The 57,671-nt window shown below is 47.4% G+C and carries 52 protein-coding genes, 3 tRNA genes and 1 pseudogene (1 of these 56 running past the window's edge); 37 read left to right on the forward strand and 19 right to left on the reverse strand.

Features of this window, described 5'->3' with window-relative positions; all coding sequences use genetic code 11:
* The first annotated feature begins 100 nt into the window (after positions 1–100).
* The 6 genes and pseudogenes from dnaA to FQV43_RS00030 all read left to right on the forward strand — a co-directional run bounded on the left by dnaA (position 101) and on the right by FQV43_RS00030 (position 8,859).
* Positions 101–1,660 (forward strand): chromosomal replication initiator protein DnaA, encoded by a 1,560-nt coding sequence (gene dnaA, locus FQV43_RS00005; RefSeq protein WP_144273545.1) that lies wholly within the window; start codon positions 101–103, stop codon positions 1,658–1,660.
* Between the two features lie 612 nt (positions 1,661–2,272).
* Positions 2,273–3,462: pseudogene (gene dnaN / locus FQV43_RS00010) on the forward strand (DNA polymerase III subunit beta).
* Between the two features lie 27 nt (positions 3,463–3,489).
* On the forward strand, positions 3,490–4,791 hold the full coding sequence (gene recF, locus FQV43_RS00015; RefSeq protein ID WP_146337996.1) for a DNA replication/repair protein RecF: 1,302 nt from the start codon (positions 3,490–3,492) through the stop codon (positions 4,789–4,791).
* The gene (locus FQV43_RS00020) at positions 4,784–5,320 is read left to right on the forward strand and encodes a DciA family protein (protein ID WP_146337998.1); all 537 of its coding nucleotides are present in this window, start codon (positions 4,784–4,786) and stop codon (positions 5,318–5,320) included. Before recF ends, FQV43_RS00020 begins: the two co-directional genes overlap by 8 nt.
* A 106-nt stretch (positions 5,321–5,426) precedes the next feature.
* Positions 5,427–7,469 carry a DNA topoisomerase (ATP-hydrolyzing) subunit B gene (gene gyrB / locus FQV43_RS00025; RefSeq protein WP_144273549.1) on the forward strand — a complete coding sequence of 681 codons (2,043 nt, stop codon included), beginning with the start codon at positions 5,427–5,429 and terminating at the stop codon, positions 7,467–7,469.
* Between the two features lie 97 nt (positions 7,470–7,566).
* The gene (locus FQV43_RS00030) at positions 7,567–8,859 is read left to right on the forward strand and encodes an MATE family efflux transporter (protein WP_146338000.1); all 1,293 of its coding nucleotides are present in this window, start codon (positions 7,567–7,569) and stop codon (positions 8,857–8,859) included.
* Here the strand turns inward: FQV43_RS00030 and FQV43_RS00035 are convergent.
* Complete coding sequence (locus tag FQV43_RS00035; protein WP_146338002.1) at positions 8,852–9,121, reverse strand: hypothetical protein; 270 nt, start codon at positions 9,119–9,121, stop codon at positions 8,852–8,854. The genes FQV43_RS00030 and FQV43_RS00035 overlap by 8 nt on opposite strands.
* Positions 9,105–9,332, reverse strand: a complete 228-nt coding sequence (locus tag FQV43_RS00040; RefSeq protein ID WP_146338004.1) for a CopG family transcriptional regulator — start codon at positions 9,330–9,332, stop codon at positions 9,105–9,107. The genes FQV43_RS00035 and FQV43_RS00040 overlap by 17 nt, the downstream gene beginning before the upstream one ends.
* A gap of 138 nt (positions 9,333–9,470) precedes the next feature.
* Between FQV43_RS00040 and gyrA the strand changes: the two genes are divergently transcribed.
* The 4 genes from gyrA to FQV43_RS00060 all read left to right on the forward strand — a co-directional run bounded on the left by gyrA (position 9,471) and on the right by FQV43_RS00060 (position 12,580).
* Positions 9,471–11,996 (forward strand): DNA gyrase subunit A, encoded by a 2,526-nt coding sequence (gene gyrA / locus FQV43_RS00045; RefSeq protein WP_144273553.1) that lies wholly within the window; start codon positions 9,471–9,473, stop codon positions 11,994–11,996.
* A 2-nt stretch (positions 11,997–11,998) separates the two neighbouring features.
* On the forward strand, positions 11,999–12,340 hold the full coding sequence (locus tag FQV43_RS00050; RefSeq protein ID WP_144273554.1) for a DUF3566 domain-containing protein: 342 nt from the start codon (positions 11,999–12,001) through the stop codon (positions 12,338–12,340).
* Positions 12,341–12,422: 82 nt separating this feature from the next.
* Positions 12,423–12,496, forward strand: a tRNA-Ile gene (locus FQV43_RS00055).
* 11 nt (positions 12,497–12,507) lie between these two features.
* Positions 12,508–12,580: transfer RNA gene (locus FQV43_RS00060), tRNA-Ala, on the forward strand.
* A gap of 78 nt (positions 12,581–12,658) precedes the next feature.
* Here FQV43_RS00060 and FQV43_RS00065 read toward each other — a convergent pair.
* The gene (locus FQV43_RS00065; protein WP_146338006.1) at positions 12,659–13,036 is read right to left on the reverse strand and encodes a DUF4143 domain-containing protein; all 378 of its coding nucleotides are present in this window, start codon (positions 13,034–13,036) and stop codon (positions 12,659–12,661) included.
* Between the two features lie 278 nt (positions 13,037–13,314).
* Here FQV43_RS00065 and FQV43_RS00070 point away from each other — a divergent pair, with 278 nt between their 5' ends.
* The 6 genes from FQV43_RS00070 to rbsD are packed head-to-tail and all read left to right on the forward strand — an operon-like array spanning position 13,315 to position 19,184.
* Complete coding sequence (locus FQV43_RS00070; protein ID WP_246846926.1) at positions 13,315–14,346, forward strand: LacI family DNA-binding transcriptional regulator; 1,032 nt, start codon at positions 13,315–13,317, stop codon at positions 14,344–14,346.
* A gap of 5 nt (positions 14,347–14,351) precedes the next feature.
* Positions 14,352–15,902, forward strand: a complete 1,551-nt coding sequence (locus FQV43_RS00075) for a sugar ABC transporter ATP-binding protein (protein WP_144273557.1) — start codon at positions 14,352–14,354, stop codon at positions 15,900–15,902.
* Positions 15,899–16,876, forward strand: a complete 978-nt coding sequence (locus tag FQV43_RS00080) for an ABC transporter permease (protein WP_168194991.1) — start codon at positions 15,899–15,901, stop codon at positions 16,874–16,876. The genes FQV43_RS00075 and FQV43_RS00080 overlap by 4 nt, the downstream gene beginning before the upstream one ends.
* Positions 16,877–16,899: 23 nt before the next feature.
* The gene (locus FQV43_RS00085; protein WP_144273558.1) at positions 16,900–17,826 is read left to right on the forward strand and encodes a substrate-binding domain-containing protein; all 927 of its coding nucleotides are present in this window, start codon (positions 16,900–16,902) and stop codon (positions 17,824–17,826) included.
* Position 17,827: 1 nt separating this feature from the next.
* Positions 17,828–18,817, forward strand: coding sequence for a ribokinase (locus FQV43_RS00090; RefSeq protein WP_146338008.1), 990 nt, complete (start codon positions 17,828–17,830; stop codon positions 18,815–18,817).
* Positions 18,810–19,184, forward strand: a complete 375-nt coding sequence (gene rbsD, locus FQV43_RS00095) for a D-ribose pyranase (protein WP_144273560.1) — start codon at positions 18,810–18,812, stop codon at positions 19,182–19,184. Before FQV43_RS00090 ends, rbsD begins: the two co-directional genes overlap by 8 nt.
* A 42-nt stretch (positions 19,185–19,226) precedes the next feature.
* Here rbsD and FQV43_RS00100 read toward each other — a convergent pair whose 3' ends face one another.
* Positions 19,227–19,448, reverse strand: coding sequence for a hypothetical protein (locus tag FQV43_RS00100; RefSeq protein WP_146338010.1), 222 nt, complete (start codon positions 19,446–19,448; stop codon positions 19,227–19,229).
* A 285-nt stretch (positions 19,449–19,733) separates the two neighbouring features.
* Here FQV43_RS00100 and FQV43_RS10075 point away from each other — a divergent pair, with 285 nt between their 5' ends.
* Positions 19,734–19,892 (forward strand): hypothetical protein, encoded by a 159-nt coding sequence (locus tag FQV43_RS10075; protein WP_168194992.1) that lies wholly within the window; start codon positions 19,734–19,736, stop codon positions 19,890–19,892.
* Between the two features lie 49 nt (positions 19,893–19,941).
* Entirely contained in the window at positions 19,942–20,106 is a 165-nt protein-coding gene (locus FQV43_RS10080) for a hypothetical protein (RefSeq protein WP_168194993.1), read from the forward strand.
* Here the strand turns inward: FQV43_RS10080 and FQV43_RS00105 are convergent.
* The 3 genes from FQV43_RS00105 to FQV43_RS00115 all read right to left on the reverse strand — a co-directional run bounded on the left by FQV43_RS00105 (position 20,097) and on the right by FQV43_RS00115 (position 22,509).
* Positions 20,097–20,169 (reverse strand) — tRNA-Ala (locus FQV43_RS00105). The genes FQV43_RS10080 and FQV43_RS00105 overlap by 10 nt on opposite strands.
* A 69-nt stretch (positions 20,170–20,238) precedes the next feature.
* Positions 20,239–20,901, reverse strand: a complete 663-nt coding sequence (locus FQV43_RS00110; protein ID WP_146338012.1) for an RDD family protein — start codon at positions 20,899–20,901, stop codon at positions 20,239–20,241.
* A 144-nt stretch (positions 20,902–21,045) separates the two neighbouring features.
* A complete protein-coding gene (locus tag FQV43_RS00115) occupies positions 21,046–22,509 on the reverse strand; it encodes a PucR family transcriptional regulator (RefSeq protein ID WP_168194994.1) in 1,464 nt (487 codons plus the stop codon).
* A gap of 88 nt (positions 22,510–22,597) precedes the next feature.
* Here FQV43_RS00115 and gabT point away from each other — a divergent pair, with 88 nt between their 5' ends.
* The 6 genes from gabT (at position 22,598) to FQV43_RS00145 (ending at position 29,257) form a co-directional block, all read left to right on the forward strand.
* Entirely contained in the window at positions 22,598–23,953 is a 1,356-nt protein-coding gene (gabT, locus tag FQV43_RS00120; protein WP_144273564.1) for a 4-aminobutyrate--2-oxoglutarate transaminase, read from the forward strand.
* Positions 23,954–24,021: 68 nt separating this feature from the next.
* Positions 24,022–25,506, forward strand: coding sequence for an NAD-dependent succinate-semialdehyde dehydrogenase (locus FQV43_RS00125; protein WP_146338017.1), 1,485 nt, complete (start codon positions 24,022–24,024; stop codon positions 25,504–25,506).
* A gap of 65 nt (positions 25,507–25,571) precedes the next feature.
* On the forward strand, positions 25,572–26,309 hold the full coding sequence (pxpA, locus tag FQV43_RS00130) for a 5-oxoprolinase subunit PxpA (RefSeq protein ID WP_146338019.1): 738 nt from the start codon (positions 25,572–25,574) through the stop codon (positions 26,307–26,309).
* A complete protein-coding gene (locus tag FQV43_RS00135) occupies positions 26,302–27,228 on the forward strand; it encodes an allophanate hydrolase subunit 1 (protein WP_144273567.1) in 927 nt (308 codons plus the stop codon). Before pxpA ends, FQV43_RS00135 begins: the two co-directional genes overlap by 8 nt.
* Complete coding sequence (locus FQV43_RS00140; protein ID WP_144273568.1) at positions 27,218–28,180, forward strand: biotin-dependent carboxyltransferase family protein; 963 nt, start codon at positions 27,218–27,220, stop codon at positions 28,178–28,180. The genes FQV43_RS00135 and FQV43_RS00140 overlap by 11 nt, the downstream gene beginning before the upstream one ends.
* Before the next feature lie 99 nt (positions 28,181–28,279).
* A complete protein-coding gene (locus tag FQV43_RS00145; RefSeq protein ID WP_146338021.1) occupies positions 28,280–29,257 on the forward strand; it encodes a nucleoside hydrolase in 978 nt (325 codons plus the stop codon).
* Between the two features lie 71 nt (positions 29,258–29,328).
* Here the strand turns inward: FQV43_RS00145 and FQV43_RS00150 are convergent, their stop codons facing one another.
* Positions 29,329–31,161, reverse strand: a complete 1,833-nt coding sequence (locus tag FQV43_RS00150) for an MFS transporter (RefSeq protein WP_168194995.1) — start codon at positions 31,159–31,161, stop codon at positions 29,329–29,331.
* 250 nt (positions 31,162–31,411) lie between these two features.
* Between FQV43_RS00150 and FQV43_RS00155 the strand changes: the two genes are divergently transcribed.
* The 3 genes from FQV43_RS00155 to FQV43_RS00165 are packed head-to-tail and all read left to right on the forward strand — an operon-like array spanning position 31,412 to position 34,235.
* A complete protein-coding gene (locus tag FQV43_RS00155) occupies positions 31,412–32,410 on the forward strand; it encodes a substrate-binding domain-containing protein (RefSeq protein WP_144273571.1) in 999 nt (332 codons plus the stop codon).
* The gene (locus FQV43_RS00160; protein ID WP_146338025.1) at positions 32,407–33,468 is read left to right on the forward strand and encodes an ABC transporter permease; all 1,062 of its coding nucleotides are present in this window, start codon (positions 32,407–32,409) and stop codon (positions 33,466–33,468) included. The genes FQV43_RS00155 and FQV43_RS00160 overlap by 4 nt, the downstream gene beginning before the upstream one ends.
* A 5-nt stretch (positions 33,469–33,473) precedes the next feature.
* On the forward strand, positions 33,474–34,235 hold the full coding sequence (locus tag FQV43_RS00165; RefSeq protein WP_146338026.1) for an ATP-binding cassette domain-containing protein: 762 nt from the start codon (positions 33,474–33,476) through the stop codon (positions 34,233–34,235).
* Between the two features lie 20 nt (positions 34,236–34,255).
* Here FQV43_RS00165 and FQV43_RS00170 read toward each other — a convergent pair whose 3' ends face one another.
* Entirely contained in the window at positions 34,256–35,023 is a 768-nt protein-coding gene (locus FQV43_RS00170; protein ID WP_146338028.1) for a hypothetical protein, read from the reverse strand.
* Between the two features lie 105 nt (positions 35,024–35,128).
* On the opposite strand from FQV43_RS00170, the gene FQV43_RS00175 reads away from it, so the two are divergent.
* Positions 35,129–35,653 (forward strand): peptidylprolyl isomerase, encoded by a 525-nt coding sequence (locus FQV43_RS00175; protein ID WP_144273575.1) that lies wholly within the window; start codon positions 35,129–35,131, stop codon positions 35,651–35,653.
* Positions 35,654–35,814: 161 nt separating this feature from the next.
* Positions 35,815–36,486, forward strand: a complete 672-nt coding sequence (locus FQV43_RS00180; protein ID WP_168194996.1) for a rhomboid family intramembrane serine protease — start codon at positions 35,815–35,817, stop codon at positions 36,484–36,486.
* A gap of 310 nt (positions 36,487–36,796) precedes the next feature.
* Here FQV43_RS00180 and crgA read toward each other — a convergent pair whose 3' ends face one another.
* The 8 genes from crgA to FQV43_RS00220 are packed head-to-tail and all read right to left on the reverse strand — an operon-like array spanning position 36,797 to position 46,371.
* Positions 36,797–37,066 carry a cell division protein CrgA gene (crgA, locus tag FQV43_RS00185; RefSeq protein ID WP_144273577.1) on the reverse strand — a complete coding sequence of 90 codons (270 nt, stop codon included), beginning with the start codon at positions 37,064–37,066 and terminating at the stop codon, positions 36,797–36,799.
* A gap of 57 nt (positions 37,067–37,123) precedes the next feature.
* A complete protein-coding gene (gene pknB / locus FQV43_RS00190; RefSeq protein ID WP_146338032.1) occupies positions 37,124–39,043 on the reverse strand; it encodes a Stk1 family PASTA domain-containing Ser/Thr kinase in 1,920 nt (639 codons plus the stop codon).
* A 21-nt stretch (positions 39,044–39,064) separates the two neighbouring features.
* Positions 39,065–40,573, reverse strand: coding sequence for a serine/threonine-protein kinase (locus FQV43_RS00195; protein ID WP_146338034.1), 1,509 nt, complete (start codon positions 40,571–40,573; stop codon positions 39,065–39,067).
* 3 nt (positions 40,574–40,576) lie between these two features.
* Positions 40,577–42,025 (reverse strand): penicillin-binding transpeptidase domain-containing protein, encoded by a 1,449-nt coding sequence (locus FQV43_RS00200; protein WP_146338036.1) that lies wholly within the window; start codon positions 42,023–42,025, stop codon positions 40,577–40,579.
* Positions 42,022–43,341, reverse strand: coding sequence for an FtsW/RodA/SpoVE family cell cycle protein (locus FQV43_RS00205; protein WP_144273581.1), 1,320 nt, complete (start codon positions 43,339–43,341; stop codon positions 42,022–42,024). The genes FQV43_RS00200 and FQV43_RS00205 overlap by 4 nt, the downstream gene beginning before the upstream one ends.
* Positions 43,342–44,952 carry a PP2C family serine/threonine-protein phosphatase gene (locus FQV43_RS00210; RefSeq protein WP_146338038.1) on the reverse strand — a complete coding sequence of 537 codons (1,611 nt, stop codon included), beginning with the start codon at positions 44,950–44,952 and terminating at the stop codon, positions 43,342–43,344.
* Positions 44,953–45,429 carry an FHA domain-containing protein gene (locus FQV43_RS00215; RefSeq protein ID WP_144273583.1) on the reverse strand — a complete coding sequence of 159 codons (477 nt, stop codon included), beginning with the start codon at positions 45,427–45,429 and terminating at the stop codon, positions 44,953–44,955.
* A gap of 18 nt (positions 45,430–45,447) precedes the next feature.
* Positions 45,448–46,371 (reverse strand): DUF3662 and FHA domain-containing protein, encoded by a 924-nt coding sequence (locus FQV43_RS00220; protein ID WP_146338040.1) that lies wholly within the window; start codon positions 46,369–46,371, stop codon positions 45,448–45,450.
* Positions 46,372–46,809: 438 nt separating this feature from the next.
* On the opposite strand from FQV43_RS00220, the gene FQV43_RS00225 reads away from it, so the two are divergent.
* The 3 genes from FQV43_RS00225 to mmsB all read left to right on the forward strand — a co-directional run bounded on the left by FQV43_RS00225 (position 46,810) and on the right by mmsB (position 50,333).
* Complete coding sequence (locus FQV43_RS00225; RefSeq protein WP_185967171.1) at positions 46,810–47,598, forward strand: enoyl-CoA hydratase; 789 nt, start codon at positions 46,810–46,812, stop codon at positions 47,596–47,598.
* A gap of 214 nt (positions 47,599–47,812) precedes the next feature.
* On the forward strand, positions 47,813–49,357 hold the full coding sequence (locus FQV43_RS00230) for a CoA-acylating methylmalonate-semialdehyde dehydrogenase (protein ID WP_146338042.1): 1,545 nt from the start codon (positions 47,813–47,815) through the stop codon (positions 49,355–49,357).
* Positions 49,358–49,415: 58 nt separating this feature from the next.
* Positions 49,416–50,333 carry a 3-hydroxyisobutyrate dehydrogenase gene (mmsB, locus tag FQV43_RS00235; RefSeq protein WP_146338044.1) on the forward strand — a complete coding sequence of 306 codons (918 nt, stop codon included), beginning with the start codon at positions 49,416–49,418 and terminating at the stop codon, positions 50,331–50,333.
* A gap of 12 nt (positions 50,334–50,345) precedes the next feature.
* On the opposite strand, the gene FQV43_RS00240 is transcribed toward mmsB, so the two are convergent.
* Positions 50,346–50,954 (reverse strand): TetR/AcrR family transcriptional regulator, encoded by a 609-nt coding sequence (locus FQV43_RS00240; protein ID WP_146338046.1) that lies wholly within the window; start codon positions 50,952–50,954, stop codon positions 50,346–50,348.
* A gap of 86 nt (positions 50,955–51,040) precedes the next feature.
* Between FQV43_RS00240 and FQV43_RS00245 the strand changes: the two genes are divergently transcribed.
* Entirely contained in the window at positions 51,041–52,489 is a 1,449-nt protein-coding gene (locus tag FQV43_RS00245) for a GntP family permease (RefSeq protein WP_146338048.1), read from the forward strand.
* A 55-nt stretch (positions 52,490–52,544) separates the two neighbouring features.
* Here FQV43_RS00245 and FQV43_RS00250 read toward each other — a convergent pair whose 3' ends face one another.
* Complete coding sequence (locus FQV43_RS00250; protein ID WP_146338050.1) at positions 52,545–53,858, reverse strand: M20/M25/M40 family metallo-hydrolase; 1,314 nt, start codon at positions 53,856–53,858, stop codon at positions 52,545–52,547.
* 124 nt (positions 53,859–53,982) lie between these two features.
* Between FQV43_RS00250 and bioB the strand changes: the two genes are divergently transcribed.
* From bioB to FQV43_RS00270, 4 genes are all read left to right on the forward strand, one after another.
* Complete coding sequence (gene bioB, locus FQV43_RS00255; RefSeq protein WP_144273590.1) at positions 53,983–54,978, forward strand: biotin synthase BioB; 996 nt, start codon at positions 53,983–53,985, stop codon at positions 54,976–54,978.
* A 63-nt stretch (positions 54,979–55,041) separates the two neighbouring features.
* Entirely contained in the window at positions 55,042–55,299 is a 258-nt protein-coding gene (locus FQV43_RS00260) for a hypothetical protein (RefSeq protein ID WP_146338052.1), read from the forward strand.
* Between the two features lie 90 nt (positions 55,300–55,389).
* Positions 55,390–56,760, forward strand: coding sequence for a cell wall-binding repeat-containing protein (locus FQV43_RS00265; protein ID WP_146340308.1), 1,371 nt, complete (start codon positions 55,390–55,392; stop codon positions 56,758–56,760).
* Between the two features lie 163 nt (positions 56,761–56,923).
* Positions 56,924–57,671, forward strand: partial view of a hypothetical protein gene (locus FQV43_RS00270; RefSeq protein ID WP_146338054.1) — the start only. Its footprint extends 5,168 nt past the window's final position; the window shows 748 of its 5,916 coding nt (coding positions 1–748); its start codon is at positions 56,924–56,926; its stop codon lies off the right edge, out of view.

Consider the following 57,671-nt stretch of genomic DNA (forward strand, 5'->3'; position numbering starts at 1 on the left):
TCGGAAATTTACTCTGTGAACAAAACGGTGAATTGAAAATGACGCAATTACACAACCATATGGACGCTTGAACACAAAAATTGGTATAGGAATCTAGAACGTGACGGAAAATACTACTTCCCTCAACGAGACATGGAAGAAAGTTGTTGATGAGCTGATCTCATTGAGTGAGAAAAATGAAGCGAATCTGCATCCACTTAGTGCACAAAAACGCGCATATCTACATTTGGCGAAGCCTGTGGCACTCGTTCAAGGTGTTGCTGTGCTAGCTGTTCCCCATACCAAGGCGAAGGACTTTATCGAAGGCGAACTCGGTAGTGTCATCTCGCAAGTGCTCAGCGCACATATGGGTCGCTCTTTTGCTCTTGCAGTTACCATTGATCCACAGGTTGTCGTCGAGCAGCAAAATGAGCATGAAGAAATTACTCAGGTAGAATCAGCGCCACAACCTGCTCAAATAGGTTGGGAAACTACTCATAGTGCTGATGATGAGACAGGGTTCAAGCGTCAAACCCAGGTGGCACAACCTGATCCTATTAGTTTCGCACAGGCAAATACCACGGCAGCAACATTAGCAACACTATCGACCTCACCTAGTTCAACTCTCACCGAGACAACAGGGAATAAGGCACAAAAACTCGAATCGCTTAATCCTGCTCATACCTTTGACAACTATGTGATTAGTGACTCCAATAAATTGCCGGCTTCGGCTGCGATTGCTGTAGCAGAAAAGCCTGCTCGTGCCTACAATCCGCTATTCATTTGGGGCGATTCTGGTCTAGGCAAGACGCACCTGATGCACGCCATTGGTAATTATGCTCACCAATTAAATCCAGAACTAAAAATTAAATATGTTTCTAGTGAAGAATTCACTAATGACTACATCAATTCAGTTCGCGACGACCGTCAAACCTCTTTTAAGCGTCGCTACCGTGAAGTTGATATTTTGATGGTTGACGATATTCAGTTCCTACAAGGTAAAGAAGGAACTCAGGAAGAATTTTTCCATACATTTAACGCGCTAGAACAAAGCGGTAAGCAAATTGTGCTCAGCTCAGATCGTCCGCCAAAACAGCTAACCACCTTGGAAGATCGACTCCGCACTCGGTTCCAGGCAGGACTTATCGCAGACATTTATCCACCTGATTTAGAAACTCGTATCGCAATTCTGTCGAAGAAATCTCGAGCTGAAGGCATTGAAGCTGATAGGGAAGTGCTAGAACTTATTGCTAGTAGATTTGATTCTTCTATCCGAGAACTAGAAGGTGCTTTTATTCGAGTATCTGCCTATGCCTCAGTGAACAAAATTGAGCTCACAAGAGAAACAGCAGAAGTTGCTCTACAAAATATAACCCCTGACCAGTCAAATGTGGATATCACACCAGATACAATCATTGAGGTAACTGCGGATTATTTCAAGGTAAAAGCAGCTGATATTCGCGGCAAAGTCAAAAGGACAAACATCGCCCATGCACGGCAAATAGCCATGTACCTATGCCGTGAACTCACTGAACTATCTTTGCCGAAAATTGGGGAAAATTTTGGTGGCAAAGACCATACAACAGTGATGTATGCCGACAGAAAAATACGCAAGGAAATCGCACAAAACAAAGAGATCTATAACGAGATTCAGCAGATTACCATGCAGATTAAAGGCTAGTGCGGCTAGTGCAGAGTATTTCTCTGCATTCCTAACTAGAACCTGTGGATAAAAAACATCTTTTTATCTGCAGGTTTTTCTTTTTTATCAGTTATCCACAAAAGTTATTCACAGCTGTGTAATTACAGCAATGTAACTATATGAAACTCATCACATTACAGCGCAATAGCAGGGTGAAAAATCAAGGAAAACTGTTGTGGAAAAGTAGAGAAAAAATGTGTACAAAAACTGAAAATCTGGGGAAAAATTGTGAATAACAAAAGCACTCTAAAAGTTATCCACAAGCAAACTGTGTTATTCACAAAAAATACACATAATTTTTCACACGCAAAAACTTTTATCAGCGTGCAATTACAATGGTTATGCACAGATTTCACAGGACTTACTGTTATTACCAAATATATTTAAGAAAAATCTCTAATAAAAACAGGGCTTGGGGAAAACTGCTCAAAACCACAGTGGCAAGAAATTACAAAAAGTGAAGCAGTTATTCACAAAGAACAAAAATGGAGTTTCGCTGACGTCGAAAGGCGGGTACTTTAGTCTTTGTAATTCTTATTAAAAATTTTTGAGCTAAACGGCTAAACATTAAAAGACAAAAGGGAGCTTGGTATGGACGATCAGAATGTGTCATTTCAGGTCGAGAAAGAAGACTTAGTTAGCGCAGTATCGTGGGTTGCCCGAAACTTATCACCCAAACCATCGCAACCAGTGCTAAGAGCTATGCTTATCACTGCTCATGACGAGGGACTAGAACTAGCTGGTTTCGATTATGAAGTGTCCACAAAGGTAAATATCCCAGCAATGGTGAAGCAACCTGGTCGAATAGCAGTAGCTGGTAAACTCATCGCTGATATTGTTAATACTTTGCCAGCTAAACCAGTAGAAATTTATGTTGATGGTTCCACAGTTCAGCTAGTATGTGGTTCTTCTCGCTTTGAGCTGCCCTCAATTCCATTAGACGACTATCCACCTTTACCTCAATTACCTGAGGTTACTGGTGCTATTAATACTCAACTTTTTATTAATGCAATCAATCAGGTCAGTATTGCCGCAGGTAAAGATGATACTTTGCCAATGCTGACCGGTGTGTATATGGAAATTGATGGTGAGTCGGTAACTCTGACTGCAACTGACCGATTCCGTCTTGCTGTTCGACGCCTCAACTGGGTTCCTTCAGTGGCAGATGCTCAAGCAAAACTGCTTATTTTGGCAAAAAATCTAGTTGAGAATGCTCGTACCCTAGACGCAAATTCTAAAGAGCCGGTAGAAATTGCTGTTGGTGCTGGTGAGGACATCGGATCAGATGGTCTTTTTGGTATTCGAGTTGAGTCGCGCCAAACTACTAGCCGTATGCTCGATGCCGAGTTTCCTAATGTGGAGCCTCTTTTGCCAAAGAAACACCGTTGTATCGCAAGTGTAGAAGTTTCCGTGCTGCAAGATGCTATTCGACGTGTCTCTTTGGTTTGCTGATCGCAAATGCACAGATCAGAATGAACTTCACCAAAGGTGAACTTATCCTCTCTGCAGGTGGAAATGATGCTGGTCATGCTGAAGAAGCAATCCCTTGTGCTTTTAGTGGCGATGAAGAAATGCTCATTGCCTTTAATCCAGGTTATTTACGAGATGGGTTGAGTGCTGTGTCATCTGACCGAGTAGTATTCGGTTTTACTGAGCCATCGCGACCAGCAATTCTCATTCCAGAGCCAGAGCAATTACCAGAACTTGGTGAGGACGATATGTTTGATACGCCAGCATCTGATTTCATCTATTTGCTCATGCCAGTTCGCCTGCCTAACTAAGAATTAAAAGGATTAAAAGACGCCACAGTGTATCTTCGTGAACTTGAGTTACGTGATTTCCGATCCTGGGAGCAGTGCACAATAGCACTGCAACCAGGTGTCAACATTTTTGTTGGCCGCAATGGCTTTGGCAAAACAAACATTGTTGAGGCCATCGGATATATGGCGCACCTAGGTTCTCACCGAGTATCAAGTGATATGCCGTTGATTCGCCAAGGTGCGCAATCTGCGCGAATATCAGTAAAAGCAATCAATGAAGGTAGAGAACTCATAGCGCATTTACTTATCAGCGCACGAGGAAGTAATCAGGCACAGATAAACCGTACTCGCTTGGAATCACCACGAGAACTATTAGGTGTAGTTCATACTGTGTTGTTTTCTCCAGAAGATTTAGCGCTGGTACGTGGCGAACCAGAACAAAGACGCAGATTTTTAGACCACATCATTGCCAGCAGATACCCACGACTGGCTGGGGTAAAAGCAGATTATGACAAAGTATTGCGGCAGCGTAATTCATTATTAAAAACTGCTACTGCTGCTCTCAAACGTGGTTACACTGCCCAGGCACATACCACAGCTAGCGAAGATACGGATACAGCACTTGCTACATTAGATGTCTGGGATGGGCAATTAGCTCATTATGGTGCACAAATTGTTGAAGCTAGATTAAGTCTTATCGCAGAATTACTCCCTTTAGTCCATAGTGCTTATGCACATATTGCTCCTGAATCACGTCCTGCGACCATTGCATATTCCAGCACTATTGATAATGCTGATCTTATGCAGCAACTCCAAACACAAGAGTTGTCCGTCGTAGAGCGAGTAGAGATTCTTGAAGCTGCAATGCTGCATGAATTATCACAAATGCGCACCAAAGAAATTGATCGTGGGGTAAGCCTTATTGGTCCTCATCGAGATGATCTCGAGGTACTTTTGGGAAATTATCCTGCTAAAGGTTTCGCAAGTCATGGCGAAACTTGGTCTTTTGCTCTAGCCCTACGCCTTGGTGAATACGAGTTATTAAAAAAAGACCGAGTAAATCCCATTTTGATACTTGACGACGTTTTTGCCGAGCTTGATACCCAGCGTAGACAAAAACTCGCTGGAATCATTGATGATGTGGAACAGGTCTTTATCACCGCAGCTGTTGATGAAGATTTACCGGAAAATCTTGCTAAAAGCAATGCTCATGACAAACAAATACATCGCTATAACGTCAGTGTGCGCGATACTGATTCAGGTAGAGTGTCGGTTCTTTCTTATCCTTCCCAGACTGAACAACTAAAGCACTCCGATCAACCTCAGGAACAGGAGAATAAGCATGGATAATGATTTTTCTCCAGAAGATGATTTAGTAACGCAAAAATTCCTTAGTATCCGCCAGCAGGCAAAAAAACGAAATATCACACTTACTTCAATAGTGCGACCGAGGAAAAAAACACCATCTCGACCACCGCGTTTAGGGTATCCAACTGGTCGCGATGGACGAGGATTGGGTAAGAAAAATAAATTAGAGGGTTTTTCTTCTATTGTGAATAGGGAAATCACAACACGTGGATGGAAAAAAGAACTCGCTGGTGGTTGGATTATTTCACATTGGGGCGACGTCGTAGGGCATAATGTTGCATCGCATACCAAGATAGAAATGCTGAAAAATAAAGAGTTGCATATTAGTTGTGATTCGACTGCGTGGGCGACCAATCTTAGGTATATGCAGCATGATATTTTGCAAAAAATTGCTGTGGAAGTCGGCGATAATGTTGTGGTGAAATTGCATATTTATGGTCCCAAAGCACCCACATGGCGGCATGGTCCTTTGCACGTTAAGGGCAGAGGTCCAAGGGACACCTATGGATAGTGCGCTCATTTTCCCTTAAAAGCCGTGTGCAGCTAGGCGCGTAGGGGAGTAAACAGTGTAGAATAAAAACGTCTAAGAGCAATTTAGAGCAAGGAGTGCTAATTCCGTGGCAACTGCTGAACACGAATATGGCGCCTCATCCATTACGATTCTTGAGGGACTTGAGGCTGTTCGTAAACGCCCAGGTATGTATATCGGTTCTACCGGTGAACGCGGCTTACATCATTTAGTATGGGAAGTCGTCGATAACTCAGTCGATGAGGCAATGGCTGGTCACGCCACTAATGTAGATGTCACCCTCCTTAAAGATGGTGGCGTGGAAGTTGTGGATAATGGTCGTGGTATCCCAGTGGAAATGCACCCCTCTGGCGCACCAACAGTGCAGGTAGTTATGACTCAATTGCACGCCGGTGGTAAGTTCGACTCAGATTCCTATGCAGTTTCTGGTGGTCTACATGGTGTGGGTATTTCTGTGGTTAATGCCTTGTCTACCCGCGTCGAAGCTGATATTAAGCGCGATGGCAAGCATTGGTACCAAAACTTCACCAATGCAGTACCTGATGATTTGGTAGAGGGTGGCAATGCTCGTGGTACAGGAACCACTATTCGTTTCTGGCCCGACGCAGAAATTTTTGAGACTACTGAGTTTTCTTTTGACACTATTGCGCGTCGTCTGCAAGAAATGGCATTCCTTAACAAAGGTTTGACCATGACTTTAACCGATCAGCGAGCTACTGAAGAAGAAATTGAATTAGAGGCAATTGCTGATGCGGCAGCTGCTGATCAGGGCGCTGAACTTGCGTCCTTGGAAGACCTCGATGAGCAAGCTGATTCCAACCAAGCAGTAGTAAAGAAAGAAAAGAAAAAGACTTTCTACTATCCCAATGGTCTTGAGGATTATGTGTCATTCCTCAACAAGTCTAAATCAGCTATTCACCCGTCGATTGTTAGTTTTGATGCCAAAGGCGATGGTCTAGAAGTAGAGTTAGCAATGCAATGGAACTCTGGTTATAGCCAAAGTGTGCATACTTTTGCTAACACAATTAACACGATTGAGGGCGGTACCCATGAAGAAGGTTTCCGTGCTGCGCTGACTACTTTGATGAATAACTATGCCAAAGCGCATAAGTTAATCAAAGAAAAAGATGGTCGATTAACTGGCGACGATTGCCGCGAGGGTTTGGCTGCGGTTATTTCTGTGCGTGTTGCTGATCCACAGTTTGAGGGACAGACAAAAACAAAACTTGGTAATACTGAGGTAAAGAGTTTTGTGCAGCGCATGGTGGGTGAGCACATCTCTGAATGGTTTGATGCTAACCCTGCAGAAGCAAAAGTCATTGTTAATAAGGCGCTTTCTTCAGCTCATGCTCGTATTGCTGCCCGACGTGCTCGTGATATGGCTCGTAAATCAGCAACAAACTCAGCTGGTTTGCCTGGTAAACTTGCCGATTGTCGTTCTAATGATCCAGTCAAATCAGAACTCTACATTGTGGAGGGTGACTCCGCGGGTGGTTCTGCAAAGGGCGGTCGTGATTCTTTATTCCAGGCGATTTTGCCGTTGCGCGGTAAAATTCTCAATGTTGAGAAATCACGCTTGGATAAGGTGCTCAAAAATGCTGAGGTGCAGGCAATTATTACTGCATTAGGCACAGGTATTCATGATGAGTTCGACATTAGCAAGCTGCGTTATCACAAAGTTGTGCTTATGGCCGATGCGGACGTCGATGGTCAGCACATTGCAACATTGCTTTTGACCTTGCTGTTTAGATTCATGCCAAAGCTCATTGAAGAGGGTCACGTATATCTAGCACAGCCACCACTGTATAAGTTGAAGTGGCAGGGCAAGGGTGAACCAGGTTTTGCTTATTCCGACGCAGAACGCGATGCACAATTAGCTGAGGGTCTTGCTCAAGGACGCAAGATCAACAAGGAAGACGGTATCCAGCGTTATAAGGGTCTTGGTGAGATGAACTCCTCAGAGTTATGGGAAACCACTCTTGATCCAAGTGTTCGGACATTGCGTAGGGTTGATATTGAGGATGCGCAGCGCGCAGATGAATTGTTCTCCATTTTGATGGGTGATGATGTGTCTGCCCGACGTAGCTTTATTACTCGCAAAGCTAAGGACGTTCGTTTCCTGGATGTATAAGTTTTAGCTTCTGGCTTAACAATATACGCGTGCAAACTTTGTTTGTGCGCGTATATTACTATCTAAGTTCTTTAGGTTTTCTGAAAGTTAAGGAATAATGATGCAGCCTAAACATTTTTCAGTTAAAGAAATTACTAAAAATGCTTTACCTATCATTGCTGCTTCATTTATCAGTATTGCCATTGACCTTACTGATTCTTTAATTATTGGACATTATTCCACTCAGACTCTTGCTGGAATTGCAATTGGTATCACGCTTTATGAATTACCGACGAATGTTCTCTTAGGTTCACTCATGGCAGTACGAATCATGGCACCACGAGTTAATTCACAACAGTCACGTGAAACATATGGCATAAAAAATGTTTTAAGTTTTTTGGTTCCTCTTTCTGCAGGTATTGTGATTGTTTCTATTGGTGGTGCAGGCATTGCTTTGCATCTTGTTGATAGCGAATTATGGCATGAGGGTCTTTGTTATTTCATTACAAGAATTCCGGGCTTGATTTTCCAGATCATAAATACGACTTTGGTAATTTTCTTGACTTTGTGGGGGCGAAAAAACATTCCACTGCTGGTCATGGTAATGAGCGCACCAATTAATGTGTTTCTAGATGTAGTACTCATTTTTGGTATTGGTGTCTTTCCAGAATTAGGGGCATTAGGTGCAGGTATAGCAAGCACCTTTAGCGTATGTATTCCGTTGCTTGTTTTACTGCCATTGACGTGGAGTATGGCTAGAGTACACGTGCGGCAGGAAAATTCGGCTGAAAATTATCATGGGTGGCAAAAAATGGCACTGCCAGCAGCTAGTTCTGCGTTTGTAGATTACACAGGCAGTATTATTTTCGTTGCTATTTTATCTTTTTCTGGTGCCTCTGCTTTAGCAAGTGTGCGTTTTGGTATGCAGTTCCATATCGTCGCATATATTTGGGTGTCAAGCTTTTCGACGGCAGCCTTGTATGTCATTGGTAAAGAACATGACTGGCAGCAAAAGCATAATGGTGTCGCTGGAATACACGTAATTCGTAGTTTATTCCTGGGTATTGGGGTAGTAGCTGCCATTATGGTTGCTATTGTCTCATCGCTAACTTTTGTGTTTCTGGCAAAAGATACCCATATTATTGGGTCGTATATTCTTGTTAGCTTGATTATCGTGCTTCTGTGTCCGATTATTGGTTTTACTTACGGTAATGTGACTGCACTACGTTTAGTTGGGGATACTCGCAGTGAGTTTTTAAGCAATTTTATTAGTGTGTGGGGTTCTCAAATACCGATTGCTGCCATTTTTGCGTTTAGTATAGGCGGAATTAGTCCTTTTATTGGATTGGCAGGTTACTGGATAATGCGTGCTTTTGCTACACATATTCAGGTAGTTAAAAACATTAAGTAGCGTCATTAAGATCGACGAAAATACGCGCTAGGTATTCACTAAATGCTTCATTAGCGTGGGCGAGTGGTGGATTTTGTGCAATGAATAGATGGATATAATCAAGATATGCCTGAGGGGTAGTGAATATAGGAACTGAGTGAATAGCTGCAGAACTTAATGCACTAATACAGGTCAAGGCAGCATAGTCTGTGATGTGTGTATTAAAGCGTTCACAGAAAATATCAGCAATGATAAGCACTTGTTCATTACTTAGAGCGTGCATGAGTGGGGCGGTCTTTCAGTCTTTCATAGGTGCGAGAGATCTCGTCAATGTGGGCATGGGCAAGATCATTGACATGAGCGTCGGCAAGCGCGCGGGCAGCGGTAGAGACTATGGCGCGTACTGCTGCTTCATGTTTGCTGGTGCCGTGCATATGGGCAAGTAAGCTCAATGCGCGGTCTTGTTCATGGGTGAGTCGAAGTGTCATTGCCATGAACTCATCCTAACAAGTGGTATCACTTTGATACCACTTGCCTGCTTTTGGGGCACTATACGCCAAAATAAGCGGCTTTCTTGTCTTTTTTCGATTAAAGTGGGTGATGTTCCTATAACAAGAAAAGTAAGGTAATTCATGAGCGACGATCTCTCGGGAGATACATTCGACCGTATCCGCCCCATTGACCTCAATGAAGAAATGCAAACCAGCTATATCGACTATGCAATGTCGGTTATTGTTGGTCGTGCGCTACCTGAGGTTCGGGACGGTCTTAAACCTGTACACCGCCGTATTCTCTACGCAATGTACGATTCTGGCTACCGCCCAGATCGCAGTTATGTCAAGTCTTCTCGTCCAGTTTCCGACACAATGGGTCAATTCCACCCACACGGTGACAGCGCAATCTACGACACACTCGTACGCTTAAGCCAAGACTGGAATATGCGTTACCCGCTTGTCGACGGCCAGGGTAATTTTGGTTCTCGCGGTAATGATGGTCCAGCTGCTATGCGTTATACCGAGTGTCGTCTCACCCCATTGGCCATGGAAATGGTGCGCGACATTCGAGAAAATACCGTGGACTTTTCTCCCAACTACGACGGCAAAACTCAAGAACCACAGGTGCTGCCCTCACGTGTACCAAACCTATTGATGAATGGTTCCAATGGTATTGCCGTGGGTATGGCAACCAACATTCCGCCACATAACCTCAATGAGCTAGCCGATGCTATTTACTGGATGTTGGAGAATCCAGACGCGGATGACACCACTGCACTAGAAGCGTGCATGGAGTACATCAAAGGACCAGATTTTCCAACGGCTGGGTTGATCGTCGGTAGCCAAGGAATTAAAGATGTTTATACCACTGGTCGCGGTTCTATTCGGATGCGTGGCGTTAGTACCATCGAAGAAGAAGGTTCGCGCCAAGCTATTGTCATTACCGAGTTACCATTCCAGGTAAATCCAGATAATCTCATCTCTAATATCGCAGAGCAAGTTCGTGATGGAAAACTTGCCGGTATTTCTAAAATTGAGGATGAGTCCTCAGACCGCGTGGGTATGCGTATTGTGGTTACGCTCAAGCGTGATGCAGTGCCACGCGTGGTGCTCAACAATTTGTATAAGCATTCACAGCTGCAAACCAATTTCAGCGCAAATATGCTCTCCATTGTCGATGGAGTACCTCGTACCCTGCGTCTCGATCAGATGTTGCGCAATTATGTTAATCATCAGATTGAAGTTATTGTTCGACGCACGCAATATCGCTTAGACGAGGCAGAAAAGCGAGCACATATTCTTCGCGCACTCATCAAAGCACTCGATATGCTTGATGAAGTTATTGCGCTTATTCGACGTTCCGCCACTGTTGAAGTTGCTCGCACTGGTTTGATGGAGCTACTCGACGTTGACGAAATCCAGGCAGAGGCTATTTTGGCAATGCCACTGCGTAGGCTTGCAGCTCTGGAGCGTCAGAAGATTATTGATGAATTGGCTGAAATTGAAGCAGAGATCGCCGATTATGTGGATATTTTGGCAAAGCCTGAGCGTCAGCGTGCAATTATTGGTGATGAACTTAAGGAGATCGTCGATAAGCATGGCGACGAGCGCCGCACCGAAATCATTGCTGCCACCGGTGATGTGACTGAGGAAGACCTGATTGCTCGTGAAAATGTTGTGGTGACTATTACTTCTACTGGTTATGCAAAGCGCACCAAGGTAGATGCTTATAAGTCACAAAAGCGTGGCGGTAAAGGCGTTCGCGGGGCAGAACTAAAGCAAGATGATATTGTGCGTCACTTCTTTGTTAGTTCTACCCATGACTGGATTTTGTTCTTTACTAACTTTGGTCGAGTGTATCGACTCAAAGCCTTTGAGCTGCCAGAAGCAACGCGAACTGCGCGTGGTCAGCACGTAGCAAACCTACTTGAGTTTCAGCCAGAAGAACGCATTGCGCAGGTTATTAAAATTCAATCCTACGAGGATGCTCCTTATCTGGTACTTGCTACTGCACAGGGTAGGGTCAAGAAATCGCGTCTGTCTGACTATGAATCTAATCGCTCTGGTGGACTTATTGCGATCAATCTAAATGAAGGCGATAAACTCATTGGTGCCGCATTATGCTCTAATGAAGATGATCTCCTGCTTGTTTCCGAAGAAGGACAGTCTATTCGCTTTAGTGCTGATGATGATCAATTGCGCCCAATGGGACGTTCTACAGCAGGTGTTAAAGGTATGCGCTTCCGTGGCGACGACCAACTGCTAGAGATGTGCGTTGTGCGTGACGGAGAGTACCTCTTGGTTGCCACAAGCGGTGGTTATGGTAAGCGTACTGCTATGGAAGAATACTCTGCACAAGGACGAGGCGGTCTTGGTGTAGTGACCTTCAAGTACACGCCAAAGCGTGGCAAACTCATCAGTGCATTGGCGGTCGACGACGATGATCAAATCTTTGCAATCACTTCAGCTGGTGGTGTCATCCGCACCGAGGTTAATCAGATTCGCCCAAGTTCGCGTGCGACAATGGGTGTTCGCCTAGTCAATCTTGAAGATGGCGTTGAATTGCTCGCAATTGATCGCAATGTTGAAGGTGAGGGTGAAGAAGAAGCAGAAGCTGTGGCAAAGGGCGAAACTACTGGTCCAGCAGATAAAGAGGAGAACTAATCATGGCAGGACGTAAGGTGCTGGTGACCCGCATTTCACCTTTAGCTGCGTTTAGAACGACTCTGGCATTGAGCCTTGTCGGTTTGGTTGCCTGGGTTATTTGCGCCAGTTTGCTCTACCTCGGTTTAGATATTGCCGGAGTCTGGGATCATGTCAATGACATCATTGGTGGTATTGGTGGTGACCAAGTTGTCAGCTTTGGGTTAGTGCTATCCCTTGCCGGACTATTAGGTGCCATTGTGACAATCATGTTGTCCGTGCTCGCTCCTTTGACAGCAGTAATCTATAACAGCTTGGTTGACCTATTCGGTGGGTTAGAGCTAACAGTGCGCGATGATAAGTGATAAAAATTGGCGATAAAATAGCCCATATGCAGCTGATTTGCATTTATGTCTGGGAACTAGGTAGAGTTTTATCTCGTTCCCAGGGCCTATAGCTCAGTCGGTTAGAGCGCATCGCTGATAACGATGAGGTCGCAAGTTCGATTCTTGCTAGGCCCACTCGGAAACAAGGGGCATTAGCTCAATTGGTAGAGCACCTGCTTTGCAAGCAGGAGGTCAGGAGTTCGATTCTCCTATGCTCCACAAAAACCCGCTGCACAGGCAGCGGGCTTTTTTAATTTTCCACATTGTCTTTTGTTGACTAACTAAATTTTGTCGTCTCTACTTACCATGCCACCCTAAACTACTCAGCGGAAAAGTAATTGTGTTTTCTCCCAGCGTTAACGTTGGACCATTCCCAGAGATAATTGCTAGAAAAGCTGGAGGTTGAGCTGCTTTAATTTGTGCGACTGCTTTTTTGAGAGAATCTTGAGCATTGAGAGCTGCTTTAGCACCCAACTTAATTTCTACTGCAGCCCAACGCCCATCAGGAAAAGTTAATACTGCATCAATTTCGTGACCATTAGAATCCCGGTAGTGATAAATCTTTCCACCTAAAGCCTCGACCATGATACGCAGATCATGCACTACAGCTGACTCAAAAAGAAAACCTGTAGTAAGTAAGTCCTCTTTAAGTTTTTGATTATTAGCTCCTAGTATTGTTCATTCATGCAGTTAGAATAGCATATACCGGATTTTATGGCATTACTAGACAGGATTTTGTGGAATGGTTAGACGGGATTTTACAGAATTATATGGTTTCTCTGTTGCATAAATGCCTATCGCTTGTGTCTTACAGTTATCAGTAGAAAGTGATAGTGACTCGCCTCACTTGACTTTTGTATAAAAACTCATTAGCTTTAGCGATGTTAGTTTGTGCAATCGTTTGCATTATGTGTGGATACTCCACCGCAATGCAAAAAGAAAGGAACCTGCTGGTGAACACATCTGCAAATCTTAAAGATGTTGCAGCCGCAGCAGGCGTTTCTGTATCCACAGCATCGAGAGCACTAGCTGGGAAAACAATTATTTCTGAAGACACTCGTAATCGTGTGCAAGCAGCAGCACAAAAACTCAACTACAAACCCAATATCCAAGCTCGTGGGTTACGCACTGCACGCACATACACCATTGGCTTAAGTATTCCCACACTGGTCAATCCTTTTTTCGCCACTATGGCAGCTGCCATTCAAGAAAATGCCACAGCACATGGATTATCAACCATCATCACTTCTTATGATGAAGATGCTCTCACACTCAAAAACACCGTTAATGCTCTTTACCAGCATCAAGTCGATGGGATGATCGTCGTACCGAGCGCTAAGGCAACACAAGAATTAGAGCATATCGCGCAATTGGGAGTACCACTGGTACTTATCGACCGCGTATTAACCGACTGTTCTCTACCAGCAGTAGTGTCGCATCCTGACCCTGGTATTTATGCTGCACTAGAACACCTCGTTGAGCAAGGACATCACCATATCGGATTTCTTGCAGGACCTGCGGAACTTTCTACCGGAGCAGGTCGCTTGCAGGCTTTTCGCACAGCTCATGCCGCATTATTGGATAATACGCAAGAGCATATTTTCTATGGTGGATTCGAGGTAACCCAGGGGCATAGAGGTGCTCGTGCCCTGCTCGACGCCGGCGCAACGGCAATCATTGCCGGTGATTCCATGATGACCCTAGGCGCCATGGAATACTGCCATGCACATGAGGTACACATTGGCGACGACGTCGCGCTAGTGGGTTTTGATGATCTGGTCTATATGCGAGTACAACCCACACCACTTTCTGTCATTGATCAAGATGTAGTGGCTATGGGACAACAAGCAGTGCAACTATTGGTGAACTGGATGTCTCGAGCACAACCCCCACCTGAACAGGAAATAATCGCTATTGATACTACTTTCATTCCCCGTGCCTCAACTACTAAAGGCACAAGCAAGAAAAAACTAATAAGGAGGTGAGCTTGATGTCTGACGTAATTATGCAGCTAGAAGGCATTTCTAAGTCTTTCGGTGCAGTTAATGTCATAGATAATGTGAGCTTGGCAGTGCGTCGAGGGCAAGTGCAAGCACTACTAGGTGAAAACGGTGCAGGTAAATCCACGCTCATCAAAATGATGTCAGGTGTGTATCAGCCCGATGCTGGAAAAATCATCGTCGACGGCAATGAAGTTACCTTGCCTAACACCAAAGCAGCCGAAGCACTGGGTATCGCTACAATCCACCAAGAATTAAACTTGGTGCCAAGCATGACAGTTGCCGAAAACATCATGCTCGGACGCACTCCATCACGCTGGGGACTCGTGAACTACACGTTCCTCAAACAACAAGCAGCCGCAGCATTGCGCCTTATTGGTCTGGATGTGTCCGTGGATACACCAGTAGGCGAATTAGGCATTGCCCGCCAACAATTAGTAGAAATTGCTAAAGCATTGTCGATGAATGCCAGAATGCTTATTCTCGACGAACCCACCGCAGCTCTTACCGCCAAAGAAACTGACCAACTCTTTAACGTACTCGAACAATTACGTGACAAAGGCGTGGGCATGGTATTCATTTCGCACCATCTAGAAGAATTGGCTCGTCTTGCAGACAGCATTTCTGTACTCCGCGATGGGCATTTCATAGCAGAAGTGCCTGCTACAACCCCAGAAGATGAACTCGTGCGGCTCATGGTCGGTCGTGACATTGAACAACAATACCCACGCATAACCACACAAAAAGCCCAACCGGTACTAGAAATCAAAAACCTCAGCGCTGCCGGAAAGTTCCACGACATCAACATAAAAGTTCATGCTGGTGAAGTAGTTGGCATAGCTGGTTTGGTTGGCGCAGGACGCACTGAGCTTATTCGAGCCATTGCTGGTGCCGATACCATTGATAGTGGAAAGATTGTGGTCAATGGAAAAACAATGCCATTGGGCAATATCGCAGCAGCCATCAAAGCAGGAATTGGTCATGTTCCCGAGGATCGTAAAGCTCAAGGGCTCATTTTGGATGCCAGCATCAATGAAAACCTTGGCCTGACCACGTTATCTTCTTCAGCACGGTATGGATTGGCGGATCGTCGGGGGCAAAAGAAACGCGCCCAGGAAGTTGCCAAGAAATTAAAAATACGCATGGCGGATATTGACCAGCCAATTTCCGATTTATCAGGTGGTAATCAACAAAAAGCCGTGTTCGCCAAGTGGGTGCTGGCAGGTTCAACAGTTTTGCTACTCGACGAACCCACCCGCGGTGTTGATGTGGGAGCCAGAGTAGAGATCTACAACATCATCAACGACATTACCGCTGCGGGTGGTGCAGTGCTCATGGTGTCCTCTGACCTGCCAGAAGTGCTGGGTATGTCTGATCGCATAGTGGTGATGTCAGATGGCAGGATCGCTGGAGAACTACCCAATACAGCAAGTCAAGATGAAATTATGACCCTTGCAGTGGCGAATCTCAGCAGTGCTGTTATTGAAGAAAATCATGAAGCCAAAGAAATTGCTAAAGAAATTGAGGAGAAAGTCTCATGAGCACTACCGCAAAAACCTCAACACCCTCATTACCCCTGGGTAAGAAAATCCTCAATTGGATGATGAATAATGGGGCATTAGTAGGTCTGCTTGCCTTATGTATTGCTTTATTTATTGCCACGCCACACTTTTTGACCGTCACCAATGTGATCAATATCGGTATCCAGGCAGCCACTGTTGCTATTCTTGCCTTCGGCATGACCTTTGTCATTATCACTGCAGGTATTGACCTCTCTGTTGGTTCTGTTGCAGCTTTAGGCGCTATGGTGTCTGCATCCATGTTTAGTTCTGTGGGACTACCAAGTTGGCTCAGCCTCATCATTGGCTTAGCAATAGGGCTATTAGCTGGTGTTATCTGTGGCCTTGCCACCGCCTATGGCAAGATACCATCCTTTATCGCTACCCTCGCCATGATGTCCATTGCCCGCGGTGCCACCCTCGTTATCTCTCAAGGATCACCCATTCCCACGGCGCCAGCAGTGAACTTCCTGGGCAGCACTATAGCTGGGGTACCTATCCCAATCGTGATGATGATCCTTGCCGGAATAATATGCTGGTTCATCTTAGAGCGTACTGTGCTGGGTCGATCAATGTATGCCGTCGGTGGTAATCAAGAGGCAGCACGTCTTTCTGGCATTGCAGTGCATAAGGTTCAGATAGCTGTTTTTGGTCTATCAGGTATGTTTGCTGCGCTGGCAGGTTTAGTAATGGCTGGTCGTTTAACTTCTGCGCAACCTCAAGCCGGTGTCGGTTATGAACTTGATGCGATTGCGTCGGTAGTTATTGGCGGTGCTTCTTTGGCAGGTGGCTCAGGCAAAGCAACGGGAACCTTGGTGGGTGCTTTGTTGCTTGCTGTGATTCGTAATGGATTGAACTTGCTTAACGTGTCGTCGTTTTGGCAACAGATTGTCATTGGTGTGGTCATTGCCTTGGCAGTGGGCTTCGACGTCATTCGCAATAAAGCAGCTCATTAAATAAAACACATAGGAGGAATATCATGAAACTAATCCGAAATACGTTCGCAATTGCATCTATTGCCGCATTGTCGCTTGGACTTGGTGCCTGTAATCGTGGAGAATCTGGTGCTGAATCTGTCACTTTGGCACTCTCGACGCAAACCAATCCTTTCTTCGTCGAATTGCGAGATGGAGCCCAAGAAAAGGCAAAAGAACTGGGCATTACCTTAGATATAAAAGATGCCTCTGATGATGCGGCAACCCAAACCGATCAACTCAAAAATGCAGAAACACTCGGCGTTGGAGCGGTGATTGTCAATCCAGTAGATTCTGATGCCGTGGGTGCCGCAGTGCAGTCATTAAACGCAGCCAACATTCCTGTCATTGCTGTGGATCGTTCCTCAAGTGCAGGAAAAGTTGCTTCCTTTATTGCCTCCGACAACATTGCTGGTGGTAAACAAGCTGCCGATGCTCTTGCCGCTGCCATCGGCGAACAAGGTGAGATTCTCGTGCTGCAAGGCATTGCTGGTTCTTCTGCCTCCCGCGATCGTGGTGCAGGTTTTAGTGAAGGCATTAAGGCATATCCCAACATCACAGTGGTTGCAAAGCAAACAGCAAACTTTGACCGCACTGAAGGTCTAAACGTGACCACCAATTTGCTCCAGGCACACCCTAATGTCAAAGCTATTTTTGCCGAAAATGACGAAATGGCGTTAGGAGCTATCGAGGCTCTCGGTGCCAAAGCAGGGAAAGAGGTAAAAGTCTTTGGTTTCGACGGTACTGCAGATGGTATAGCCGCAGTGAAAAAGGGCACTTTGACTGCTTCTATTGCACAGCAACCAGATGAGTTGGGTGCGCGAGCAGTAGAACAAGCAAAAGCTGTATTAGAGGGTAAACAAGCTGAAACTGAAGTTTCTGTGCCAGTAGTTACTGTGACCAGCGATAACCTAGCGGAGTTTGAGAAGTAACATGAGCAAATCTCTCGACGATTATGCCAACCTCGTTGTAGTTGGCTCTATCAACGCTGACCTCATGGTTTCAGTGCAGCGTCATCCCAGCCCAGGAGAAACACTTATGGGTTCCGGTGGCGATATTCTCGCAGGTGGCAAAGGTGCTAACCAAGCAGTAGCCGCAGCATTGCAAGGGGCGTCGGTGAGCTTTATTGGTGCAGTAGGTGATGATGCTTATGCTGGTGCTGCATTATCTTTGCTGGAATCTTCAGGTGTGCGTCTTGATCAGGTATTGCGTGCCCAAGACACCACTACTGGTTTGGCTGTTATTACTGTTTCCGCAGATGGTGAGAACAGTATCATCGTTATTCCTGGTGCAAATGCACTGGTGAATAGGGATGTGGTGTATGTGCGTCAAGAACTTATTGCGCAGGCGCATATTGTACTTCTGCAAGGCGAAATCCCTGCTGAGGGGATGCGTGCCGCGGTAGATATTGCTCGTGCAGCTGGTACCCGCGTGGTCATCAATCTTGCACCGGTTATCGAAGTAGATTCTGCCACGTTATTGCAGGCTGATCCCTTGGTGGTCAATGAGCACGAGGCAGGACTGGTACTTGCACAATTAGGTGAGGTTGAAAGTACCACCGAGGGAAATACCGAGGGAAATAGCCAACCGCATGAGCTTGTGACTGCATTATTAGCAGCAGGTTTCCCCTCTGTTGTACTGACCTTGGGGGCGCAGGGAGCGGTAGTTGCTGCCACAGCGGAATCGGCGTCTGGTCAGGTGGATTACACTGCTATTGCTACGCCACGCATTGATGCCGTAGATACGACTGGGGCAGGGGATGCGTTCACAGGAGCACTGGTTTCTCAGCTACTTGAGGGTGCAGATTTGGTATCGGCTGCTCAGTATGCAGCTCGAGTGGGTGCGTTTGCTGCGTTAGGACATGGGGCGCAACCCTCATATCCACACGCCCATGACACTTTGCCAGAGGTAACTCATGCGTAAAACAGGAATTCTTCATGCACAACTTGCTCGCGCTATTAACAAGCTCGGGCACACGGATACCTTTGCTATTGCTGATTGTGGCTTGCCTATTCCTGCTCATGTGGAGGTTATTGATTTAGCCCTGGTCTTTGGGGTACCGCGCTTTGCCGACGTCGTGAGTGCGGTATTGGCTGAGGTAGTGGTAGAAGGTGCCGCGATTGCTACGCAAACCCCTGATCAGGTGCGTGCGCTTATCCCTGATATTCCTGTGCAGACTGTTGCACATGAGCAGCTTAAGCAGCAGCTTACGCAGTGTTCCTTTGTGATACGTACTGGAGAAACTACACCCTATGCCAATGTGATTTTCCGCAGTGGGGTGCCTTTTTAAGAGGATATGACCTAGTTATGTGGTCTGTTCAGGCGAGCAAGATTATTTTTCTTGCTCGTCTATTATCTCGAAAGAGAAGTTGCCACGTAGATCTGTGTCCAAAACTACTCTGTATTCTAGCCCTCGTTCATTTGCCCCATCAATGAGTTCTTGCAGTATGACGTGATTATAATGCCTCTGGAGTGCGATAGAACCAATAGCTATAGTTGCGATGAGCGCTGCGATGACTATTCCGAATGTAACCATAATTTTTTTGTTTTCCATAGAATCTTCATCTTTCATAGCTGATATTAGATACTTGCATCTGAAACAACAGCGCCATTATACATCGTTTTAGTTTTCTAATGAAAATTAATTGACGGTATCCGTATTGTTGTCGTTTATTTTTTAACCCAGAGCCTCTGTTATCCAGAAATTATTTTTGCTAAACTAACTAGCGGTGAATTATCTTTTATTCCTTCTCTGGCGGGCGGGTTCGCTAACTCCTCGCTTGGGTTGAATCACCCGCCCCTGTTCGCCAGGGAAAGCACACGCCGAGAGGAGCCAATCATGGCTACTAAAGGTGAGGAACCACATGGTGAGAAGCCTGTTGTCAGTGACAAAGCGAAAGAGTCCACCGCTAGCAAAAAGGAAAAAATCGAACTAGCGACTGGAGTCATAAAACTTGTTACTGCTCTAGTTAAGTTCTTGGAGGAACTTTTTAACTAGAGAGGCAACTCACAAGCCTTAGGAAATTGCCGTTTCCTAAGGTTTCATTATGTATTCTAAACAACTCTCGCTCGACGCGCAATGGTTTACCACTATTGTTGCTAAAATTTTTGCCAACGCTGGCTATAACCCCTGCATTACGGGGATATTTTATCTAGTAAATCCAAAAACCCTGCTGCTAAAAGCAGCAGGGTTTATTATCCGTGGAGCATAGGAGAATCGAACTCCTGACCTCCTGCTTGCAAAGCAGGTGCTCTACCAATTGAGCTAATGCCCCAAAGACTTCAACAATCATAGCATTGATATTAAAAATAATTAAATATCCTGCTAGGAAGCCTTTTTGCTATCAGTAGTTTTTATTTTTTATGACTAGAACACCAGCTTTTTGATCCCACTTGTGTTGTTTGAGTGGGTTATCCATAGTGACAATCGCCAGAATATATAAAACGATTGTTGATATTGAGCCAATCACTGGGATAAAAGACAGCGCAGTCATGATGATGTACCAGGTACTTCTGGTGTAGGCCTGCTTTTTACTAATTGAGCTGCCGTCGTGATTAACTACAGCAAGACCAAGTGCTTTTTTGCCCAAAGTGCCTTGCTTTTTATGGTCAAAATAGACGCGGTAGAAGATGCCCGCTATGGAGAAGAGTATTGAGATGATAAAGATAATGATGCCCGCGATAATTATTTGCGGGTCAAGGCTATCTATCTGATCTGGGTCGGTGTGAGAAAGAGATGTAATCACTATGAAATAGATAGGTGAGATCAGGATTCCAGCAGCAACACCAATGATAATGCTGTCTATTACATACGCTCCAATTCGATGCCATACTGAGGCTGGGGTAAATGGCAATCCACCGGGATAGTTATGAGAATAAGCACCGCTATTCATTGCATAGGGATGTGCACTATATGTCCCAAAAGGGTTTTCGGCAGGTGCAGGTGTGGGTGCTGATTGCGAAGTATGAGGATCCTGCCCTGAGTAGGGGTTGTATGAATTAGTCATAGTAAATCACTCCAAGTTATAAGCGCATAAGAAATAAATGAAAATATCTCAAGAGTTAGGTTACTAATTCCTGCTATATTTTCCTATATTCCCATCTCATGCTGCGAATAATATGAGATACTGGTTTATGAGAATCCGCTAAAACTACTCAGAACTTGGTCGACTGATGACCACCAAGAGCATTTCTGCACAGGTAACTGGGTCATCGAGATTAATTTCGCAGATGCCTGCTATGCGGTGTAGTCGTGAGCGCATGGTATGCCGATGGATACCTAAAGTTGCAGAGCTTGTTGTGATATTGGAGCCTTGCTGCAGAAATACACTGAGCGTGTCGTAGAGCTCAGTATGATGCTGGGCATCATAGGAACGCAATCTATCCAGGGTTATCTTTGCCCGCGCGTCGAGAGCTTGCATCACATTTGGGTTTGCCAGCCACCGCAGTGGTGAATTCTGTGGGCTAGAATGAGTGCCGATTGCCAGTGCTTTTGTCGCGATATTGAGCTGTTCGACGAGACGGGAATCAATATCCTGCCACGGATGAGTAGTATCAATACATATTTTGAGCTGCTCTTTGCTCTCGCCGAAAAGGGTCAAGATATTGTCAATGGATCGGCTTGCGCGGAAAAGCAGCAGGGCAGAGTGCTCATTGAGCATGATTGCGCACAATTCACGGTCGTTGGCGCTTAGCTGTGCGTCGATAGTGCGAAATGCTTTATTGATATGTGCCTGAGTATGTGCCTGAATAAGCACGGGGCGCACATTGCCATGATTATCAGAGATTCTGCTAAAAATACGCCCCAACTGTTCTTCGTTGCCATCAAAGCCAAGCAATACGCTTAAAGCCAGGGTATTTAATTCCGTTCGTGCTTTGCGCAATTGTACTGGTCGCTGCAAAAGAAGATCCGCCAAACCAATGCTGTGCTTAATAATGTCACGATCAAAACGGGATAATGGCAGCACACTGTGGGTAATGAGAGTGTGAAAACGATCCCCTGAACTGAGCATTTTGTGCTCTACCCGGTGCAGTGGCTCCCGATCAGTTTCTGCGTAGGCAACATGGGCAATAGTGCGATTGTCATTATCAATAATGGTGCATGAGCCACCAATGAGTGCTGCAGTTTGTGAGAGTAATCCAGATATTCCATGGGAAAGTGCAGCGTGATTTAAGACTTTCTGACCGCGCATAAACTGCTCATGCTCCATTTTGTCCTGACGAGAAAACTCCTCAGTTACGACATTAAGGATAGACACAAAGGGAATTTTTTTCGGAACAATAAATAAACCGATATTGTGGTGAGCACAAGCGTCGATAAGCTGTTGTGGTGCAGCTGCAAAAATGAGTCCGACGCCAAACCCAATGGCTACCACACCTGCTTCTTTGAGACGAGCGACATAGTCATGGAATTGTTCAGGGCAGTGCTCGAAGGCGATACCTACGGTAAGCACAATTGAATTGCGGACAATGAATTGAGTCGGGTCGGGAAGTTCACTGGGCTGTACGACGCTAAAAGGCTGCTGAGCAGGGCATAAAGACTCCAATTCCAAACTATGCTGCGCTAAAAGCCAAGAAAGCGTGAGATATTTTTCTGCCTGAGTCAAAGCAACCACAGCAACCTCCACATTATCCAAAAAGAAGGAAATATTTATACAAAGCGTATATAAGCCTTTATGTATTTGTTCAATCAGAATAAAAAGTATGAATACAAATGCGCACTTAACTGCCCTAGAGTACCGACTCCCACAACAACGCAGCATAAAAACTACTGCGCACTCTGGGGGCGTATCAAAAAATAATGAACTTGATGAGCGTCGTAAGAAAGCAGTGGCACAGGCGCTTAACCCAGGACTACCTGGCTATATTGTCGACGCAGACGGCGCAATTTTACTTGACGCCGACGACAACGCCTACATCGACCTGGCCTCAGGAATCGCAGTAACCACCGTAGGTGCCGCCAACCCAGCAGTAGTCGCAGCCATCAGTGAGGCAGCAGCACACTTTACCCATACCTGTTTCATGGTTTCGCCCTATGAATCCTATGTCGCAGTGGCAGAAAAGTTAGCAGAACTAACCCCAGGTGAGCACCAAAAGAAATCAGTGCTGCTCAACTCAGGTGCCGAAGCAGTAGAAAATGCAGTGAAAATTGCACGAGCCTACACCAAGAAAAAAGCAGTAGTGGTTTTCGATTACGCCTATCATGGACGTACCAACCTCACAATGGCAATGACGGCAAAAAACAAACCTTATAAAACTGGTTTTGGTCCTTTTGCCAGCGAAATCTACCGCGCCCCAATGTCCTATCCTTTCCGCGATGGGCTAAGCGGACACGATGCAGCAGCACGCGCAATCAAAAAAATTGAACAAGAAGTCGGCGCAGAAAACCTCGCCTGCGTTGTCATCGAACCAATCCAAGGAGAAGGCGGCTTTATCGTGCCAGCACCAGGCTTTTTAGCGGAAATCTCCGCATGGTGCAGCGACAACAATGTGGTATTTATCGCCGATGAAATCCAATCAGGACTCACCCGCACCGGAAAATGGTTTGCAGTAGAACACGAAAATGTAGTTCCCGACCTCATCACCACCGCAAAAGGACTAGCAGGCGGAATGCCACTATCGGCAGTAACCGGGCGCGCTGAAATCATGGATGCTGCTGTCGTAGGAGGATTAGGCGGTACCTATGGCGGTAACCCCGTCGCTTGTGCAGCAGCACTTGCCGCACTAGAACAAATGGAAACCCTTGCGCTCAACGACCGTGCTCTGGCGATAGAACACATCATTCGTGAAGAACTAGCCGAGGTAGCTGAGTCAAACCGCGTGGGAGAAATACGCGGACGTGGCGGCATGATTGCTATTGAGTTACTTGACCAAGAAGGCAATCCCGACGCAGCCTATGCGGCAGCTATTGCCCAAGAATGTAAACAAGCAGGGGTGCTCATTCTTACCTGTGGTTTGGATGGAAACATTATTCGATTGCTGCCACCACTGGTAATCGCTGAAGAAACCCTACGTGATGGACTCGGCGTATTGGCACAAGCTATCAAAAATTGTGGCTAAGGGTGAAAATACATGAGAGCTGATGAGCTGATAGAACCCCACAGCAATAAAACAGTTAAGGTGGCAATATGACAACACATACAACCATAAAAAATAGTGCTCATGGCGTAGCAATCACTGTTCCTACTGGTATTTGGCTTGGTACCAACAATGTTCCAGCCGCCAGTGGCGAAACTTTTGCGGTCGTAGATCCAGCAACCGAAGAAACCCTTGCCCAAGTAGCATCTGCTTCAGCAGAAGAATGGAATCGAGCACTTGAGCTTGCCGACGATGCGCAAACGCAATGGGCTGATTTTTCTGCCCGAGCACGTTCGGAAATCCTCTATGACATCTTTACTGCCGTCGCACAGCGCAGCGAGGATTTTGCTGCCCTCATGTCCCTTGAAATGGGAAAACCTCGAGCAGAAGCACAAGGAGAAGTAGCCTATGGCAATGAATACTTCCGCTGGTTTGCTGAGGAAGCAGTGCGTAGTCATGGGCGAGTAGCTCCAGCACCAGCAGGTAATGGCACAATCATTGCCACCCGTGAACCAGTAGGTCCAGTGTTGGCGATTACGCCGTGGAACTTTCCACTAGCTATGGCAACTCGCAAAATTGCGCCAGCACTTGCCGCAGGCTGCACCATTATTATCAAACCTGCCGCAGAAACCCCATTGACCATGCTACTTTTGGGCGAAATCATTGCCGAAGTATTCCATAAGCATGAGGTACCTAACGGCGTTGTTTCTATCATTCCCACCTTGGCTGCTGCCGAATTATCCGCACAGCTTATGACCGATAGCCGCCTGAAGAAAATCACATTTACCGGTTCCACTGCTGTAGGTAAGAAACTTGTGGAGCAATCAGCTCACAATCTCTTGCGTACCTCCATGGAATTAGGCGGTAATGCGCCATTTGTGGTGGCAGCAGATGCCGACCTTGATCTGGTTTTTACCTGTGCTATGCAGGCGAAAATGCGCAATGGGGGTCAGGCGTGTATCGCAGCAAATCGATTCTTGGTGCATGAGTCACTGGCATCGGAGTTCGTCGATAAGCTCACGCAGGCAATGTCCCAGCTCAGCATGGGTCATGGGTTGGATAAGGCAACGCAGCTAGGACCAGTCATTACCGAAAAACAGCGTGACCGAATCGCGCAACTTGTGGATAATGCACGCGAACTAGGGGCAAAAGTCACTACACCGGAGGTAAAACCGCCAACACAAGGCTATTTCTACCCGCCAACCGTGCTTATCGACGTCGCCCCAGAGGCAGATATTATGCACCAGGAAATTTTTGGTCCGGTCGCCACAGTGACCACATTCAGCAAGCTAGAAGATGCAGTCGCGTTGGCAAATAGCACCGAATATGGGCTAGCTGCTTATGGTTTTAGCGAAAATATCCACACTGCGCACTATCTTGCCAAAGCACTTAAAGCTGGCATGGTGGGGATAAATCGTGGAGCCATCTCCGATGCAGCAGCGCCTTTTGGCGGAATCAAACAATCTGGTTTTGGGCGCGAAGGAGGTACGGAAGGTATTGAAGAATACCAATCTATTAAGTACATCGCGTTGTAGGGGTTGAGTGCGGACCGCAGCAACGCTTTACAAACATAAAAGACTGTAAAGGGCATGGAGGAAAAATGGTTCATTACACTCTCAATTCTGATATGGGTGAAGCACTTGGACTTCATAGTTTTGGCAATGATGTTCGTCTTATGGAGCTCATCGACATTGCTAACGTTGCGTGTGGTTATCATGCTGGAGATCCAAATGTTATGGAAGAAACTATTGCGCTTGCGCGGCAGCACCGGGTAAAAGTGGGAGCACATCCTGGGTTGCCAGACATAGTTGGTTTTGGACGGCGGTCGATGGCATTACATTCTCGTGATGCAAGAACAATAATTACCTATCAAGTAGGCGCATTAGTTGCATTCTTAGAAGCAGAAAATATGCAGCTCAATCACATAAAACCGCATGGTGCGCTTTATGGAATGTTATCGCGCGATGAAGAATTAATGCGTGAAGCTGCGGGGGTTGCAAAAAATTATGATGTTCCTTTTCTCGGTTTAAGTGGCACTGCACATGAAAAGGTCTGTCGAGATATGGGGGTGGAATTCGTCGGTGAGCTTTATGTTGATCTCGATTATTCTGACCAAGGAATCTTGCTCATCAAAGCCCACCCGGAGGAGAAAAGCCCTGAAGAAGTAGCGCAGCGTACGATTCAAGCATTAGAGACAGGAACAATTCTTAGCGAGAATGGCAAAGAAATAGCTGTAGATTTTAGAAGTATTTGCGTACATTCCGATGGGCCTCGTTCAGTAGAAATTGCTCATGCCGTGCGTGAGGTTCTGGATCGGAAAGGTCATGCTCATGTCTGATACCGGCGCACCTATTTCCAGGATAACTTTTGGCGGAGATGAGTTTGTCTTTGTTGAAGTCAGCGATGAGATGTCATTAGCTGCTAATTTTCGGGTGACTGCTATTGCCAAACAAATTCATAAATTACGAGAGCAAAGAGCAGCTAAACATCTTCACGGTCAGTCGGGAATTATTGATATTTGTCCAGCTAATGCCTCAATTCTTATTCGTATTGACCCGGATATTTTTCATCCACATGACATGGTTGCCACGATTAGAAGTATTGAAAAAGAACTTGATGACGATGCTACGATTATCGACACTCGAATAATCGAAATACCGGTATGGTACAACGATCCTTATACAGCAGAAATAGTAACTAAGTTTCGACAGGGCTATCACCAAGATCCAACGAAAACAGATCTAGAATATGCGGCAGCAATCAATAATTTCTCAGATACTGCCGATTTCATTAAAGCCCATTACAGCAGCCCTTGGCTGGTTTCTATGGTTGGTTTTGTTGCGGGATTACCATTCATGTTTCAACTTGTAGACAGACAAGAGCAACTTGAAGTACCAAAATATCTCAGTCCACGCACAGATACTCCTGAGCTAACTGTTGGACATGGTGGCTGCTTTGCGTGCATATATTCTGTACGTGGTGCAGGGGGATACCAAATGTTTGGTATTGCTGCGTCTCCTATCTACGATCCAGAGCAGAAATTACCAGATTTTACAGAATCAATGGTGCTCTTTCAGCCAGGTGACATCGTGAAGTTTAGACCTGTTAGCAAGCAAGAATACCAAGAAATCAAAACACAAATTGCAGCAGGAACATTCCGCTACAGAAAGCGATCTGTGCAATTTAACGCGGTTGAAGCGTTGGAGGATCCCCGCAAACTCAATGAAAAATTAATAGGAGTTCTTTATGCGGATTGATGTTATTGAACCAGGATTATCAACCACTATTCAAGATCAAGGACGCAATGGCTATTATCACCTTGGTATTCCGCAGTCCGGCAGCGCTGATCAATTCAGTGCTTATTTGGCGAATGCGTTGGTAGGTAATCGTCGTAATGCAGCAGTTCTTGAATGTACTTATGTGGGTCCTACATTATTTTTTGATGATTACGTAGAGATAGCAATTACTGGTGCGCCAGTAACGGTTCTGTTAGATGGAAAAGAACAGCCAATGTGGACAAGGATCCACGTACGACCAGGTCAAGAACTTTCTTTTGGTGATCTTGATGCCGGTATTCGATTCTATATAGCGGTTCGTGGTGGTATTGATGTGCCGATTGTTTTAGGGTCACGCTCGACGTATATCTTAGGAAAACTAGGTGGTATTGCTGGACGACGATTACTTGCTGGTGATGTATTGCGCACAGGCGATCAGGAGCAGCATTTTCCTACATTGCTTTATGTGGCAGAAAAATTGCGCCCAATTTTTAGCAATTATCAAGAAGTAAGAATTGTGCGAGGACTATATGATCACTATCTCACAGAAGAAGGTTTTAGACGACTGGTCAAAGAAGAATGGTCACTAACTGCAACAGCAGATCGGATGGGATTACGTTACGAGGGACCAGGAGTGGAATGGGTACAGCGTGAGCAAAAATTTGGTGCAGGTAGCGATCCATCTAATATCGTTGATGCTGGTTATGCTGTAGGGTCTATCCAAATACCAGGTGGAACCCAACCAATTTTATTGCACCGTGATGCTGTTTCAGGTGGGGGATACGCGATGGTAGCCACAGTTATTAGTGCTGATATGGATGTTGTTGCCCGTGCTGCTGCGGGAACCATTACTAGATTTATCGAGGTAACTATGGAAGAAGCGTTGGCTTTGCGCGCAGAGCGCAAAAAGCGGTTACTGCCGTTCTGTGCTTAGTGGCAATCGGCTTAGTGGCAACCGCAGGCAAACCAGGCTTGTTCATCGGTAGTGTTGGCTGGGTAGTATTGGTCTGGTGAGATCCACGGAGGAGAAAAGATGAGCAAGGTTCCATTCATTCTAGATACAGACACCGCACAAGATGATTGTGTGGCAATTCTGCTTGGTTTACTTAGCGAACGTGCGGATTTTCGTGCCATCACCATGGTTGCGGGAAATGTTGGTTTTGACCGCCAGATAAGTAATGCGCATATGACGCTCAATGCTGCCGGTAAACTCGGCGAAGTACCTATTTTCGCAGGTTGTAGCCAACCTATGCTACGTCCGTGGTCGTCTGCAGAAGATGTGCATGGCGACGGTGCCGGTGGGCTCACTATGGATTTTTCCGGTACGTTGGTAGAAGATGAGCACGCAGTGGACGCATTATTGAGAATCACAGCGGAAAACCCGGGTGAAATTTCCATCGTTGCCATTGGTCCACTGACTAACATAGCTACAGCTGTAGTGAAAGATCGCAGCTTTGTGCAGAATGTAAAATCGCTGCATATCATGGGTGGGTCAAATAATGGTCGTGGAAATATCACCCCAGCAGCCGAATTCAATTTCTATGTTGACCCGGAGGCTGCACAGATTGTATTTAATGCAGGCTTTGAGAATATCGTCGTTATGCCTTGGGATCCAGTCACCTTTAATGACGCAACGCTGCCGCGCGCGCAATACAATGAAAAAACCGCAGTAGGTACCCCGATTGCACAATTTTTCAAGGCGGTGTGTGATACTACCCTAGATTTCGACGAAGCCGCCGGCATCAACGGGTCTACCCACCCTGATTCTATGACTTTAGCCACTTTGCTCTATCCTGAACTCATCCAAAAATCTGCGCGCTATCGAGTAGACGTAGAAACTAACTCCGATCTCACCCGTGGTTATTCCGCTATGGCATGGGAAGTTTTCGATGTGCAGCGCAATGCTACTGTCATTGAAAAAGCAGACCGCGAACAATTCTTTGGGCTTATCGACGCTCTCCTTAACACGCACACCACGCCTAATCGCAAGATGTGGGTGGCAGATGCCTAAAGTAGACGAGCAGTAATGCGATATTCCCGCAATAGCTGCTCTTGTGCTTTCGACGTCTCCTCCGTGGTATCCTACTGTTCAATGCTGGTGATTTTCCACTGCATATAGTGACTAAGCAACGCTTTGTGATCCCATTGCCTCAACACGCAATCGTCGTTATGCGCCTGCTCAAGATATTCTTTGAGCAGGCTTATTCTCTGATCCACTGCTAAAGGAGTTCTAGGGTGGGAAAGAAGCAAAAGCACATCATAAACAGGACTGCCATGATGGCTTAAATCCCAATCTACTGCCACATAATGACCAGCCTTATCCACCAAGATATTTTCTGGATGTAAGTCACCGTGCACTACTGTACTACCACAGCCACACCATAGATCTGCTGGCCCAAGGAAGATTTGCGGCAAATCAGGAGATAATTGTGCCGTGGAATAGTCGCGCAGAATAGCGGTGATAGCATCATATGCTTGCTGCTCAGACGCATTGTTGAGAGTTATTCCCGGGAAGTGCTCAACCTCTAGTTCCTCGTCGGTAGTAGAAATGATTGTGGGGTGTGCTAGAGAAGCATGAGTCATGCAGCGGGCGACGTCGACAGGCGCGAGAGAACAATCGCGATAACTTTGCACAAAATGTGGAGTCGTAGCAGCTAATGCCCAAACTTTCTTTGCAGATTTCTTTGCGGAAAAACCAGACCTCTCAGTATGAATGCAATACGCATCCGAATGTTTAATTGCACACAAGATCAATACACAGCATAAGAATAACGCTGCAATAAGCCCAAAATTAATAGTGCGCAATACATCATTACCCATGACACTAAGTGACCAAATAAGACAAGCACTGATAATCGCCCCGGCAAAAGAATAGAGAGAAAACCAGGTAGCTTGCGGTGCTGCTAGTGGTTTGAGATCTTGCAGAAAAGCCAAACACATGGGACGAATAATGCCTTTGGCAAGAGCAATCAATAAATATCCGCCAATAAGCAAAAGCGGGTGCGAATAAGAAATAGCTCCCAAACCAACAATAAGCATAATGATAACGGCTGAGAATACATATTTATAGGGTCTATGCAGCCGAAACTGACGCTGAGCAAGAGCAGAACTAAACCCTGAAAGGAGATTACCAGTACAAAAAGCTATAACACTTATCCCTAAAACATGAGGGGTTGCGATGGTCGTATCCGGTATGACTTGAAGCTGAAAAGTTCGATTCACATGGCTAATAACCGTTTCAGCGACCCCACCGACAAGAAACAGTGAACATAATGCAGCAGCATGAGCAGTATTTGAGGGATAAAACACCTGCATGGCTGAGTACATACTATTGCGAGTACGTGGGGTATGCGGGCTATGTAGGGCAGCAGGCGCACTATCAATGGGGGATAATGCGATAAAAGAACCGCATAAAAGTGCTGCTTGCAGATAGAGTGGCAGGCTAGGATACAGCAGATAAGAAAACGCGCCCAGGGGGATGAGAAGTATGGTTGCCCAGTAGAGATTCTTTGAGATTTTACTATTGACGTGCCCAAACTCTTTGTCACCGACCAAACTGACCAGTAAAGCATTATCTGCTCCAGAAAAAAGCGCACCAGCTAGGGTACTGAAAGAAAGGTAACCAAGAAAAGCAACTGGTCCATTGCACAATGCGGCACAGAGAAAAGCGCATATGAAAGCACTACACCCACATTGGAGAAATACTTTTGGTTGGAAACGATCTGCCAGGATAGAGGTGGGAAGATCAAGAAGAATCCCTATTATGCCCACAGTTGCCATGCCTGAGAGGTACGTCGATAAGCTGATGTGTTGGTTGAGAATCCACCACAGGGGCATTGGAATGAGTGTCACAGCAGTCGAACGCAGGTAAGTGCTGAGAGCATAACGACGAATATCCTTAGCATGGGTATGCATGGTTGAGTACCTCCTAGCATTCTCAGCAAATAGATATGTGCACATCATACTTGGCTTATGGTGGTGAAGCTGTGTAATTGGGATGAGATCACCATACGGCAAAAACCCCTGTCCAATTGAAGAAAATTATCTGCTCCTTTGTGCCTGCTTGACGCTACTTAATCGATAAACCCGCAGGTCACGCGGTTTGACCTGGGCAAGTTTGGTCAGTAATTTTGGTTCGGTGTTAATAGTGTCTACAGCGTCTACAGTGTCTAAACGGTTTCGAGTTCTTGGTGCGGTTGCTGCAGCGACCCTGACTTTATTTGCGGGTGCGTGTTCTGCTACTGGTGGCGCGCCGCGCGGTGATGGGTCAGCCAATGGGGTTGCTGGTGGCGTCGATACGCCACGCTATGTTGTGAGCATGATTTCGCATGGTGCCCCGGGTGATACCTATTGGGATTTGGTGCGTAAAGGTGCGGAAGACGCTGCAAAGAAGGACAATATCGAGCTGCGTTATTCGAGTGATCCGCAGGTACCTAACCAGGCAAATCTCGTGCAGTCTGCGATTGATTCTGGTGTGGATGGTATCGCGGTAACCATGCCTAATGCGGAGGCTATTGGTCCGGTGGCGCAAAAGGCAGTGGCAGCTGGTATTCCAACAGTGGGCTTGAACTCTGGTATGGATGCGTATCAAAAGTATGGGCTGAGTGCTTTTTATGGTCAGGATGAAAAGGTTGCTGGTACCAAAGCCGGTGAGCGTTTAGCAACTGAAAATGTCAAGCACGCGCTTTGTGTTATCCATGAGCAGGGTAATTCTTCTCAGGAGGCGCGGTGTGCTGGTGTAGCTGCCGGGGCAGGTGCTACTCAGGTGGAGTTGTTGTATGTTAATGGTCAGGATCTCACGGCTGCTGGTGCAACCATGCAGGCAAAGTTGGCTCAAGATTCCACTATTGACTGGGTGATGAGTTTGCAAGCCTCGGTGGGTATGCGTGCAGTTGAGGCGGTAAAGAATGCTGGTTCTCATGCTAAGGTGTCTACTTTTGATACCAATGCTGAGGTTGTTGATGCGATTAGTGATGGTCGTATCGCATGGGCAGTGGATCAGCAGCCTTATCTTCAAGGTTATCTAGCTGTGGATGCTATTTGGTTAGCGAAGCGCAATGGTGGCACTGTGGGTGGTGGCCGACCAGTTTATACTGGTCCTAGTTTTGTGGATGCCTCTAATGTGGCTGTGATTTCTCAGGCTGCGAAAGAGGGTCTGCGATGAGTATTGCGTCCAACACCTCACCTAGCGCACATGATGTAGGTAGCGCTGATGATCGCTTGCGCAAGCAATCAGGCTGGGCGCGTTTTATTCGTCGCCCGGAACTTGCCAGTTTGCTTGGGGCGATTGCAATTTTCATTCTTTTCTTTAGTGTGGCACCTCCTTTTCGCTCTCTCGACGCGGTGGCAACGGTGTTGTATGCCAGTTCTACGTTAGGCATTGTTGCTTTGGCGGTCGGTCTGCTTATGATTGGTGATGAGTTTGATCTTTCCTCCGGTGTGTCAGTAACAAGCTGTGCTTTAGCTGCAACAATGCTTAACTACAATTTTCATCTCAATTCGTGGGTGGGTGCGGGCATTGCTTTGCTTTTTTCTTTAGCTATTGGTGCGCTTAATGGTTTTTTGGTTACTCGCACGGGCATTGCAAGTTTTTTGATTACCCTTGCTGCTTTTCTTATGCTTCAAGGGCTTAATTTAGCGATTACTAAATTGGTTACTGGGCAGGTGGCGACTCCAACTATTGCTGATATGGAAGGTTTTGCTAGTGCTCATGCAGTATTTGCCGGTACGGTTCATATTGGGTCTGTGGCTATACGGGTTACTGTTTTTTGGTGGTTATTCTTTGTGGTGCTTGCTTCTTTTATCCTGCATAAAACTACTTTTGGTAACTGGATTTATGCGGTGGGTGGCGATAAAAAAGCAGCACGTGCCGTGGGTGTTCCGGTGCGACGCACAAAAATTATTCTTTTCATGTTCGTCGGGTGTGCGACGTGGTTTGTGGGAATGCATACTCTTTTTGCTTTTGATTCGATTCAAGCAGGTCAAGGCGTGGGTAATGAGTTCCTTTATATTATTGCTGCGGTTATTGGTGGTTGTGCGCTTACTGGTGGGCGTGGTACTGCGCTAGGGACTGCAATTGGTGCATTGATTTTTGGTATGACGAACCAAGGCATTGTTTATGCAGGTTGGAACCCGGATTGGTTTAAGTTCTTCTTGGGGGCTATGTTGCTCTTTGCTGTGTTTACCAACACCTCCTTTGCCAACTTTACACAGAAGCGGTAGATATTATGGCGATTATTGAATTAACAGAGATCACGAAGTCTTATGGCACTTTCGACGCGCTCCAAGGGGTAAATCTCAGCGTGAGTACAGGTAGTGTAGTGTGCGTTTTGGGCGATAATGGCGCGGGAAAATCTACTTTGATTAAGGTGCTTGCTGGATTGCATAAACCTACCAGTGGCGAAATTTTCATTGATGGTGAAAGTGTCTCTTTCTCTTCTCCTCGCGACGCTTTGGCGCAGGGCATTGCTACTGTATATCAGGATTTGGCTGTGGTTTCTGATATGTCGGTGTGGCGCAATTTCTTTCTTGGGCAGGAGTTGAGCACTCGTTTTGGTGCCTTGCGCAGTAAAGAGATGAAAAAAATAACCAGCGAGCAATTAAAAAATATGGGAGTCGATATTCCTGATGTTGAAACCCCGATTAGCAGTCTTTCGGGTGGGCAACGCCAAGTGGTGGCTATTGCTCGCGCCATTTATTTTGGTGCTCGCGTGATTGTGCTTGATGAGCCAACCGCAGCCTTGGGTGTAAAACAATCGGGAATGGTATTGAAGTTCATTGCAGCAGCGAGGGATCGTGGTATTGGGGTAGTGCTCATTACGCACAATCCTCATCATGCTTATCTTGTGGGGGATCAATTCACCATTCTCAACCTAGGTCGGCAGATACTAGATAAACCCAAACAAGAAATTACGTTGGCAGAATTGACCCAAATGATGGCTGGTGGTCAAGAATTAGAGACGCTTAGCCACGAATTAGCACGTAGCTAAGCTGAGCTTGTGCAGAATGCTTAATTTTGCTCTGCGTCTTTTTCTGTTTCTTGTTCTGCTAGGCGGTGTTTGCCGATTTGCTCGTCGAGAGCGTTGAGTAATTGTTCATCACGCTCTGATACACCTTCCTCAGGGGAAGGGATATGCTCTTGCTCTGGTGTTTCTGGGGTTTGGGTGGAATATACCAGTGTTGATTCCGGTTTTGCTGCCTGGTGATCTTCTACCCGTGGTGGCTCATCGTGGACATCGTTGGTTTGTGGGTTGAGTTTATTGCGCACCACATTAGTTGCCACTGCAATAACAGCAACGATAGCGGCGATGAGTGCAGAGCTGCGAACCAACCGAAGTGGCAAGCTAGCGCGTGGTTTTTCTCCGCGTACTTTTGCTTTGACTAGATCAGCGCGCTGTGTGGCTTTCTTTTGTGCTTTCTTAGAGGCTTTGCTGAGTTTTTTCGAGGTTTTTTGTGCTTTATGTTCAGCTGCTTTTGCTAGCTCTTCTTTCTTGGCAGCAGCTTCACTAGCGGCTTTTTCTAAGCGCTTGCGATATTGTGCAATCAAGGATGCGGCTTGCTTAGAAGAGCCTTGATAAAGCTCAGCCATATTTTCTTTGCTTGCCTGAACTGTATCAGAGACACTACCTGCAATCTTTTCTACAGTATCCTCATGGGTGGCAGCGGCGTCGAGAAGTGCTTCATAGGCCTGGCGGGCTTTGGCGGAGCGGTAGCGGGAAAAGCTCTTATAGCCGTGCTTGAGTGAGCGTAGTGCAGTAAATAGAACTGTTTTGTTCATAATTCCTTCTAAAATTCTCTAAACTTTCAGTGCCGTGAGACTTTATAGGTACCAGCGTAGCGAGGTTTTGCCGTTCCTGCTGAAAATATGCCTAGAATGGTAGCTATGAGTTTGAGAACTTCAACTGCAATTTTGCACACTAATCGTGGTGATATTACCGTAGAGCTCTTTGGCAACCACGCGCCAAAGACTGTAGAAAACTTTGTGACCTTGGCAAAAGGTACTGCTGACTATAAAACTGAAAATGCCAGCGGTACCACCTCTGGTCCTTTCTACGATGGTTCAGTGTTCCACCGTGTTATTGACGGTTTCATGATCCAAGGTGGAGATCCAACTGGTACCGGTCGTGGCGGCCCAGGCTATATGTTCGCTGACGAGTTCCACCCAGAGCTACATTTTGACCGCGCATACCTTCTCGCAATGGCGAATGCTGGTCCTGGCACCAATGGTTCTCAGTTCTTCATCACTGTGGCACCAACCCCACACTTGAATAATCATCACACTATTTTTGGTGAGGTAACCGACGCTGAGTCCCAAAAAGTAGTCGATGCTATTGCGGGCACCGCAACTGATCGCTTTGATCGTCCTACCGAGCCAGTTGTTATTGAATCAGTAGAGATCGTGGAATAATCCCTTCTCAATTGTGATACCCCTACAAGTCCTTGCCTATCAAGACTGATAGTGCAAGGGCTTTGGCATTCTAGAGCTTTCTAAAAGTATTCAGAGTATTCCATGTATTCCAGCCGATAGTGGAAATTGGCGTTGACAAGATACCGAAAGACGAGAACTTCATGAGCGCATTGCGCAGCTACTATAAGCAAGCACCTGCAACCACCTGTTTTGCTGCACTGATGGTGGCAATATGGCTAATTACAGTGTTCCAATCCTCCTCCATCATCCATTCTCTTGTCGGTAGTTCCCTGGGCAACGCATTGATGATGTATGGGCCTTATGCAACCCAATTTCCAGCAGGTTTAGTGCGAATTTTCGGTAATGCTTTTGTCCATCAGGGCGCGAGTCATTTGGCGATGAATCTTTTTATCTTGATTTTCCTCGGACGTGAAGTAGAAAAATTCTTTGGCAGTGCCATATATACCTTGATTTTTATTACTGGCATTTCTGGTGCTAGTGCTGCGATTACTTGGATGAGTTATGCGGTGCCAGTCATTGGTGCCTCAGGTACAATTTTTTCCCTCATGACCCTCTACACGGCTATTGCTTTTTATCAGCGCATCAATATGCAAAGTGCATTGGTGCTTTTGGGGATAAACATTGTTAGTACATTTATCATTCCTGGTATTTCGATTTGGGGGCATTTAGGTGGTGTTGTGACTGGTATAGCTTTGATGCCCTTGGTTACAGCGCGTCGAAAGAAGGCACGCGGGGTGCAGTTGGTGTGGATTGTGGTGCTGCTCTTAGTGACGCTCGTGCTTATTTTCCAGCGTGAACAATTTTTTGCTTGAGCTTTTCGACGCCACCCAAAGGTTATCCACAGAAGTTATCCACAATGTGGATAAATTACATTGGTGTTATTCACAGGTGCTCCACGATTTTTCAAGAAAAACCGCTGGATAGGCGATTATACTTCCGACTTTAATCAAACATATGTGCAGGTCAAACCTGGGGAAAATAGTTTTCCACAGCTGTGAATAACTTGTGCATAACCATTGGGGAAACCCTCAGCATTGCTCAATACAAAGCTGGGGAGTGTGCTCTAGTGGTTAACTAAAGCACACTCCCCAAAACAGACAAGACAGAGCGGTTTATGGACTATTACCGCCAACCCATAGTCATCAACAAACCAACGATAAAGAAACCAAAACTAATGGCATAGTTCCACGCGCCAAGGTCACGCATGACTGGGATATGCAGTCCAGCCAGGTAATTAACTACTAGCCAGCCTAAGCCGATAAGCATAAACCCAAACATGATGATTTTGTACCACACTGGAGTACCTGTGGCATTGATTTTCACAGGGGTGCGATTATCAGTGGAGCTGCTTATTGGCGCGCTCACTGACTGAGAAATTTTTGCCTTTGGCATAATAACCTCTTCTATCTAATTAACTATGTGCACAATATACCAAGTGCGAGCAAAACACTAACCCAACGCCAGAATATCGAACTCATAAAGACGAGCATTTATTGCTGCATCTTTGCGAATAGTGCTGCCAGGAGCAGTACCTTGTTCTGCAATTAAACCTCGATCTAGGATAACAGCAGTTTTCACCGGTGAGCCAATTTTTAGTTGGGCAGCGCCTCCCTCCCAGCCAGCACCGCGTAGGGCTTTCAGGGCGTCGTCGGTGTTCAAGCGGGTGATATTGGGCATTTTTATGAGCATTCCATTAGATACCTTCACTGTTACCGTCGTCCCTTTAGGCAATTGTGCGCCTTCGCTGTCGACGGATATCACAGTGTCTTTGGGCTCTAAGGAATCGACATATTCAATGTGTGGGTTAAACCCGAGCGCAGTTAAGTTTTCTTGCGCCTGATCCCGCAGCAAACCAGTGACAATAGGAATGCGCTCAGTGGCCACACCTGTGGAAACAGTAATTGCCACTTTAGAGCCTTTAGAAACCTGTGAACCAGCTGCAGGTGCTTGTTCCATGATGGAGTTTTCTGGAATACTATCTGAGCTATCCTCACGAACCACAGGATCTAATTGCAAACCAGCATCGGTGAGTACCTGAGCAGCCGCTTCAATGCTCAATCCGGTCAGGTCAGGGGTTTCGGTAATTTCTTTACCAGAGGAAATAGCTAAGGTGACCGTCGAGTCGCGCTGCACACTAGAGCCGAATGCGGGGTTTGTTCTGATCACATTACCGCGTGGAATATCTTGACTAGCTTCTTCTGTGGTATTTACGCGCAGCCCAAGTTGTTCTAAGCGCTTGACTGCATCAGCTTGGGGAACTGTTTGCAGTTGTGGAATTTGCACCATTGCAGCTTCCACTTTCTTTGATTCCGCTCCCCGGAATAGCTCATAGCCAATAACAGAGCTGGCACCAAGCAATACTACGAGTAGCACGATAGGTAAAGGAGAGAGTCGGCTCTTTTTGGTTTTGTGCTTTGCGCTTTGTGCAGCTAGAGCAGTGGTGTTGACTTCAGTCACTTCGGCAGCGGGTTCGTCCTCGACCTGGTGCGTTGGTTGAACATAGTGACGTGCAGCTTCAGTGACCGCATTGCGTTCTAAGCGTTTTAGATCTTGCGCTAAATCTGTTGTGCTCTGATAACGATCACCAGGGTGCTTTGCCATAGCGGTCAATACCACAGCATCAATGTTGAGTGCGGCCGTTGCAGATAATTCTTTAAGGAATTCGCTAGGGGCAACGGGATCATCTTGAACATGCTGGTAGGCAACGGAAAAAGGCGATTCACCCTCAAAAGGTGGTTTCGCAGTGACCATCTCATAGAGCACGCAGCCAAGAGCATAAACATCAGAACGAGCATCGACAGTTTTGCCTCTAGCTTGCTCAGGCGATAGATATTGAGCAGTACCAATGACTGTTGAGGTTTGTGTCATGGCTGAGGTGACGTCGTTAAGCGCGCGGGCAATACCAAAATCCATGATTTTCGCACTGCCTGTATTGGTAATCATGATATTGGCAGGCTTAATATCCCGGTGAATAATCCCAGTATCATGGCTTGATTGGAGAGCGTCGCAGACGGGAATGAGAATCCGTGCCGCCTGCTCTGGGCTTAGCGCACCACTGTCGGCAAGTACCTCGCGTAATGTGCGCCCAGTAATCAGCTCCATAACGATATAGGGAATCTCTAATCCGTTTTGTTCGCACTCACCGGTGTCATAGGTGGCAACAATTGCCGGGTGGTTCAGTAGGCTTGAGTTTTTTGCTTCTTTGCGGAACCGCTCCCGGAAGTTAATATCTCTTGCTAGATCAGGACGCAGCATTTTGATTGCTACCTGACGACCAAGCAGCGTGTCCTGCGCACTATAAACTTCGGACATTCCACCAGTGCCGATGATTGCCCCTAGTTCATAGCGGTTAGCCAGTAATTCACTCACGTTGTGCTCCCGATTGCTCTCTTACTGTACTTCCACAGTCTCGTCGATATATTCCGTGGTCATTGGCTCAACAGTACGTGTTTGCCCAGCAGTTCCTGCTGAACCCTGAGAATTACGAATAGTTGTTGCAAGGCGAGTTGGTGTGACCTGTTCAGTCTCTACCGCTACAGTTGGCTCATCCAAGATCACTGTTTCTGCTTCCTGAGGATCCTCAGCGATTGTGGGTTGTTCCTCCACGATATAGGTACGCTCAGGAACAAAAGTCTCTTCCTCTACGGGTTCTGGTTCTGGCTCTGGAGTTTCCTCCTTGATAACGGTATGGGTTACCACCGCTGGGGTGCTAGTAGTGGGCACAGAATGTGAGGTGAATTTACCAAACCACCCTTGGACATAACCAAAAATGCCGATGCCGATCAGTAACAATAACAACACGGCAGCAGCAAAACCAGCTCCTAAACCACCTCGATCCTTCTCCTTATGGTGAACTCTGTTCTGGGCACGAGCTGCTGGTGCCGCGGCGGCTGCCGCAGGAGCTAGTCGACGAGCAGCCGTTGCTTGCGTGCCTTGAGCTGGAAGAACAGTAGTTGGTTGGGCTACTTGCCCGAGGGCATATGTGGAAGCCGTCGGCGAGGGTTGTGGTGCTACTTGATTGAGCAAAGAAGATTGCGGCTGCGGTGGGCGGTGCCCGCTACGAGCAGTGGCAATGGCTAGTGCGAGTTCATTACCATCGGCATATCTATGCGCTGGATCTTTGCGCAATGTAATACCGATAAGTTCACGCGCAGGTGCTGAGATATGCGTCGGGAGTGGGGAAGGTGCTTGATTGATGTGCGCAATCGCCACTGAGACAGAGCTATCCCCCGCAAAAGGACGTTCACCAGCTAACATTTCATAGCCAACGACGCCTAGGGAGTAGACGTCGCTACTTGCTTTTACCTCTACGCCCTGTGCTTGTTCTGGGGAGACATATTGTGCCGTGCCGACGACCATGCCAGTGCGAGTCAACGGTACTGCTTCGGCTGCTTTGGCGATACCAAAGTCAGTTATTTTTACCTGACCATTCTGCGTGATGAGCAGATTACCTGGTTTAATATCGCGGTGAACCATGCCCATGCGGTGAATGGTCGCTAAACCATGCGCTGCCTGCTCTAAAACATCAAGGGCAAGAGCCTCGGGCAGCGATTGCTTTCTTGCCAACATATCTGCCAATGATTCACCACGAACGTACTCCATGACGATGAAACAGAGCGTGCGACCATGATGAGTGACTTCCCGATAGTCGTAGGTTGCCACCACATTATCTGAGCTGATTTTTTCGCTCGCAAGAGCTTCATTGCGGAACCTGGAGAGAAACTCATTATTATCAGAAAACTCAGGTTTGAGTACCTTAACCGCTACTTCACGCTGGTTTTTTACATCATCGGCCAGCCACACAGTAGACATACCGCCATGACCGATAATCCATTGGAGCTGGTAATCTTCACCAATGAGCCTTTGGAGCTCATGCTGGGAATCGCTGATTGAAGTCATTGTTTAACCCTGCTCCCTTTGTACTGCTTCGATAACGGCACGACCAATAGGCGCTGCCACTGAACCACCTGTTGCTGCTTGACCACGATCACCACCATTTTTCACCACAACCGCAACCGCAACATCAGCGTCTTTCGACGGTCCAAAAGCGATATACCATGCGTGTGGATTAGAATTGCGCGAATCTTCACCATGCTCTGCAGTACCTGTTTTAGAAGCAATATCGGCACCAGTATAACCGCTGGTATGACGCTCTGATGCTTGCATGAGCTGAGTTAAGGTAGCGGCAACCTCAGGTTTTATTGCTTGGTTGAGTTCCTTTGGTTTTGTTTGCATCGTGGTGGATAAATCATTGCCGAGGATTCGGGACACGAGGTGCGGTTCCATGCGCTTACCACCATTAGCAATTGTTGCGGCAATCACAGCATTTTCGAGTACGCTCATTGCCACATCACGTTGCCCAATTGCCGATTGTGCCAGTTCAGCATCATAATTTATTTCACCTGTTGTGCCCGCTGCCATAGGGATACCGAGGTCATAAACATCGTGGATACCAAATGCAGCAGCCATATCCTGCAAGGGCTTAATGCCGGTGCCGATTGCCATCTCCACAAAGGCAGTGTTGCACGAGTATTGGAATGCTGTTTCTACGGTCACGCTATTAGCTCCTGCACAGCTTTGTCCACCATAATTTTCCAAGGTAGCGGTACTATTAGGCAGGGTAATTTGGTTTGCGCCAGTCACTGTGGAACCAGGGGCGTATGTTCCAGCAGTTAATGCCGCAGCAGTAGTAATGACCTTAAACGTAGAACCTGGTGGCAGAGTCTCTTGCGTGGCATGATTGAGCAAAGGACTACCAGGTGCATTATTGAGCTGCTCCCATGCACTTTCTGCGGTGTCGTCGTTAGAGATCGCAGCTGGGTCAAAAGTAGGAGTTGATGCCATTGCAAGAATCTCACCTGTGGAAGGGCGAATCGCAACCACGGCACCATCATAACCAGCATTAGCTAACTGACTATAGGCAACTTCTTGCACCGCAGGCATAAGGGTCAGCTCCACATTGCCGACGGTTTTTTCGTCGTTAAGCAATTGTTTCCACCACTGGCTTGCTGGTTTTTCTTTACCATTGAGGATGTTATTGTAGCTTTGCTCAATGCCAGACAGACCATAAGTATCTGAGATATAGCCTTGAATAGGTCCGTAGGAGATGGAGCCCTCAGGGAATTGGCGCTGATAAAACCCATTCTCATCTTTAACGGATTCAGCAAGAATATGGCCACCAGCGGAAATCTGGCCTCGTGGGCTTTTCTTCTGCTCAATAAACTCACGTCGATTCAGCGGATTATGCGCATATTTTTCTTCACTAAATACCTGAACAACTGTGAGGTTAATGAGCAAAATCAAGGTAAGTAATAACGCGAAGATGGAGCTAAAACGGATAGCGCGATTCATTTTTTCACCTCCACTGCCGAGTTGGTACGAGCTGAGTGAGAAATGCGCAACACAATTCCGAGCAGAATATAGTTCGCCATCAGACTAGAACCACCCTGAGACATAAAAGGCGTGGTCAAACCAGTCATAGGCATGAGTGCACTAATGCCACCAGTAACCACAAAAATCTGGATCGCAATGGTCACAGTCAACCCTGCGGAGACTAATTTGCCAAAGGAATCGCGTACCAGCAGAGAAGTATGAATTCCGCTGGTCACGAAGATGGCAAATAAAATCAAAATGCCGGCTATGCCCACTAGACCTAGTTCTTCGCCAAAGGCTGCCAAAATAAAATCTGATTCCACAATGGGAATAATCTGTGGGTGCCCTTGTCCCAGACCGGTGCCAAATAAACCACCAGTAGACATTCCGAATAGTGACTGAGATAGCTGCATACCTGTGGAGTCGTAGTTGGCAATGGGATCTAAGAAATTACTAAAGCGATTCTGTATCTTCTCTGAAATCTGATACAGCGCAGTACCGCCCACAGCAACCAAAATTACCCCGATGAGCAGCCAAGAAACTCGATTGGTGGCAAAATATACCATGCCGAGCACAGTGCTAAAGAGCAGTAATGCTGGACCAAAGTCATTTTCGCCAGCCATAATCACCAGAGCAATCGCCCATACGCCAAGGATTGGCGCGAGGTCACGCAGGCGAGGAAATTCTAATCCGAGCACATGATAACCAGCTACGCTAAAAAGCGCTCTCTTATTGACCAGCAGTTGGGCAAAGAAAAGCAAGAGCAGGATTTTAGAAAACTCACCTGGTTGGAGTGAAAAAGAGCCGACGGTGATCCAGATTTTTGCGTCGGAAGTGGTATCGGAAGATACTGGCCATACTAGGGGCAATGCTAGGAGAATCAACCCGATGAAGCCCAGCACAAAGGAATATCGACTAAGGCTGCGATGATCTTTGATGAGCACGAGAACAGCGATCATCAGGGCAATTGATACCAGGGTCCACATCACTTGTCTGCTGACTAAAGTGCGCTCTGTTGCCAGGTCAAGGCGATAAATCATGACTAGCCCCAGGCCGTTGAGTGTGGCTGCCACCGGTAACATGACTTGATCTGCCCTGGGCGCAAGCGCGCATAACGCAAGGTGCGCCACGGTGAAGATACCGATAAAGCCGCCGATTACCCAGGCAATTTCTGCGTTAACAGTATTGCCTTGGGAAAGAGTAAGCGATACCAAAGCCACGGCAATGACTATGGTTGCCATAATCAATAGCCCAAACTCGGTGCGCCGTGCTGTGAGGCGGGAGAAGAAGCCCACTTATTTCGCCTCCCGACAATTCTTCCCAGGTGATGACAAAGAACCAACCGGAGTAGGTGTCGTTGTCTTGTGCTTATCGACGTCCGGTATAGCCGTAGTTGCGCTAGTTGGTGCAGTGCTTGCAGATGGTGGTACTGCACCAGGGGTAGATGTTTGTGCAGGTTGATGTGCACGTACTACGCATATCGGCAGGAGTTGCTCAACCAAGCGTTGCAATTGCTGCTGCACATCGTCGTAGTTGCCAGCAGGCAAACTTGCTACTTGGGTGCGGGCAGTCTCTCGAAGATCATCAAGCCTGAAACTACGACAATTCTTATTGGAATCAGCTTCAGTGAGGGTGAGATTATCATTTTCATCAAGACACGTCTTCTGATAAGTCGAATGAAGATTGCGCCCGAATAGGGTGATATCTGAGCCACGCTCAATGACTATTTCCTGTGAGTCACCACGAGTAGTGATGTAGTAGGTGTTATTCAAGGAACGATAAAACCATGCGGCAGCACCAGCAATGATTAACACGAGGGTAAAGGCGATAAGCGTAATCCACCATGCCTTAGCGCTCTTCTTCTTTGCCTTTGCCGGTTTGTCTGATTTTCCTGTGGCCTCGGCTGCTTGGTGTGCCTGCTCAGCTGGTTGTGCTGGCGGAATCACCATCGGCTGTGCAGGGGTAGTGCCCTGAGGAGTAGAAACCGAAGGGGTAGCGTCAGCAGTGCTCTGGTTGGTTGCAGGAGTTGGTGGGTGGTGTTCTTCATGGGCAGGGCTGGCACTAGAATCGGCTTGAGGTTGAGAAAGCGCAATTGCGGCACGACCAGCTGCGGTATCTGGACGCAATTGGGGGGCGGTTTCTGCGTCGAGTGCTCCGGCGACAACACCTTCTGTGGGTAGATCAATAGTGGTTTTCTCGTCTACCACATCTGCTACGACCACTGTCACGTTATCTGGTCCGCCTGAGCGTAACGCTAACTCAATGAGTTTTTCTGCTGCCTCTTGAGGCGTGCCAGTGCATAAGGTCTGCTCAATCGTGGTGGCAGTAACAGGGTCGGAAAGCCCATCAGAGCACAGCAAAATGCGATCTCCGCTGCGGGCATCCACTATGCTCAATGTTGGTTCTACTGGCATACCTGTGTATGCCTTAAAGATCAGGGAGCGATTAGGGTGGGTAGATACATCCTCAGGGTTTAATTCGCCTTTGGCGACGAGTGATTGCACGTAGGTGTCGTCGACAGTTAGTTGGGTGAGTCTACTGCCACGCAGACGGTATCCGCGGGAATCGCCGGCATGGCACAAACCAAATTCGCGTCCATTAAATAAGAAAGTGGTAAGGGTGGTGCCCATGCCGTCGGTTTCAGGCTGCTTTTCTATGGTCGCTGCGATAGATTGATTAGCTTCGTCGGCGACTGTGCCAAGCAGCGCGAGCATATCATTTTCGCCTGGGTCGCTATCGAGACGCATGAGATGCGTAATCATGAGCTGTGAGGCTATTTCTCCTGCGGCGTGACCGCCCATGCCGTCGGCAAGTGCGAGAAGATAAGGACCTGCATAGGCAGAGTCCTCATTATTGCCGCGGACAAGCCCACGGTCTGAGGCAATGGCAAAATTAAGTTTCAGCATTTAAGGAACCAGCCTCACTACAGTGCGTCCAATTTTAATATCCACGCCGACTCCCACTTTCTCTGGTTGCTCGATGCGGTATCCAGAGACAAAGGTGCCGTTGCGAGAATCAAGATCTTCGATGAACCATTCATTACCGCGTCGTATCAGTTTTGCGTGACGTGAGGATGCGTAGTCATCGCCGATGGTGAATGTGCATTCAGCTGCACGTCCAATGGTGATTTCATTGCTGGCGCTAATATCTAGACGTGCGCCGAGCAGCGGACCTTCGACAACAGTTAAGCTGCGTGGGGTACCAGAGGTTATGCGTGACTTTGCTGGCGCTGGTACAGCGCTCGCACCTGCGGAAAATGCACTATTTCCACTGTTGGCGATAATTTTTGTGTCTTTGCGCAACGCCCCCAGTGCCATGAGGATAAAAAGCCATAGGACAACCAGTAAACCAATGCGTAGCCCTAGCAGAATAACTGAATCCATTGTTTTATCCTTACTCTCCTAGGCAGACCTGTTAATGCGCACTTCGATATTGGAGCGACCAACAGTAATAACATCGCCGTCGGCAAGCAACCAGTTATCAATGGGGGTTTCATTGACGGTGGTGCCATTGGTTGATTGCAAATCAACAAGGATGGCGTCGCGCCCATTCCATGTGATTTCGGCGTGTTTGCGTGATACCCCGGTATCTGGCAGGCGGAAGTCTGCGTCATTGCTGCGTCCGATGATATTGGAACCAGAATGAACATGGTATGTCCTGGAGGAACCATCTTGGAGTAATAAACTTACCGACGGCGTCCGCTCGGCTGGTGCTGCTTGAGCCGTGACGCCACCAAAGTTGTGTCCTGGTGTCGGTGGGCTTAGCGGTGCTTGTGAAGGAATGTGTTCAGTAGATGGCCACTGGCGTTGCTGTTGATCTGCCACGTCGAATTGCCTTTCTGCTTCCTGGATACCTGGGTCATGCGGGTTGGCACTGTGATCGAGGTAGTAGTTGTGTGTAGGGTCGTATGTTTCTATTCCAACAAAACGGGAATTGCCGTCCGATGTGGGGTCAATATCGGAATGGGCTTTGAGCTGACCAGTCCGGAGGGAAGAATCAACTTCGATAAGGACTGTGATAATGCCTGAGGTGACCCACCCTTGATTGCGTTCGTAGCGGGTGAGTTGATCGGCAAAATCTAAGGGAAGGTCTGGATGGTTTTCGCTTAGATTAGCTGCGTCTTTTTTGCTTACCCCGACTCGAAAAAAATTAGGTGCTTCGATGGTGCCTTCATACGTGTGCAAGAGGTTATCTTGGACTTCTTGTTTGAGTAATTCCTCAATTTCAGCTGGTACGACGCGCCCGCCAAAGACCAGAGCGAAGCTGTTGTCTAAGCCGCGCTGCATGGCGCTGTCAATCTTTGCGATTTTGTCCATGAATGACACCTTGACACCTCCTTTGAGTCTTAGCACCTTACTATTACTTAACTGTTACTTACCCAGGCATATCTTAAAAGACATACTTGTGCCCCCCTAGTATAAAGGGTTATCCAAAAAAACTAGAGTCCAGTGACGCTTTTTCGACGCAGTTCTATGCGTTTTTGGTGCCAGCAATCGGGTGAAGAATGTGGTTGTTTATCCCGCAATGGGGCGTTGACCAGTAGTTTTAGCGTTGTCTGGTTTTGGTGGTGCTCAGTGGTGTGGTTCTTCGCTGTGACGAGGAGATTTTATGATGTTGTTATTTTCTTCATATAGCGAAAATGGGCGAAATGGAAAAGTTCATGGAAAAGTTCTTGCAAAACTGCCAGAAATTTTAGGCTGGTTTAGTATGCTCAACTTGAACCCTAACCATTGTGATATGTGATACAGGAAGTGGGAATAGTTGTGAGCAATGAGTCTAGTAACTTCGCTAACATTCTGGTGGAAACCCAGGGCAGAGTAGGTATTATCACTCTTAATCGTCCTCAAGCCCTTAATGCTCTCAATCATGAAACGATGCGTGAGGTCGTAAAAGCAGCCCAAGCTCTCGACGTTGACCCCGGCATTGGAGCCATTATTCTTACCGGTTCTGAAAAGGCCTTTGCTGCTGGTGCTGACATTAAAGAAATGGCGGATAAGAGCGCTACTGATATGTATATGCAGGATTGGTTTGCTGGTTGGGATGCTTTTACTGCGCTGCGTACTCCTATTATTGCGGCGGTTAATGGTTATGCTCTCGGTGGTGGTTGTGAATTGGCTATGATGTGCGATTTCATTATTGCTGGTGAGAAGGCAAAGTTTGGGCAGCCAGAGGTTAATTTAGGTGTTACTCCTGGCATGGGTGGTTCGCAGCGTTTGACTCGTGCTATTGGTAAGGCAAAGGCTATGCAGATGTGTCTGACGGGGCGCATGATGGGTGCGCAAGAGGCGGAATGTGCTGGTTTGGTTGCGCAAGTTGTTGCCCCAGAGCAGTTGCTGGATGTGGCGCTGGAGACTGCTCAGGTCATTGCTGAAAAATCTTTGGTTGCAACTACTCTTATTAAGGAGCAGGTTAATGCTGCTTATGAGACTTTCTTGGCTGCCGGTGTGCAGTATGAGCGTCGCACTTTCCATGCCATTTTTGCTTCCGACGATCAAAAAGAGGGTATGAGTGCCTTTGTGGAAAAGCGTGCGCCGCAATTCCGCCACGCATAAATGTGCTGTTAGTGGCAATAATGGCAGGGGTGATGAGTAGCGTCGCCCCTGCTGTGTTTTTCTTGGGGTGGGCGTCGAGAAGCAAGAGAAAGTCATGACACTATAGGGGGTAAATGTTGTTCACATCTCTATTTTTCTAGAAATGTGTCTTAAGTCTCGTTTATTCTGTGCTCTAAGTAATCCCATCTCGTAATCCCACCCCAAGGAGGACACAATGAGTGCAGATACTCACGAACATGACGGATATACCGTCTACCACTACGTCGATGGCGCAACTTTTCACGGAACCACGGAAAACTTCCAAGCAATCCTCAACCCATCCACAGGAAAAGAACAAGGCAGAGTCGTCCTAGCAGATAAAAAAGATGTGGACAGTGTGATTGCTCGTGCTGCACAAGCACAAAAAATCTGGGGCAGCTTCAACCCACAAAAACGAATCCGCGTCATCATGAAGTGGATCAACCTCATCACCGAGCATATCGACGAAATTGCGCGCACCCTTTCGCTCGAGCACGGCAAAACATTCCCAGACGCTAAAGGAGATGTGCAGCGCGGCCTTGATGTCCTCGAATTCTCCCTTGGCGCACCACACCAACTCAAAGGCGAATACTCCAGCGAAGTAGGAACCGGAATTGACACCTACTCCCTACGCCAACCACTAGGCGTTGTCGCAGGTATCACCCCATTTAATTTCCCAGCCATGATTCCACTCTGGAAAGCAGGACCAGCACTAGCGTGTGGTAATGCCTTTGTACTCAAACCATCAGAGCGCGATCCCTCAGTGCCAAATCGCCTTGCAGAACTCTTTATCGAAGCAGGCGGACCCGCTGGTGTGCTCAATGTGGTTCATGGTGGCAAAGAAGCCGTAGATGCCATCCTTGATTCCGACGTCGTCAAAGCCGTTGGCTTTGTAGGCTCTACCCCTATCGCTGCCTATATTTATGAGCGGTGTGCTGCCACCGGCAAGCGTGCGCAGTGTTTCGGCGGTGCAAAGAATCACGCAATTGTGCTACCAGATGCTGATATCGACGCCGCTGCCGACGCTATCGTAGGCGCAGCCTATGGTTCCGCTGGTGAGCGTTGTATGGCACTATCGGTAGCCGTTCCAGTGGGTGAAGAAACCGCAGAAAAACTCCGTGCAGCGATTGTCGAAAAAATCCCGAGCCTAAAAGTTGGGCACAGTCTCGACCCAGAAGCTGACTATGGTCCATTGGTGACCAAAGAGGCAAAGCAGCGCGTCGAAAAGCTCATTGCTGAAGGTGTCGCAGCCGGAGCTGAACTGGTAGTAGATGGGCGTGAACTCGATATGTCCGAACATGACTTTGCTGGGGAATCTATTGCTGATGGTTTCTATGCCGGACCAAGTTTCTTCGACCACACCACACCAGAAATGAGCATTTATACCGAAGAAATTTTTGGTCCAGTGCTGGTTATGGTGCGCGCAAAGAGCATTGAAGAAGCAACCGCACTGCCGACGGAACATCGTTATGGCAATGGTGTCGCAATTTTCACCCGCAATGGTGGGGCAGCACGTGAGTTCGTCAAGAATGTGCAAGTGGGTATGGTCGGCGTTAATGTTCCTATCCCAGTGCCTATCGCATATCACACCTTTGGCGGTTGGAAAGCCTCTGGATTTGGTGACCTCAACCAGCATGGTCCCGACGCATTCCGGTTCTACACCAAGACAAAGACCGTTACCTCGCGCTGGCCAGAAGATGAGGAAGCCGGCCCGCAATTTACCATGCCGCTGATGAACTGATGAGCTGACGAGCTGTGGAATACAGAGCGATACAGAGCTAGAGAGAGGGAATATGACGATGAGTACAACAACTATTGCCTTTATCGGACTAGGCAATATGGGTGGTCCTATGGCTGCTAACCTGGTCAAAGCTGGCATGACAGTGCATGGCTTTGACGTAGTAGATCAAGCGCGCACTCGCGCCCAGGAACGTGGCATTATTATTTTCGACAGTGCTATCGACGCTGCCCGTGGGGCAGAAATAGTCATTACCATGCTGCCCAATGGTACCCTTGCGCGCCAAGTAATCACTGATATTCTTAGCGACCATGCCCAAAGCACAGCTAGTGATGATGAATTAGCACTCTTTATTGATTCTTCTACTATTGCAGTATCAGAAGCGCGTGAAATAGCAGAGCTAGTGCAACAAGCAGGGTATAACTTTGTGGATGCGCCGGTTTCGGGTGGCGTAACTGGTTCAGAGGCGGGCACCCTGGCTTTCATGGTAGGCGGTAGTGATGCTGCCTTTGCACAAGCTGAACCTATTTGCGCAATCATGGGTCGTTGCGTTACCCATTGTGGCGAAGTCGGCAATGGTCAGGCAGTAAAAGCGTGCAACAATATGATTCTGGCAGTGCACCAAATTGTGCTTGCAGAAGCATTGGTTCTGGGAGAGCGACTCGGGTTGGCGCACCAAGCATTTTTTGATGTGGTGTCTAATGCTACGGGTGATTCCTGGGCACTATCAGTCAATGCGCCGGTGCCAGATGTAGTGCCGAGTTCCCCAGCAAATAACGAGTTCAAGCCTGGTTTTGCTACAGCATTGATGGTGAAAGACCTCAAACTCGCTATGGCAGCTGCGACAGAAACTGGCACTGATACTGTGTTAGGGAAAATCGCTGCCGAACAATATGAGCAGTTTATGGCAGCTGATGAGGATAACTCCCGACGAGATTTCTCGGCAATTATTGAGCAGGTGCGTGCCATAACACAATGATGTTGTGGATGCCTATGGGTGACCGTCGAGAAGCTCTTGTAGGTTGTGACCATAGTAATCGAGGAGCGACGCTTGACTGAATTGTTGGAAATCAATATCGCCAAAGCGTCGCATAATGGATAATCCTATGAGCAGTGCCAATGCCCCTTGAGCACGTAATTCAGGTGCAGGCTGGGGGTATGGTGCTTCTTGCGCAATGCGTTTGTGGAGCACACACATCAGATCTGTTTTGATTCTTTGCCCAATGGCATCAAGACTGGTGTCATTTCCACTGGCTACGGCGATCATACGTGCCATGGAATAAGGGGCATTGATTGGGGCAGTGAGTGTTTCTTTTACTGCAGTAGTGCCTAGCTGGGAAAACTCACCACAAAAAAGTGCCTGTGCAGATGAGGTGAAGTCTACTGTTTGGGCAAAAAGTTCCTCTTTGCTGTGGAAATGCTTAATGATAAGTGCAACGCTGACGTGAGCCAATTGCGATATTTCCCTCAAGGAAACCTGACCATAGGGTTTTTGCGCAAAAAGTTTCCGAGAACACGCCAAAATCCGCTGGCGGGCAGTGCCATCGTGCGCAGTGCCATCATGCCCAGTGCCATCGTGCGGCGAAGAAATGTCACTCATAGCACCTAAGTGTATCCTGCACAGTCATTCTGAAATACACATTTCACATAATCTCTTATCTCTTATCTCTGCAAAGTGAGACAAATATGGTCATTGCATTTATTGGTGTGTTGCTATCGCTAATACTCTTAGTGACATTGGCATATCGTGGTCATTCAGTTATTGTGGTCGCGCCATTGGCAGCAGCATTAGCTTTGCTCTTTTCAGGTCAGCCATTATTGGCCAGCTATACTCAGATTTTCATGCCAGCTCTTGGCGGTTTCGTCACAAAGTATTTTCCACTGTTTTTATTCGGGGCGATCTTTGGTCATCTTATGACTACCACTGGTTTGGCTCAGTATCTTGCTCGCGGAATTACTGCCTTATTGGGTACTAAGCGTGCAATTTTCTCCACTGTGTTAGCGTCCGCGCTCCTTACCTATGGTGGTGTTTCTGCGTGGGTGGTGGCGTTTACGATTGTGCCGATAGCTACGGCGCTTTTTCAAGAGACAGGTATCCCTATTCGACTTATGCCTGCGGCTATTGCACTTGGTAGCTTTACTTTTGGTATTGCGGCATTGCCAGGTACTCCGCAGATTCATAATGCAATCCCTACCACGTATTTTGGCACCAATACCTATGCTGCTCCGGTGTTAGGTTTGGTTGCTTCTGCTCTGATGCTGGTTTTGGGTTTATTCTGGTTGGAGTTTCGCGTTAAGCAATTACATTCGCGTGGTGAGTTTTTTGTGCCTCTCGACGCTCAGGGCAAGGCTATTGCGCTCCCACATATTTCGGATGATTCCACTCCCGACGCACCTGCGACGACTTCCGGTGACGCGTCGGAAGCAGAAGAACCATCGGTGAGGATGCAGGGTGTGTTGGGTCTTATTCCCATTGCCGTCGTGGTGCTGGTGAATTTCTCCTTTGTGTATGGTTTTTCTCGGTGGCTTGATACTGATTATCTGGGGCAGGAGAAATTTGGCAATACGTCGATAGAGGCATTGTTGGGTATTTGGTCGCCAACTATTTCGCTGCTGGCTGCCATTGTGGTCATCATTGTGATGTTCCCCAAGAAATCTGCCGAGACGTTATCGCAATGTACGCAAGGGGCAAAGAATGCGGTTGTCCCTTGTTTGACTACTGCCAGTGAGGTAGGTTTTGGTGCTGTTATCGCTTCTCTTGCTGTTTTTGCTTTGATTAAGGGCAATATGCTTGATCTGAGTGACAATGCGCTTATTGTAGGTGTTATTTCTACGGCAGTTATCTCTGGTATCACTGGTTCGTCGTCGGGTGGTTTGAGCATTACCATGCAAACTTTGGGGGAGCAGTTGGCACAGTTGGCGCATGAGCAGGGGATAAGCATGGAGCTTATGCATAGGGTTATTGCTATGGCGTCGGTGAGTTTTGATTCATTGCCGCATAATGGTGCGGTGTTGACCTTGCTCATTGTATGCGGAATGACACACCGATTGTCGTATAAGGACATTGCGGTGTGTACGATTGCGATTCCGATTGTTGGGTTAGGCGCTATTGTGGCGCTTGGCGCACTGCTGTAGCCAGGTGGTTTTAGCAGTGCTTGAGGCTAGCTCGATTAGTGAGGGCAGTAGAGCATTAGTACAAGAACTTGTGCAGCACCATGTCATAGCCGCGGACGGTAAGCTCTAGATCTTCAAGGTAGAGGTGTTCGTCGTGGGAATGGAGCTGCGCATAGGTTTCGCCTAGGCTGCGCTGTTGGGCATGGACAGCGAAGCCATATCCGATGCCGCCTAGGTTTCGAGCAAAGCGCAGGTCGGAACCACCGGCTGCAATGGTAGGCACGACTGTTGCACCTGGGAATATCTCGAGCAGTGTTTCTTCTAAGACATGGTAGAGTTTGGTATCCGTTGGCGAGGTCATGGCAGGTTCAGAGATGAGGTGTTCGATATGCACTTCGTCGGCAAGTTCTCCTAGTGCCTTGGTGATAAGGCTGTCGACATAATCATCATCTTGACCTGGCAAAGTGCGAATATCCAGCTCTATCCACGCGTGGCTGGGCAAGACGTTAATGGCTTGACCTGCGCGAATTACTGTTTGGGCGATGGTGAGGTGGCTAATGGCATCACCAAAGGCAGCCAGTTCTGCCAGAGGGCTTAGGTCAGTGCCGGAGCGCACGAGTTCTTCGGTTTTGGTATCGAAGCGGAAGGCGTCGACAAAGCCATGCCATTCTGGACTATTAGAGATCTCAGGTTTTATGGCTGCTATGCGTTTGGCAACTTCGGCGATTTTCGCCACGGCACTGTCTCGTCCGTAGGGGGTGGAGCCATGTCCTGCGTCACCATGAACGTGGAGTCGTCGTTGTGCAGCGCCTTTTTCGCCTACGTAGAGCACAACAGAGTCGTGTCCATCTGCGCCGGGAATATGGGAGCCGCCGGTTTCTGACAAGCAGTTTTCCCAGCTAAAAGCGGTGGGTTCATGTTCGGAAATCCAGCGTGCGCCTAATGCGCCGCGTGATTCTTCATCGGCAACCCCCACAAAGGTCACCGTGCCCTTATTGCCACCTTTGCGGGCAATGTTTCTCGTTGCCGTCGCCATCGCTGCGGTGATAAAGAGCATATCGACGCTGCCCCTGCCATAGATTTTTCCGTCTTCTATATGGGCGTCGAAAGGCGGTTTAGTCCACTGTGCTTCATCAATAGGCACGACGTCGATATGGCCGAGTAGGGTCAGTGGTTGCGCCTGTGGATCACTGCCGGGTACTGTGACCGCAATGCTGGTTCTGCCAGGCGCAGGCTCGAATTTTTGGATCTGGACGTTTTCGCCAGCGAAGAATTTTTCCAGAGTGGCGGCATTGCGTATTTCTTGCCCAGAACCGGGCGTGTAGTCATTGACGCATTGATTGCGAATGAGCTCGGATAGTAGTGCTAAGGCTTCGTCGTAGAGTGTCATGTTCTTATTGTAATGCTATTTGGGGGTGGTGATGGGGGAAATTCTTTCCACCAATCCATGAACACTGTTCAGTGATTCTGATTAAACTTCTTGAACAGTGATCAATTATCGGAAGGACTAGCCCATGAACGACATTCTCACCCGCGCCCGCACCAAGGTCTTAGACCAAGGAATTGGGCTTAACAAGGCAGAAGTTCTTGAAGTATTGCAGCTCGACGACGAGCACATCCCAGCATTGCTGGAACTTGCACATGAAGTAAGACTGAAATGGTGTGGCGAAGAAGTAGAGGTAGAAGGCATTATCTCCCTGAAAACCGGAGGGTGCCCCGAAGATTGCCACTTCTGCTCACAATCAGGATTGTTCCAATCCCCTGTGCGTTCTGCCTGGCTCGACATCCAAGGACTTGTGGAAGCGGCAAAACAAACCCAAAAATCTGGTGCCACAGAGTTCTGCATTGTCGCAGCAGTTAAAGGACCAGATGAGCGCTTGATGAGCCAGCTAGAAGAAGCAGTGGCCGCCATTAAAAATGAAGTAGAAATCGAAGTAGCTGCCTCAGTAGGGATCCTGACCCAAGAACAAGTCGATCGCCTCAAAGCAGCAGGCGTGCACCGCTATAACCACAATCTAGAAACTGCGCGTTCCTTTTTCCCGAATGTTGTCACCACGCACAGCTGGGAATCACGCAGAGAAACCCTACGCATGGTGGGCGAAGCAGGAATGGAAGTATGCTCAGGCGGTATCTTAGGCATGGGGGAGACACTCGAGCAACGTGCTGAATTTGCCTGTGACCTCGCAGAACTCAACCCAACAGAGGTGCCAATGAATTTCCTTGACCCGCGCCCAGGCACTCCTTTTGCAGATAAAGAAGTCATGGAGACGAGCGACGCTTTGCGCGCCATTGGTGCTTTCCGCTTGGCACTACCGAAAACAATTTTGCGTTTTGCCGGTGGTCGAGAGCTAACTCTTGGCGATTTAGGCACTGAGCAGGGTCTTTTGGGAGGAATCAATGCGGTGATTGTGGGCAATTATCTCACGACGCTTGGTCGTCCAATGGAACAGGATTTAGATATGCTTGGCAAACTGCGTTTGCCGATTAAAGCACTCAACTCGAGCGTATAGTGCGTATAGCGCCTAAGAATAGCGCCTCGGAACAGGGACGGGAACAGGAATCAGGAAATTGCTATGAATCCTCAGCAATCTCAAGAATTACTAAGTGCATTATTAGCCGGTGAGCCTGCTATTTTTCACCCTAACACTGGGCAGAAAATAGCAGAAGAAACCGATATTCAGCTTTCGCCTTCTGCGCGGGCGGGGTTGGAAGCGCCGCGTTTTTGTCAATTATGCGGGCGCAGAATGGTGGTGCAAATTCGCCCTACAGGCTGGCAAGCTCAGTGTTCACGTCACGGTAGCGTCGATAGTGTCTATTTTGAGCAACGTTGAACTTGTGATTATGTCTCGGTAGAGTGGCGGCTGGTAAGAGAATTGTGAGTAAACAATAATAATTGAGGTGTTTTCGTGCGTTCGCGGAAAATGTTAGCGATCCTAACTGCTGCCATCATGGCAGGTGGATTACTTAGTGCTTGCAGTTCACAGGATGGTGCTGGCGCTAATAATTCCAGCTATGAATTAAGTTCCTCGCAGGTCAAGGCGAGTGCCTGGCAAAGTTTTTTCGATGGCGATGCTGATGGGGCTAAGGCGATCGTCGCAACGCAAGAGCGTGTGTGGGATGGGGCGCGCAAGGCTGTGGAGCAAGGTGCTGCATTATTTATTGATGAGGTTCCTGAGGGCGCAAAGGATATTGATGTTGCAGAGCAGCTCGACGGTGCTGCGGAAGAAACCGCACCTGAAAAGGGCATAAACGCTGCCATTGCGGCGTTAGAGCCGAAAAACCCCAAGTATCGCGATTTAACGGTGGTGGTTACGGAAAATACTGCTCCTGAGCAGGTCGCTACGGCGCGTGCTGCTGGCGCTGAGATTGAGGTTTTGCCGGTGGCCGACCCGCGGGCAAGTCATGCGGTGATGACCGGTAAGAAAGTGGTTGCTCTCGGGGATGAGTTTGGCGACCAGAGCCATTTCGACGAATTACTCAGCATTGCGGGTAAGGAAGAATTGCCTGGCGGCGGCGGTTTAGTATTCCCTGGTCGTCGTATGGTGGCGCTTTATGGTCATCCTTCTGGTCCGGCTCTTGGTGCAATGGGGGAGCAACCACCTGCGGAGGCCGTGGCGCGGGTGCAGGAATTGGCTGCGCAGTATCAGCCTTTGGAAGACCAGCCTGTGATTCCTGCATTTGAGGTTATTGCTACTGTTGCTTCTGGTTCCGCGGGAGCGGATGGTAATTATTCCAATGAGTCTGATGTGGCGGAATTGCGTCCGTATATTGAGGCGATTGGTCAGGCAGGTGGTTATGCGGTGATTGATTTGCAGCCTGGTACTGGGAATTTCCTTCAGCAGGCAAAGCTGTATGAGGAGCTTCTGAGATTGCCTTATGTTGGTTTGGCGCTTGACCCGGAGTGGAAACTTAATCCTGGTGAGAAGCCGTTGTCGCGGGTGGGTAGCGCTACTGCTGAGGAGATTAACGAGGTAAGCGAGTGGTTGGCGCAGTTTGTGCGCGAGAATGAGCTACCGCAAAAGGCTTTTGTGCTGCATCAATTCCAGGTGGCGATGATTGAGGATCGTGAGAATCTCGACACTGCCCACCCTGAGTTGGCTTTTGTGTTGCACGCTGATGGGCATGGGGATCCTGGGCAAAAGTTTGATACGTGGAATGTGTTACGCCAAGATTTGAGCCCTGATTTCTTCATGGCGTGGAAGAACTTTTATGACGAGGACACTCCAACCTTTAGTCCGGAGCAAACATACACTGAGGTTGACCCGCGTCCGTGGTTTGTTTCCTATCAATAAGATAATTGTGCTTTTCGACGCTCATGCTCTGTGCATGGGCGTTTTTTGTTATAGGGGTGCTGTAGTGGGTGCGTGAGCACTCTCTCGGCTGGACATTTTCATGGGGGGGGGGGGCTACTCTTTAGGTGTTTTATGTTTTCTTAAGGTTTTCTAAGGAGTGTTCATGGGGAAGAAACACTGGTTGCTGCGCCGGGTAGGTGCAGTGATTATGACTACTGGATTATTGTCCAGTGGTATGTGGGGAGGTGCTGGCTCTGGTGTTGGTGTGCCTGTGGTGTGGGCTCAAGAAGAGACAACAGCACCAGCGGCGGATACTGCGGCTAGCCCGAAAAAGTTGCCTGGTATACCTGGTGAGCCTGGTTCGGCTATTAAAAGCCTGACAGTGACAGCTGATCCTGATAACAAAGAAAAAGTTGTGTTGAACGTTGATTTCGCTTTCCCTGATGACGCAAAACCAGGGGATTATGTTGAATTCAAGGTAGACATGGACGGCACCAATTCGTTTGATTCACCTTTTCCTAGCACCGGTGGTAATGATATTCCTCTGGTAGATCCAGTGAGTGGGAAAACAGTTGCTGTAGTTACTCGTGGTGGTTTGAATGCTTATCGAGTGACGTTGCAGCCAGAGGCTGAGGGATTAGTGAATCGTACCGCGAAGTTCACGCGTACATCTATGACTCCTCTAGCATCGTGTTCAAGTGATCCGCGGTCATTCAAGTACACTGCGACAACGATTAATTCGCAAGGAGTATCACAAACATGGAATTTATTTACCACAGTAGAACGTCGTAGTGGAGAATGTAACCACAACGATAACCCTTTTATGACGGGTGATGGTGGTATGCCCATCCCACGTATGGCATGCAGCATAGAGCGCATGGGGCTGAATTATTATGTTGCTACTAATGAGA

The organism is Corynebacterium sp. sy039, assembly GCF_007904105.1.
Lineage (GTDB): Bacteria > Actinomycetota > Actinomycetes > Mycobacteriales > Mycobacteriaceae > Corynebacterium.

Bases quoted from the DNA above. Each gene is read 5' to 3' on its own strand.
- FQV43_RS00020 (WP_146337998.1), top strand. From the start codon at position 4,784: ATGGATAATGATTTTTCTCCAGAAGATGATTTAGTAACGCAAAAATTC.
- FQV43_RS00030 (WP_146338000.1), top strand. From the start codon at position 7,567: ATGATGCAGCCTAAACATTTTTCAGTTAAAGAAATTACTAAAAATGCT.
- FQV43_RS00035 (WP_146338002.1), bottom strand. From the start codon at position 9,121: ATGCACGCTCTAAGTAATGAACAAGTGCTTATCATTGCTGATATTTTC.
- FQV43_RS00040 (WP_146338004.1), bottom strand. From the start codon at position 9,332: ATGGCAATGACACTTCGACTCACCCATGAACAAGACCGCGCATTGAGC.
- gyrA (WP_144273553.1), top strand. From the start codon at position 9,471: ATGAGCGACGATCTCTCGGGAGATACATTCGACCGTATCCGCCCCATT.
- FQV43_RS00050 (WP_144273554.1), top strand. From the start codon at position 11,999: ATGGCAGGACGTAAGGTGCTGGTGACCCGCATTTCACCTTTAGCTGCG.
- FQV43_RS00075 (WP_144273557.1), top strand. From the start codon at position 14,352: ATGTCTGACGTAATTATGCAGCTAGAAGGCATTTCTAAGTCTTTCGGT.
- FQV43_RS00080 (WP_168194991.1), top strand. From the start codon at position 15,899: ATGAGCACTACCGCAAAAACCTCAACACCCTCATTACCCCTGGGTAAG.
- FQV43_RS00085 (WP_144273558.1), top strand. From the start codon at position 16,900: ATGAAACTAATCCGAAATACGTTCGCAATTGCATCTATTGCCGCATTG.
- FQV43_RS00090 (WP_146338008.1), top strand. From the start codon at position 17,828: ATGAGCAAATCTCTCGACGATTATGCCAACCTCGTTGTAGTTGGCTCT.
- rbsD (WP_144273560.1), top strand. From the start codon at position 18,810: ATGCGTAAAACAGGAATTCTTCATGCACAACTTGCTCGCGCTATTAAC.
- FQV43_RS00100 (WP_146338010.1), bottom strand. From the start codon at position 19,448: ATGGAAAACAAAAAAATTATGGTTACATTCGGAATAGTCATCGCAGCG.
- FQV43_RS10075 (WP_168194992.1), top strand. From the start codon at position 19,734: ATGGCTACTAAAGGTGAGGAACCACATGGTGAGAAGCCTGTTGTCAGT.
- FQV43_RS10080 (WP_168194993.1), top strand. From the start codon at position 19,942: ATGTATTCTAAACAACTCTCGCTCGACGCGCAATGGTTTACCACTATT.
- FQV43_RS00110 (WP_146338012.1), bottom strand. From the start codon at position 20,901: ATGACTAATTCATACAACCCCTACTCAGGGCAGGATCCTCATACTTCG.
- gabT (WP_144273564.1), top strand. From the start codon at position 22,598: ATGAATACAAATGCGCACTTAACTGCCCTAGAGTACCGACTCCCACAA.
- FQV43_RS00125 (WP_146338017.1), top strand. From the start codon at position 24,022: ATGACAACACATACAACCATAAAAAATAGTGCTCATGGCGTAGCAATC.
- pxpA (WP_146338019.1), top strand. From the start codon at position 25,572: ATGGTTCATTACACTCTCAATTCTGATATGGGTGAAGCACTTGGACTT.
- FQV43_RS00135 (WP_144273567.1), top strand. From the start codon at position 26,302: ATGTCTGATACCGGCGCACCTATTTCCAGGATAACTTTTGGCGGAGAT.
- FQV43_RS00140 (WP_144273568.1), top strand. From the start codon at position 27,218: ATGCGGATTGATGTTATTGAACCAGGATTATCAACCACTATTCAAGAT.
- FQV43_RS00145 (WP_146338021.1), top strand. From the start codon at position 28,280: ATGAGCAAGGTTCCATTCATTCTAGATACAGACACCGCACAAGATGAT.
- FQV43_RS00150 (WP_168194995.1), bottom strand. From the start codon at position 31,161: ATGCATACCCATGCTAAGGATATTCGTCGTTATGCTCTCAGCACTTAC.
- FQV43_RS00160 (WP_146338025.1), top strand. From the start codon at position 32,407: ATGAGTATTGCGTCCAACACCTCACCTAGCGCACATGATGTAGGTAGC.
- FQV43_RS00165 (WP_146338026.1), top strand. From the start codon at position 33,474: ATGGCGATTATTGAATTAACAGAGATCACGAAGTCTTATGGCACTTTC.
- FQV43_RS00170 (WP_146338028.1), bottom strand. From the start codon at position 35,023: ATGAACAAAACAGTTCTATTTACTGCACTACGCTCACTCAAGCACGGC.
- FQV43_RS00175 (WP_144273575.1), top strand. From the start codon at position 35,129: ATGAGTTTGAGAACTTCAACTGCAATTTTGCACACTAATCGTGGTGAT.
- FQV43_RS00180 (WP_168194996.1), top strand. From the start codon at position 35,815: ATGAGCGCATTGCGCAGCTACTATAAGCAAGCACCTGCAACCACCTGT.
- crgA (WP_144273577.1), bottom strand. From the start codon at position 37,066: ATGCCAAAGGCAAAAATTTCTCAGTCAGTGAGCGCGCCAATAAGCAGC.
- FQV43_RS00195 (WP_146338034.1), bottom strand. From the start codon at position 40,573: ATGACTTCAATCAGCGATTCCCAGCATGAGCTCCAAAGGCTCATTGGT.
- FQV43_RS00200 (WP_146338036.1), bottom strand. From the start codon at position 42,025: ATGAATCGCGCTATCCGTTTTAGCTCCATCTTCGCGTTATTACTTACC.
- FQV43_RS00210 (WP_146338038.1), bottom strand. From the start codon at position 44,952: ATGCTGAAACTTAATTTTGCCATTGCCTCAGACCGTGGGCTTGTCCGC.
- FQV43_RS00215 (WP_144273583.1), bottom strand. From the start codon at position 45,429: ATGGATTCAGTTATTCTGCTAGGGCTACGCATTGGTTTACTGGTTGTC.
- FQV43_RS00230 (WP_146338042.1), top strand. From the start codon at position 47,813: ATGAGTGCAGATACTCACGAACATGACGGATATACCGTCTACCACTAC.
- mmsB (WP_146338044.1), top strand. From the start codon at position 49,416: ATGAGTACAACAACTATTGCCTTTATCGGACTAGGCAATATGGGTGGT.
- FQV43_RS00240 (WP_146338046.1), bottom strand. From the start codon at position 50,954: ATGAGTGACATTTCTTCGCCGCACGATGGCACTGGGCATGATGGCACT.
- FQV43_RS00245 (WP_146338048.1), top strand. From the start codon at position 51,041: ATGGTCATTGCATTTATTGGTGTGTTGCTATCGCTAATACTCTTAGTG.
- FQV43_RS00250 (WP_146338050.1), bottom strand. From the start codon at position 53,858: ATGACACTCTACGACGAAGCCTTAGCACTACTATCCGAGCTCATTCGC.
- bioB (WP_144273590.1), top strand. From the start codon at position 53,983: ATGAACGACATTCTCACCCGCGCCCGCACCAAGGTCTTAGACCAAGGA.
- FQV43_RS00260 (WP_146338052.1), top strand. From the start codon at position 55,042: ATGAATCCTCAGCAATCTCAAGAATTACTAAGTGCATTATTAGCCGGT.
- FQV43_RS00265 (WP_146340308.1), top strand. From the start codon at position 55,390: ATGTTAGCGATCCTAACTGCTGCCATCATGGCAGGTGGATTACTTAGT.